We start from the raw sequence: 57,671 nt of genomic DNA on the forward strand, positions 1-57,671 counted from the left end.
GGATGTCGCTGAAGCGCATCATCGGCTCGCACTTCGCCAACTACCGCGAGGCGTGGGAGGCCAACCGCCTGATCGCCAAGGGCAAGATCCACCCGACCCTCTCCAAGGTGTACTCGCTGGAGGACACCGGCCAGGCCGCGTACGACGTCCACCGCAACCTGCACCAGGGCAAGGTCGGCGTCCTCGCCCTCGCCCCCCGCGAAGGCCTCGGCGTCCGCGACCACGAACTCCGGGCGAAGCACCTCGACGCCATCAACCGCTGCCGGCCGAGGCACCCTTGACGATCACCTGAAATGATCATTTAATCACTGCAGACCAACATGCCAATTTGTTACCGTTCTTGTCGCTTCGGTGATCGAATTTGATCAGCGATGCTAAGGGCGTGGAAAGGGCATGAAGCCGGCCAGTCGTCGCCCGGCTCCGGCGCTTCTCCGCGCGTCAGGCGACGGCGCCGGGGCAGCCGGAACCCGTCACGGGTTACCAGTAACTAACGGGGGCGCTGATGGGAGAAGAGAGCTTCAAGGGCACGGAAGGCGCACTGAGACTCCTGGAACTTCTCACCGCCGACGCTCCGGCCTGGCGGTACGAGGAACTGGTGCAGCGGGCCGGCGCGGCCGGGGCCGAGAGCGTCGAGGACCTCGGACGGGCCAAGCACCTCGCGCTCCAGATCGCCGACCGCGTGAGCCGTGGCCGGCGGCGGGAGGCGGAGCTGACCGGCCTCATCGACGTGGTGCGGGAGCTGACCCGCTCCCCGCACCCGGAAGCGGCGCTCGACCAGATCGTCCGTCGCACCCGGATGCTGATGCACAGCGACCTCGCCGGCATCGCCCTGCTGGACGAACCGGCCGGCGACGCCGTGCTCAGCGCCGTCGACGGCGCCGTCACCACCCGGCTGCTCGGCCTGCGGGTGCCCGCCGCGCGGGGACTCGGCGGGGCGGTCACCCGGCACCAAGGACCTTTCTGGGCGGCCGACTACGACACCGAGGACGGCATAGCCCACGATCCCGTGGTCGACCGGACCGTGCGCGCGGAAGGGCTGCGCGCCGTACTGGCCGTCCCCCTGCGGGCGGACAGCGAGCAGCTGGGCTTCCTGTACGTGGCCGACCGCAGCGCGCACGAGTTCCCGCCCGACGACGTGGCACTGCTCCAGGCACTCGCCGACATCGCCGCCGTCGCCGTCACCTCGGGCCGGCCCCCCGCCCGGCCCGACGGACGGGAAGGTGCTCCGCGGCCGGACGGCCAGGCCGTCGAACCCGGCGCACCGGGACCCGTCCGCATCCAGCAGAGACTGCTTCAACTCGTACTCAACGGAGCCGAGTTAGGCGAAGTGCTCGACCACGGCGTCCGCGAACTCGGCGGCGCGCTCGACGTCTACGACCGGCACGGGGACGTCCTCCACGCCTCCGGCCAGGTACGCCGGCCGCACGAGGCCGAGCTGGAGAGGGCATACCTCGACGTGCACGCCTCCGGGCTGCCCGTCGAGCTGGCCGACGGCACCTGGATGGCCACGCTGACCGCGCGTTCCGACCCGGGCTGGTTACTGTACCGCCCGGCAGGGACCGAGGGCGCCGGAACCCCGGAACTGCTGCTCGCCGTCGCCAACGTCGTCAGCATGGTGCTCGAACTGCGGCGGTCCGACCGCGCCGACCACCAGTGGCGGGACGACCTGCTGGAAGACCTGATCGGCATCGACCACCCCGCCGAGGTGGCGGTGGCCCGGGCCCGCCGGCTCCAGGTGCGGCTCGACCGCCCCCACATCGTGGTCATCGCCCGCCCCGACGCCCCCGTCGCCGAACAGGCCACCGACCGGGCGACGGCCTGGGTGCAGCGCCGGGGCGGCCTGAAGGCGAGCCGGGAGGACTACGTGGTGCTGCTGCTGCCCGGGGACGACCCGGCTGCCATGGCACACGAGGTGTCCGCCCGGCTCGGCATGGCGCTGGAGGTCCCGGTGACGGTCGGGGCCGCCGGACCCGCGGACGGTCCGGAGTCCATCCAGCGCTTCTACCAGGAGGCGATGCGCTGCATGGAGACCCTCGTCGCCATGGGCGGCGAGGGGCGCGCGGCCTGCGCACGGGACCTTGGCTTCCTCGGGCTGCTCTTCGCCGAGGACTACGACGTCACCGAATTCGTCGCCAAGATCATCGGTCCGGTCGTCGAATACGACGCACAGCGTTTCACCGGCCTCGTCGAGACCCTGGAGGCGTACTTCCAGGCGGCGTGCAGTCCGACCCGCGCGGCCGAGCTGCTGTACGTCCACCCCAACACCGTCTCCCGGCGCCTGGAACGCATCGGCCAGCTGCTCGGCCGCGACTGGCAGCAGCCGGACCACGCGTTGGAACTGCAGCTCGCGCTGCGCCTGCACCGGACGCGCTACGCGTCACAGATGCCGGGCACCGACCACTCGGCGTCCCAGGAGGGCTGACCCGTCACCCGGACCGCTCCCACTCCTCGCCCACCCGGTTCTCCTGCGCCAGCACGCGGACCGCGTGCGCCAGGGAGACCATCGTCATGTGCCGGTGCCACCCGTGGTACGAACGACCTTCGAAGTCCTGGGCGCCGACATCCGCGCAGATGTGGGCGAAGTCGGTGTCGACCCGCCTGGTGAGCTTGCTCAGCCGCAGCAGGGTGCCGCGGCCCGCGTGGGTCATGTTGGTGAGCCACAGCTCGGCGACCCGCCGCCTGTTCGGCTGCCACTCGCCGATCAGCAGCAGCTCCGCGCCGCCGGTCCGCCGCGGGCCCGCCACCGGGACGCCGGCCGGCCGCGGCCGACGCGGCACGGCGCCCCCCGGCCACAGCACCGGCATCAGCGCGACCAGGCTGGTGCGTATCGACCGGGGCAGGGCCGGGTCGACCCACTCGACGGGCCGCTGCTGGGAGGTGGCCAGGGTGCTGAGGTGCTCCGCGGGCGCCGACAGCAGCCGGCGCTGCCCGCCCGACAGATCCGGCGCCAGCAGCGAGGTGCTGCTCCCCACCCGCAGCAGGAACGGCAGGCCGGCAGCGGTGAACGCCTCGATCAGCGGCGCGGGCGGCACGTCCCGGGCGTCCATCACCACCGGCCGCGGCGCGAGCCCCCAGGAAGCGGACTGCTGGACCACCGCGACCGCCGTGTCGTCCGAGGAGCACCGGGCGTCGTCCGAGGAACGCCCGGCGTCGTCCGTGACCCCCGGCGCGGCGTCGTGCCCACCGGCCAGGGTGCCCGGCAACTGGGCTTCCTCCACGGACAGTTGCCAGTTCACCGGCGCCGCGGCCTGCTGGCCGGCGAGCCACAGCCCATGGCTGTACTGACTGGTGACCGCCTGCCCCAGGTGGCGTACGAAGCGACGCCGCACACCCACCGAGTGCACCCCGCTCTTGGGTGTCACCATGGGCCGCACCACCCAGGCGTGCGGCGTCATCAGCCGTTCCATCCGGCGGGCAAGCGTCGCACGCACCTCGGGCCAGTCCCAGGTCGAGACGCTGATGAAGTGGTGCAGACTCTGTGCGGCGGCGGGTTCCCGCGTGCTGGTGGCGAGGTTCCGCATCGTCTTGCGGCCCTGCGCGGTCAGCAGCCCGTTCACGTACAGCTGTCCCTTGTGCCGCTGGTCGCGGCGGCGCAGTGAGGCCAGTACCGACTCGCACACCTCGTCGCTGAGGTGTCTGTCAGGGCTGTCGGCCGGGTCGTCGTGTGTCGTCAGAGCAGTGATCAGCGACCCCATGAAGCTCCTCGATGTCAGGGTGAGCCATGCTTCTTGCCGGCTGGGCCCGAGAGGCCCTCAGCTTCGTCGGACGGCTCCGGTGGCCACAGGTCGGCAGACGACCCACTTGGCCGGTGGCCGCGGTGACCGGTGCACAGCGGTGGCCGCGGACGCCCACCACCTCCGGGCGCAGGAGTGACCGGACCACCGCCCCCGGCCGCCCCCGCGCCGCAGGAGCGGTCCTGGCGGTGGTCCGGGCACCGCGGCGCCGTGCCGGGGCACGCGTCCGGGGGCCTCGGCACCGCCCGTCGCCCGCAGGGGTGTGCCGACCTGACACACCTTCGTCAAATCGCCCTCGTACAGGCCGAACTGGCACGTCAGCCCTCGTAGGGCGGTCACCCCTCTGATACGTTTTTTCTCTCGGGGGATGGGTGGATGAGGAGGCATGTGAAGCTCGCTGCCGGATTGCTCAACCAGTCGCAGAACACACGCAGACCACTGATCGTCGTACTCGGTGCGTCCGGATTCCTCGGGCCCGCCGTCATCGACCGCCTCGCCGGCCTGCCGGTGAAGGTGCGCGCGGTGGCGCGGGGCCTGACCCCCGCGCCACCGCGGACCGTGGCCGACATAGAGGGCCACCGGACGGATCTCGCCCGGCCCGGCGCGCTCGCCGCCGCCGTCGAGGGAGCTGACGCGGTCGTCCATCTCGCCGCACACGTGGGCGACGGCCGTTCCTGGCGCGCCGCAGGCGAGGACTCCGAGCAGGTCAACGTCGGCCTGATGCGCGACCTCGTCACCGCCTTCGAACACCGGGACGCTCCCGCGCCCGCGGTGGTCTTCGCGAGCACCGCGCAGGCCGCCGGACCCGGCGGCCTGCCCCGCGCCGCCTACGCCCGGCAGAAGATGGCCGCCGAGGAACTGCTGCGCGAGGCCACCGCACGGGGCGCGGTCCGCGGCGCCGTGCTCCGGCTGTCGACCGTTTACGGCCGTTCGCCGCTGACCGGTTCGCTCGGGCGTGGCGTGCTCGCCGCGATGGCCCGGCGCGCCCTCGACGACGCGCCGCTCACCATGTGGCACGACGGCACTGTCGAACGCGACTTCCTCCACGTACGTGACGCCGCCCGCGCCTTCGTCACGGCACTGGACCACCTGCCCGGCCTCCAGGGCGGCGACTGGTCCGTCGGCAGCGGCAGCCGGGTCCAGCTCGGCGACGTGTTCCGCTCCCTCGCGGACGCCGTGGCCGAACGGACCGGACGCCCGCCCGTCCCGGTCCTCTCCGTGGAGCCGCCCGACTTCGCCGCGGCGGGCGACTTCCACACCCCGGAATGCGACCCCGCGGCCTTCGGAGCGGTGACGGGATGGTCCCCCGCCGTCCCGCTGCACGACGGGCTGGACGAACTGGCGGCCGAACTGGTCGCCGCGCAGGCGAGCACGTCGCGGGAGCGGTGACCGGACACCGGCGGTCCCACAGGCCCCATGGTCGAGTTGAAGGGAAGAATCCGAGCGTGAGCGAGGACCGAAAGAGGACACCGTACGTACGGCTCGGACGCAGCGCGACTCTGGTGAGCCGACTCTGGCTGGGCACGGTGAACTTCAGCGGACGGGTGGAGGACGCCGAGGCCGCGCGACTGATGAGTGCCGCGCTCGACCACGGTGTCAACTGCGTCGACATGGCCAACATCTACGGCTGGCGCGTCCACAAGGGACACACCGAGGAACTCGTCGGCCGCTGGCTGTCCAAGAGCGGTGTCCGGCGGGAGGACGTCCTGCTGGCGACCAAGGTCGGCGAGAACATGAGCGACCGCGTCAACGACGGCGGGCTGTCGGCCCGGCACATCATCGCCGCCTGCGAGCAGTCGTTGCGCCGCCTCGACGTCGACCACATCGACCTTCTCCAGATGCACCGCATGGACAGCGCCGCCCCATGGGACGAGATCTGGCAGGCCATGGACCGCCTCGTGACCAGCGGAAAGGTCTGCTACGTCGGCTCGTCCAACTTCGCCGGCTGGAACATCGCCGCCGCGCAGGAGACGGCCCAGCGCCGCAACCTCATGGGGCTGGTCTCGGAGCAGAGCGTGTACAACCTGGCGGTGCGCGGAGCAGACGCGGAGCTGATCCCGGCCGCCCAGGCGTACGGGGTCGGTGTGTTCGCCTGGTCGCCGCTGCACGGCGGACTGCTGAGCGGTGTGCTGCGCAAGCTGGCGGAAGGCACCGCCGTCAAGTCGGCCCAGGGCCGCGCACAGGAACTCCTGCCCGCCCTGCGGGCCAACATCGCGGCGTACGAGAGCTTCTGCGATCGCATCGGGGAACACCCGGCGGAGGTCGGCCTGTCCTGGGTGCTGTCGCGGCCGGGGATCAGCGGCGCGGTGATCGGACCACGCACGATGGACCAACTCGACTCGGCGCTGCGCGCCCTCGACCTGGACCTCGGCGAAGCCGAACTGGCGGAGCTGGACGCCCTGTTCCTGGTACCGGGCCACGTCGCACGGCCGGGGGAGGGCGACGCGGGACCGCGGGCGGCCGGTGCGGGACCGCAGGCGGCCAGTTCGGGGTGAGCGGAGACGCGCCGGCCGGAGCGGGGTGAGCGGTGGCGCACCGGCCGGTGGGGGTGAGCGCTTACGCGCCGGTCGGCGCGGTGCGCGGATCGGCGCCGGCACCGGGGCGAGACAGGTGGTGCCACCGACGTCACACGACCGGTGGCGGCACACCCGGAGCGAAACCGGCAAGGCCGCCACTCCCGGAACCATCCGTCCCGGCGGTGGCGGCCGACGCCATACCCCTCGGAGCTCCTCAGACGACGCTGAGCGCCGGCAGCGGGAAGACCAGCTTTCCGCCCCCGGCCAGGAACTGCTGCTCCCGCTCGACGAAGCCGTCCCGGTAGATCCACGGCAGTACCAGCAGCTGGTCCGGTTTCTGGGCCTTGGCCTCTTCCTCGGACACGATGGGGATGCGCGTCGCGGGCGTGAAACGGCCCGCCTTCTCAGGGGAGACCTCACCGATGCACGGCAGGTCCCGCTCCGTCAGCCCGCAGTACTGGAGGATGACGTTCCCCTTGGTCGAGGCGCCGTACCCCAGGGTCAGTTTCCCGGCCTCCCGGGACCGGGCCAGGAACTCCAGCAGTACCTCCCGCTGCCGCTCGACGCGCCGCGCGAAGGCCTCGAAGGGAGCGGTCGTGTCGAGCCCGGCCGCCGCCTCCTGAGCGCGGATCCGCGCGAGCCCGGCCTCGTCGCGCGGATACCGGTCGGGGCTCTTGGCCAGCGTCACGCACAGGCTGCCGCCGTAGACGGCGGTCAGCTCGGCCCCGACCACGGTCAGCCCCACCCGCTCCGCCATCCATTCGATCTGCCGCAGCGCGTAGTACTCCAGGTGCTCGTGACACACCACGTCGTACGCGTCCGCGCCCAGCATGGACGGCATGTAGCTCTGTTCCATGACCCAGACGCCGTCGTCGGCGAGAATGTCGTGGACGTCCTGCATGAACCGCATGGGATCCGGCAGGTCGTAAAACATGGCGATGGAGGTGACGACCTTCGCCCGCTGTCGGCCGAACCGGTTCTCGAACGTCTCCCGCGAGAAGTACGAAGTGATGAGTTCCGCCTTCGCCGGGTACCTGTCGCGGAACTTCCCGCCGGTCGGGTCGATACCGACCAGCTGCGGCCCGTCCTCGGGATAGCCGCGCAGCAGAGTGGCGTCATTGCTGCCGATGTCCAGAACCAGGTCCGTGGGGCCCAGCTCCACCAGGTTGCGAATGGCCGCCACCTTGTCGTGAAGGTGATGGACCATGAACGGCCGGATGCCGGAGCGGTAGCCGTAGTCGTCGCCGTACATGAGATCCGCGTCCGGGGTGTGGCGCAGCTGCACCAGCCCGCAGCCCGCGGGGGAGCAGACGACCAGCTCCAGCGGCACGGAGGGCACCTCCTGGTCGCGGCGCGTCGGGAACACACCGGTCAGCGCCTGTTCGCCGAGATCCAGTACCGGGAGCAGCTCACGATTGCCACAGATGCGGCACGCAGTGATGATCATTGCCGAATTCTCGCGCCCCCGTGCCGGACGGACGAAGAATCGGACGGCACTTTGTCACCTGACGCGGACGAAAGCGCGGAAGAGAGCGAACCGAACTATGTCATCTTCCTGTTGCCCCCGGGGGACGGCGCTCCTAACATGTGGCGCCGTACTCCCGGACGGCGCTTTTCATCCCGTCCGCCGACGACCCCACGCCCCCAATTCATACGTCTTCATACGACCGAAAAACCCGTCGAACGAACCCAACGAAGGGTTACGCGTGCCTCACATCGCATTCTTCGTCCTCCCGGTACCCGGGCACATGAATCCGAGCCTGGGAGTGGCCGAGGAACTCGTGGCACGCGGTCACCGCGTCACCTACGCACTGCCGGAGGCTCCGGAGGACATCGCGGGGCGAGCGAAGCGCGTCGGCGCGGAGGTGGTCACGTACCCCATGGACCAGGAACGGTTCCGTGCCCACATGGTCCCGCAGCAGAATTCCGACGAGTACACGGACAAGGGCGAGATACTCCGGATCCTGCAGTGGCTGCTGGAGATGACCGACGAGACGGTGGAGCCGCTGGAACGGAGTTTCCGGGAGGACCGCCCCGACGTGATCGTGAACGACCCCTCGTCGTTCTGGACGGGGCGCATCCTCGCCGACCGGTGGGGGATACCCGTCATCCGGAGCACCCCCACGTACGCCGCCAACGAGCACTGGTCCATGCAGCCCGATGCGGAGGCGGCCGGCCTCCCCGACGACCCCGCCCTCCTCTCACTCGTCGGCGGAATCGACCAACTGCTGCGCGCGCAGGGCATGGACGAAGACGCGGGCACCTTCACCGGACGCATCCACGGCGGCCCCGCCCTGCTCTACATGCCCCGCCACTTCCAGTACGCGGGGGAGACCTTCGACGACCAGCACCACTTCGTCGGACCCTGCGCGCCCCGCGCCTCCCTCCACGGCACCTGGGAGCCGCCGGGCGACGGGCGGCCGCTCGTCATGGTGAGCATGGGCACCCTCTACAACAAGCAGCCCGACTTCTTCCGGGCCTGCGTCGAGGCCTTCCGCGACGAACCCTGGAACGTCCTGCTGGTCCTGGGCGGCGGTCTGGCCCCCGAAGACCTGGGCGCGCTGCCGGACAACGTCCGGGTGCGGGATTTCGTCCCCCTCGCGGAGGTCTTCCCGCACACGGCCCTGGTGGTGAACCACGGCGGGCTGAGCACGGCCATGGAGGCCTTCTCGTACGGCGTCCCCGTGCTGGCCGTACCGGTGATGACGGAACCGCGGGCCACCGCGCGCCGGATCGCCGAACTCGGCCTGGGCGCCCAGCTGCCCCCGAAGGCGACCGCGGCGGACCTGCGCGCCACCGCACGGCGCGTGCTCGCCGACGACGGGATCCGCGACCGGCTGCGGCAGATGCGCGAACGGATCCGGACGGCCGGCGGGGCCACGGCGGCGGCCACCGTCGTCGAAGAGCTGCTGCCCGCCCCCTCCTGAACCCGCCAGCCGGCTCGCGACAGTCAGCCCTCCGACCAGTGGGAATCCGACCATGCGCATCACGGAAACGGCCGTACCCGACGCCTACCGAATCGACCCGGACCTTCTCCCCGACCACCGCGGCCGGTTCTACGAGGGCCTGCGGTACGAGACCCTGCGGGCGGCCACCGGGCACGCCTTCGAACTCCGGCAGGTCAACTTCACGGTCTCCCACCGCAATGTGCTCCGCGGCATCCACGGCACCACCATGCCCCCCGGCCAAGGCAAGATCATTTCCTGCGTACGGGGCGCCGCCCTCACCATGGTCGTCGACCTCAGACTGGGCTCACCGGCCTTCGGCCAGCACGACGTTCTCCGGCAGGACCCCGACAGCGCCACCGCCCTCTACCTGCCCGACGGCCTCGGCCTGGCCTACGTCGCCCTCGCTGACGACACCTGCATGAACTACCTGTGCGACCGGGAGTACGTGCACGGCACCATCATCGATGTCGACGCCTTCGACCCAGCCCTGGGCCTTCCGTGGAACCTGGACGAGCCCGTGGTGCGGTCGGCCCGGGACGCCGCCGCCCCCACCCTCGCCGAGGCTGTCGCTGGTGGAATCCTGCCCGCCTATGAGCAATGCCGGCGCAGCTACCGGGTCCCCCAAGCCCCCGCACCATGACCGGGGCCGGGGACGTGACACATCGGAGCCGGTCGGGTGTCAGACTCGCGGCCGCAGGCGTCTGCCTGCGTTCTGGAGGACCTGACACACGAGCTGCAACGCGCCGGCCGCCTGGCGCGGCTGCTCGGCGAACTCGGCGCGTGCAACTGCCGAGTCGGTGCTCAGCCCGCTCCACGAGGACGCGCGCGCCGGGTGGGCAGACCTGGCGGGGCGGTTGAGGCCACCCTCAGGCGTGCCTGGCCGGCCTCACCGGACCCGCCGGGAGCCGCCCCCGGCAGGTGCCGGGCCGCTCGTCGCGAAGGCGGTGACCCGCCCGCCGTGCAGATGCAGCCGGGCCCCGGCAAACCGCTGCTGCATCCGTCGATCGTGCGTGACCACCACCACGGCGCCCCGGTAGTCCGTCAGCGCCTGCTCCAGCTCCTCCACGAGAGCGGGCGACAAGTGGTTGGTGGGCTCGTCCAGCAGCAGCAGGTCCACCGGGTCACTCACCAGCCGGGCGAGTTCGATCCTACGGCGCTGACCGTAGGACAGCTCGCCCACCCGCCGCCGCAGGTCGTTGGGGTTGAACAGCCCGAGGGACAGCAACTCTTCGACATGTTCGTCAGGATGTCCGCCCCGCCCCTGGGCGAAGGCCTGCGGCACGTCCATGTCGGACGGCCACTGCCTGGGGCGCTGCCGCAGGTGGCCGACCCGGCCGGTCACGGTGACTGAGCCCTCCACGGGCGTCAGTTCACCGGCCAGCACGCGCAACAACGTAGTCTTCCCAGCTCCGTTGAGGCCGGTGACCAGCATCCGCTCACCGCGTCCGACGTGCAGTGACCTGACGCGCAGCCGGTCGCCCACCCGTACGTCCGCCAGCTCCGCCACCGTGCCCGGCGCCGTCTCCGGTTCGGTGGTGGTGGCGAGCACGGTCGAGAACGCGAGCGGGTCCGCGGGCCGGGCGACGGTGTTCTCGGTGAGGCGCGCCACCCGCTCCTTGGCATTGCGGATCCGGGACGTCGCGCCGTGCACGCGTCCCCGCGTCCGGAACTGGCCGGCCCCGAAGTTGGCGAGCGGCAGTTTGCGCGGGATGCCGTCCATCCGCGATACGTGGGTGGACACCAGCTCGCGGTTGCGCTCCAACTCGGCGCGCCACTGTTCGTACTCCCGCAGCCGACGGCGGCGTTCCGCGGCCTTGGCGGACAGATAACCGTCGTAGCCGTCGCCGTAGCGGGCGACCCGGCCGGAGTCGACCTCCAGGATGGTTGTAGTGATGCGTTCCAGGAACACCCGGTCGTGGGTCACTGCGACGACGGTGCCGCGGTGTTGGCGCAGACGTTCCTCCAGCCAGGTCACCGCCCGTTCGTCCAGGTCGTTGGTCGGCTCGTCCAGCAGCAGCAGCTCCGGGGCGGATGCCAGCGTGCCGGCCAGGGCCAGACGCGAGCGTTCGCCCCCGGACAAGGTCGCCAGTGGCCGGCTCCGCTTCAGTCCCGGCAGACCGAGGTGGTGCAGCGCGATGTCGACCCGGGTGTCCGCCTCGTACCCGCCTCGGACCGTGTGGTGCTCCAGCAGCTCCGCGTACTCCTCGAACAGCCGAGCCATTTCCTCGTTCGGCCGTGCTTCGTCGGCCTGGGTCGCCAAGTCGGCCTCGGCCTGGTGCATGCGTGTTTCCAGCTCGCGCAGGTCGGCCAGGGCGAGGTCGACGGCGTCCTGGACGACGGCGTTCTCCGGGAGTTCGAGCGACTGCGGCTGATACCCCACGCCGCCGGGCGCAACCACGGTGACCGTCCCGTTGTCGGTCGTGGTACGACCCGCGATCAGACTGAGCAGCGTCGACTTGCCCGATCCGTTGTCACCGACGATGCCGACCTTCTCCCCGGGCTTGACGGTGCAGTCCACACGGTCCAGGACCACGCGGCCGGCGAAACGCTTGGTGATGTCGTGCAGGGCTACTTGGGCGGAATGCATAAAGAGTCCTCCTGAGCACAACCGATACGAGGATGTTGTGTCCGCGTACGCCCGCAGCCGCGAGGAATACCATCAAGGGAACACGCCGGAACGGCCGTACCTGTCGGTCAAGGGCGGTGCGGAAACACGCACGCGGGGTACGACCACGGAGCAGTGCTCGACGTGGTCACACGCTAGAATCAACTCTCACAGAGAACCCATGTATGGGACCGTACCACGCCGTGGGGGTTGCCGCTCCAACTAGTCCCCGTAATACGGTGTTTGCGTAGAGGGGTCGCTCCTCGGGCTCTGCCGTGCGGTTCCAGCGTCGTGGGCGACCCTGGGCGCCTGGAGCGACGTGACACTGAGCGTTTCGTCGGCGCGCAATGTGTCCCCAGCTCCAGCCACTTGCATGAACGAAACGTTCTGCTCCACCTGGGTAGGATCGCGGCATGTCCCCAGAGCAGTCCCGCCGCAGCGAGAAAGCCCGCCAAGCGATCATTGAGGCGGCTTTCGCGATCTGCGCCGAGCTCGGATTCACGGCAACCACCATCGAGGCCGTCGCGGCCAGGGCAGGCGTGGGAAAAGCGACGATTTACCGCTGGTGGCCCTCCAAGGCAGCGATCCTCCTCGAAGGTGTGGAGGCTCGCCGGGACGCTGCTGTCGGCTACCCCGACACCGGCGACGTCATGGCCGATTTGGCCACCCAGGCCGCCAACGTCATGCAGCTGTTCGACAGCGAGTTCGGGACGATCTGGCGCGGTCTGGTCGCCGCAGCGCAGACCGAGGACGTCGCCGCCGAAGGTGTGCGCCGAATCCTCAGGGATTCCATCGACGAATGCGTCGCACGTCTCGCGAAGGCACGCGACGAAGGACAGATACGCCGTGACCTCGATCTAGAACTGGTAGTGGCGCTCGTCCACGGCCCGATCCACCAGACCTGGCTTCTTGGAACACGCCCCGTTCACCCGGCCTTCGTGCGAGCCGTCCTACAAGCACTCAAGCCTAGCCTGCAAACCCCGCCGGCCTGCCACGAAGCGGGCACCTAGGACGCGAGGCCGCGCGGGAAGTCGGATGCGGCTCATGCTGAGCGGTGTCAGCAACGGGTTAGAGGGCGTGGTGTACCGCAGTGAGTTCGGGCGTGGACCGGGTGAGGTTCCTTCTGCCGCACACGAACCTTCGGTGGGGCGAGCTATCAGGGCTGCACCGCCATCGGGTCGACCAACGCCGCTCGCGCTTGTGCGTGGTGGGGTTCAACACCAGGAGCGGCATCAAGGCGTACCCAAAGAGCTCCAAGAGCGGTCGGGAAGTTCCGCTCCCCCGCGCGGTCTGGAGGCGATCGAACGCCATGTGCACTGGTTCGACCTGGTGCCCTGCTCTCACCACACTCTCCGAAGGCTGTGTCGGTCGCCGCCTCACTGGCGGCAGTTGGCGACCCAGCCGGACGCAGGAACCGACATGCCCGACTCGCGTGACGCTCATTTGACGCTCCGGCCCCAAAATTCCACCGCGCAAGCATCAGAAAGTCCTCTTGAGCTGCGGCTTCTTCGGCGGCACGGAACCGCACCTGTTCCCGATGACGCACCACGTGGAGTGCGTGGCGATCCTGGAGCCGGTGAAGAAGGACGCCTGATCTGGGGGTTCGGGTGGTGTGCGTGACGTGCGGTGTGGTGTGACGGGCGATATCTTGACGTCGCGATGACGCTCGTGACGCTCATGTGAAGTTTGCGGAACGCCCAGCAGGTCGTTTCCTGCGGACGCTGTGGAGCGAGATGCTCTCGTCGATGCGCACCGCCCCGACCGGTTCAACCGCCGCGAACCGCGTGCATCGCGGCATGGGAGTTCTTCGACGCGGCCATGACGGCGCGAGTGACGCGTGCGGACCTGGCCGTCCGCGTCCTCTTCGTGCCTGACCCGCGATTACTTGGTCTCCACCGTGGACGACCCGGACTGTTGCACCGCCGAGCGGGCCGACCGGGCCGTCGTCGACGCGCTCGTGGGGAAAGCGACGTACGTCGATCGTCGCCGCTGCGCATGCGGTCTGCGCCACGCCGTCGGGCCGGCCGACGGTGTAGCGTTTGTCAGAGTGTGATCGTTCGTTACACGCCTGCCCGAGCGAGGTGCACACTCCGCACCGGCGCCGGGGGAGTGAACTCGTAGTCGAACTCCTCCCTCGTCTCTCCCGTGCCCCCGATGTGCGGGCAGATGACCGGTCCGAAATCGCCGTCGGGGTCGCTCGCCGTTCCCCACGCGAGGTACCAGGCCACGCAGTACCCGTCGCCCGAGCCCAGCCGCCTCCGGGCAGGAGGTCCTCGACGTAACCCCGACCACTCAGGTCTTGCCGTTGCTGCCCGGACAGACCTGTATCTCGCCGCGGCCCCACGATGTGACCTCGCTGCCGGTGACACATGCGGACTCGGCGGGCGCGGCGGGCGCGGCGGCCTGGGAGGCGGGCGCCGCGAACAGGGCCAGCGTTGTTCCGACTCCTGCTGCCACGGCCGTGGTACGAAACAAACGTCGCATGATTCTTGTCGCTCTCTTTGTCGTGCTTTCCCTCGGCACACGCGTTGCACACGCTGGGGCGGGAGGTCTTGCCGTTCACGACGATGTCGGTGGCCATGGCAAGGTCGGCGGTCGCGTCCACATACACATGGCAGTTGCCGTCGCCGTCGATGACGGTCGGCACGGTGGCGTTGTCCCGCACCGTTTTGATCAGCCCGGGGCCACCGCGGGGCACCAGGAGATCGACGTACTCGTCGGCGTGCAGCAGCTCCAGCGCGGCCTCGCGGGACGGGTCGCGGATGAGCTGTACGGCGTCGTCGGGTACGTCGCCGCTGCGGCGCAGCACATCCGTGAGGACTTCGGGGATCGCGACATTGGTGTGCATGGCGATCGAAGAGCCGCGCAGCACAGCGGAGTTGCCCGACTTGAGGCACAGGGCGGCCACCTCCACCGTCACGTTGGGCCTGGCCTCATAGATCACCGCGACCACACCGAGTGGCTCGCGCACCTGGTCGATGTGGATGCCATTGGGGCGGGTCGACCCCTTGACCACCTGACCGACCGGGTCCTGCAGGTCGATGATGGTGCGGATCGCGCTGGTCATGCCGGCGATGCGCTTGTCGGTGAGGGTGAGCCGGTCGGTCAGCGTGGCAGACGTCCCGGCCTCGCGAGCGGCCTCCACATCGAGGGCGTTGGCCTTCCTCAGCCGCTCGGCCGCGCCGTCGACCGCGTCGGCCATCTCCGCCAGCACGCGGTCCTTGGCCTCTGTGGTCAGCTCTCGTACGACCGTCGACGCTTCGCGGGCACGAGGGCAGACCTCGGTAACGGTGACAGACAATGCCTTCCACTGCTCGACCGAGACCGGTTCTTCACGCACGGTGAGCCCGAGCCGGCCGGACAGCCGCAGCAGGGAGTCGCGGGTCACGCCGGGCAGCAGGGTGCCGACGGCGGGCGGGGCGAGCAGCTCGGCGGTGGGGCCACTGCCCCGGACGAAGAAGAGGTTCATGCCGCCCAGTTCCTCGACCCAGCGCCGCTCCACGGGGTCGAGCCACACCACCTGGTGACAGCCGGCCTGCCTGGCCTGCTCCTGGGCCGGATAGGCGGGTGCGTAGTTGCCCGCGAACTTGACGTTGCCGGTGCCACCGGGTGTGGCGCGGGTGTAGTCGCGGCTGATGAACACGGTGACCGGCTCCGGGCGGTCGGAGAAGAATCCGCCGTTGACGAAGGCGATCAGCAGGAAGGTGTAGCTGCGGGCCGGCCGCAGGGCCAGATTGGCCTCGCTGGCGAAGAGCAGGGGCCGCAGATACAAGCTCAGCCCCGGCTCGTCGGGCAGGCACTCCTGGTCGGCGGAGACCAGGAGGTCGACTGCCTTCAGGAACGTTTCCTCGGGCAGCGGCGGTATGGCGAGTCGGGTCGCCGAACGCCGCAGCCGGGCCGCGTGGTCGACCGGCCGGAACACCGCGACGGCACCGTGCTCGCGGCGGTACGCCTTCAGCCCTTCGAAGACCACTTGGCCGTAATGCAGCCCGACCATCGCCGGCGACATCGGGATGTCCGCGAACGGCCTGTCCGAGGCTGCGACCACCCGCCGTCCTCGTGCCAGTCGGCGGTGACCATGTGGGCGGTGAAGAGTTCACCGAACTGCGCTCGGGCCGGCGTGTTCCGTATATCGACAGGACTCTGCATGAGTGGAATTCCCCCCGGAAACCGGACTCAGACCAGTGGTGAGTAGAAAAACGTCTCGCGCAGCGAAAAGGTGCCTGCAGGTGTCGTACTGAAGAAATCCGCGAAGCGCAGCGAGGTGTGCGCCCCGTCGCGCAGAACGCCTTCGAAGACACCGTGGACCGCCACTTCGGGGCCGTCGTGAACAAGCTTTGAAACCGTGTGTCTGCCGCTCTCGATGACCCGCTCCTCGCGGTAGAACCGCTCCAGCTCCGCATGGCCTCTGAGCTTGGCGTATCCGGGCCGGTGGTACTCGGCTGCGGGGTCGAAGAGCTGGATCAGACCGGCGATGTCGCCCCGGTCCACCAAGTGGTAGTAACGGCGGACCGCATCGGCCGGGCTGCGGTTGCTTTCAGAATTGTTTACGCGCTGAGACATGGCCCCCCTCAGAGTGTTCTGTCATTTGCACGGTTCCGGAAAGACGGCACACGGGAATTACTCGAAGGCATGGGAAGCAAGGCTGTTGACCAGGGCGCTCAGGCCCGGCCGCCAACCGCCGATCCACTCTGCGGTGTTCCCGGCGATCCAGGCAAGAGGATTCGGGGGAGTGCCGAAGGTTTGGGCTGAACTCCTGACTAAAGTAAGGGTCTGTTGCTTGCCTTCGTGCACTGCGCTGCCCCTGGTCATGCCCGTACGTTCTGGCTCACCGGGACTTTGAAGAGGCGCAGCGGCGCAGAGGCTGGGAGCAGCAAAACGATGATCACCCTGCAAGGACTGACCAAGCGGTACGGCGAGCATGCCGCGGTGGACAATCTCTCCTTGACGATCTCCGCAGGTCGGGTCACGGGCTTCCTCGGTCCCAACGGCGCGGGCAAGTCCACCACGATGCGCATGATCATGGGTCTGGACAGTCCCTCGGCCGGCCACGCGCTCGTCAACGGACGGCCCTACAGCCGGCTGAGCCACCCGCTGCGCGAGGTCGGCGCCCTCCTGGACGCCAAGGCCCTGCACCCGGGCCGCAGCGCCCGCGCCCATCTCAAGGCCTTGGCGCTGAGCAACGGCATTCCCGTACGCCAGATCGACGAGGTCATCGAGACCGTCGGCCTCACGTCGGTGGCCGAACGCCGTGCCGGGTCCTTCTCGCTCGGCATGAGCCAGCGCCTCGGCATCGCGGCCGCCCTGCTCGGGGACCCGGGGATCGTCATGTTCGACGAGCCGGTGAACGGCCTCGACCCCGACGGCGTGCTCTGGATCCGCGGGCTGATGCGCGGCCTCGCCGCCGAGGGGCGCACGGTCTTCGTATCCAGCCACCTGATGAGCGAGATGCAGCTGACGGCTGATCAGCTCGTCGTCATCGGCAAGGGGAAGCTGATCACCGAGACCACGGTCAAGCAGCTCATCGACAGCAGCTCCATGAACGCCGTGCGGGCCCGCGGTCCAGAGACCACGAGCCTCCAGAAGCTCCAGACCCGGCTGACCGAATGGCAGGTGCCGGTCCGCTGGGAGAGCGCCAACGAGCTCTACATCACAGGGCTGACCGTCGAGAAGGTGTCCGACCTCGCCTACGAGCTGGGTGTCCGGCTGCATGAAGTGCGCACCGTCGAAGCCTCGCTGGAACAGGCCTACATGGAACTCACGGCAGACAGCATCGAGTACGGATCACCCGCTTCGCGTCCGGCGCGAGCGACCTACGGAGAATGAAACCGAGTATGAATACATCAAGGGTGCGACTCGCCAAAGCCGGGCCCGACTACGGCGTGGGTGTCTACCGGGACATCACCGAGTGGGCCGACTCGTCGCCGGGCTGGATGCAGACACTGGGCGAGATAGGTACCGAGGGCGGTATTCTCCTCTTCGTCGCCCTGCTGCTCTTCCAGTGGTGGCGCTCCCGCGGGCGCGACGACCGCTCCATGGCGCTGGCCCTGCTCGCCCCCGTCGCCGTCGCGGCCGTCTACGTCCTGAGCGAGATCCTCAAGGTCTGGCTGCACGAGGAACGGCCCTGCCGGGACATCCCCAACGTGACGACCATCGCCGAGTGCCCGGAGCCGGGCGACTGGTCGTTCCCCAGCAACCACTCGGTCATCGCCGCCGCGTCAGCTGCCACCCTGCTCATCACCTGGCGCCTGATCGGCCTGCTCGCCCTGCCGGTGGCTGCCCTGATCGCTCTGTCCCGCGTGTACGTCGGAGTCCACTACCTGCACGACGTCGCGGCCGGCTACCTCCTCGGTGTCCTGCTGGCCCCGTTGGTCGTACTCGCCCTGATGGTTCCGGGCACCTGGGCCGTCACCAGACTGCGGCAACAGAAGGGCCTGGCCCTCGTCCTGGGGGCCTCGCCGCTGACCACGACCCCCGCCCCGCAGTACGCGCCGCACTCGACGTACCGCTGAACAGGAACCAGGAACCAGTCATGACGACATCGACCCATCACACCGCAGCACTGAGGCGGGCGCGCGCGTCCGGAGGCGGGCTGCCCGGTGCCGTGGCAGCCGAATGGTCCAAGTTGTGGTCGGTCAAATCCACGTGGTGGAGTCTGATCGGTGGCGGCGCGCTGATGCTGCTCACCGCCCCCATCATCGGTTCGACGATGGCGAACAACAAGAAGAACAGCGCGGGCGTCGCCGTCGGTGAGGTCGCGGTCAACACCGTGTACGTCGCCCAGTTCGCCCTCATCGCACTGTCCATGCTGGTGATCACGGCGGAGTACACCTCCGGGAGCATCCGCACCACGCTGCAGGCCGTGCCGCGCCGCGGCCAGCTGCTCCTCGCCAAGAGCCTCGTGGCCGGCGTGGTCAGTCTCCTCGGCGGTATCGCCCTCGGCCTCATCGGAGTCGGCGTCTCCTCCATGACGCTCGGTGACAAGGCGATCTTCGACAGTGCCGAAGCGTTCGGCAGCGCACTGCGCATGGGCGTCTATCTCGCCCTGATCAGCTCGCTCACCATCGGCGTGGCCGTCGCGGTGCGCAGCGCCGCCGGCACTCTGACCATCGCCTTCGTCGGCCTGACCGTGATGCCGGTGATCCTGCAGGCCTCCGACATGGGACCGCTGGTGTACCTGTCCGAACGGATGCCGAACTCGGCGGGCACGATCTTCATGAACGCCGCCGACAAGCCGTACGCAGCCGGCACAGCCTTCGTGATCCTCGCTCTGTGGGCCGTGGTGGTGCAGGCGGCCGGATATCAGGTGCTGCGCAAGCGCGATGCGTGAGTCACCCCCCTGAACGCGTTCCGGTCATGGCCGGGACGTGAGGGCGTCGCGTGCCGGGATCCCCCGTTCGGCACGCGACGCCCTTCTTCGCATCGGCCCCGTTTCCTCGCGCGGGACCTGGCCGATGGCAGGGCCGTCGGTTGACCTTCGTAGGTATCGCCGCAGGCGAGCGGCTGGCTAGGTTGAGGCTGTGACTTCCGCGATCAATGGTTTCGTCCGGCTCGTCGGCAGGATTCCTCCCTCGCAGCGGCCGCGGCGGCCCAGGCACTGGCCCTTGATCGCGTTCTTGCTCTGGGGCGCGCTCAACCTGCCCGTCGTGCTGCTTCCGCCCGCGAGCGCCGACGACGGGTACTTGCGCTGGCAGCCCCTCGTCGGCGCCGTCGTGCTGGCTGTCGCCGTGGCCGTGCACCGGGCGTTGCCGCTCGTTTCCTTCTTTCTGTGCGTGGCCCTGTGGTGGACCGTCGGGGTACTTCACAACGACGTCGGTTCCATCGTCGTATCGCCTTATCTCCCGGCGGTGTTCATCGCCAGCTTCACCGTGGGAAAGCTGCCGATGAGCCCGCAGTCGGTGCTCTGCGCGGTGGGTCTGGTGGCCCTCGGCGGGTCGGCCGCCACGGTGTTCGTGGGGCTTACGCTGCCGATGTGGTTCGTCCTGGTGACGGCCCTGCTCTTCGCGTGTCTGCTGCCGTGGCTGGTGGGCCGGTACTCCCGTCAGCGCGACGAACTGCAGCACTCGGGCTGGGAGCACGCCCGGCAACTGGAGCTGCAACAGCGCATCAGCGTCGAACAGGCCAGGCTGCGCGAACGCACCCGGATCGCCGAGGACATGCACGACTCCCTGGGCCACGAGCTGAGCCTGATCGCCCTGCGGGCCGGCGCCCTGCAGGTCGCCCCGACCATCGACGACCGGTTCCGGGACGAGGCGGGAGAGCTGCGCGCCAACGCGGCGAACGCCCTGGAACGACTGAGGGACATCATCGGCGTACTGCGTGAGGACGACGCGCCGGCCCGGATGGACCCGTCGCAGGCCGACATCAACGACCTCGTCGAGCGTGCGCGTACGTCCGGGATGCTCGTCGAGCTGGAGCACACGGGAAAGATCGGTCAACTCCAGGAGATGACCGAGAAGGCTCTGTACCGCGTGGTCCAGGAGTCGTTGACCAATGCCATGAAGCACGCCCCCAGGGCGCAGGTCGCCGTACGTCTCGCCCACACCCCCGCGGACGTCACCGTGACCGTACGCAATGGCCCTTCGCCGGAACCGGCCTCCCCCGACCGCCCGCAGGGCCGGCGAGGGCTGATCGGCCTCGAGGAGCGGACCCGGCTCGCGGGCGGTGAGTTCCACGCCGCCGCGCGGTACGACGGCGGATTCGAGGTCACCGCCCGGCTGCCCCGTACGTCCGCCGTGATCAGGGCTGCCGGGAACTACCCGCCGGTCGGCCGGCTCGCGGAGTCGGCCGACGGCGGGCTCGCCCACGCGACCATCCGGCTGCGCCGGCGCTTCATCACCGCGGTCTCGCTCCCGCTCGGCCTGTTCGCCTGCCTCGCTGTCGGCATGCTCGGGTACTACGCGTACTTGTCGACCTCGTCCTCCCTGGCGCCCCAGTACTACGACCAGTTGAAGATCGGCGACAGTGCGGCGAAGGCGGAACTCCTGCTCCCGGACAACGAGATGAGCGATCCGCCGTCGGAGTACCGGCCCGAGCCGGCCGGAGCCACCTGCCGTTATTACCGCGCGAGCGAGGCGCTGTTCGTCCGGGTCGATGTGCACCGGCTCTGCTTCGCCGACGGACGGCTGGTGACGAAGGACGTCATCACAGCGGAGTCCCGGGCGCCGGTCGACCACGACTGATCCCGCCGACAGCGCGCCTCCCGCCGACCGTTCACCAAGAACCGCCACAGAAAAAGGAGCAGGCCATCACTGCCATCCGACTTATCCTGGCCGACGACGAGACGATGATCCGAGCCGGTGTCCGGGCGATCCTCTCCAGCGACCCCGACATCGAGGTCGTCGCCGAAGCCGCGAACGGCTCGGAAGCCGTCGACCTGACCGCCAAGCACCGCCCGGACGTGGTGCTGATGGACATCCGGATGCCGGTGATGGACGGCCTCGCCGCGACGGCGGAGATCAAACGCCAGGTCCCGGAGACGTCGGTGCTCATCCTGACGACCTTCTCCGAGGACGAGTACGTCGCCCGGGCCCTGGGCGGCGGAGCCAGCGGCTTCATGCTGAAGTCCGGCGACCCGCGTGAGCTGCTGACCGGTGTGCACGCGGCAGCGAAGGGCGCCGCCTATCTCTCCGCCAAGGTCGCCTCCCGCATCATCGCCGAACTCAACAGGGGCTCCGCGGGGCAGCGCATGGTCCGCAACGCGTCCTCGCGCGAGCATGTCGAAACGCTGACCGAGCGCGAGCGCCAGGTGCTGGCCCTTCTCGGCAAGGGCATGTCCAACGCTGAGATCGGTAAGCGACTTCATGTGGTGGAGGGCACCGTGAAGAGTTATGTCAGCTCGATTCTCTCCGGGCTCGGCGTACGCAACCGAGTGCAGGCAGCGATCATCGCGTACGAAACGGGGCTGGTCGACGAGCAATGGTGACGTCCGGGCCTTTGCAGAGCAACCGTCGCGTCGATCTGAGAGGGAAGCAGTGCGTGGAGAATCCATAACGGCAGTGATACGCCGTGCCCGTGACGCTCAAGAGGAAGCGGCGTCGTGGTCTCAGGAAAGGGTCGACCAGGTGGTCGCGGCGGTCGGCCGGGAGTGCTATCGCGAGGACAACGCGCGAAGGCTCGCCTTACGCAGCCACCGCGAGACGTCGCTCGGTGATCCGGAGCACCTTTACGCGCTGCAGCGCCGCCGCGTTCTCGGAGTGATGCAGGATCTGCACGGCCAGGCATCCGTAGGAGTGGTGGAGGACCTGCCGGAACTGGGGCTGCGCAAACTGGCCAAACCCCTGGGGGTGATTGCCGTGGCGACCCCGGCCACCGCGCCCGCCCCCGGAATCATCTGCAATGTGCTGCCCATGCTGAAAACTCGTAACGCGGCGGTTTTCACGCCGAATCCCCGAGCACTCGGCACGGCCCAGGAAACAGTCCGGCTCGTCCGGGCGGTCCTCGCCGAGCGCGGAGCCCCACAGGATCTCGTCCAGTGTCTGGCGACCACTGGCAGGCGGACGAGTGCCGAGCTGATGGCCGCGGCGGACCACGTGGTCGCGATCGGCGGCGCCGGGACCGTGCGGCGCGCTTACGAGAGTGGGACGCCGGCGATTGGCGCGGGGGTGGGCAACCCCACGGTAGTCGTTGACGAGACCGCGGAGCTGACGGACGCGGCCGAGAAGATCGTGACCGGAGCGAGTTACAACAACGGCACTTCGTGCTCCTCGGAGAGCAACGTACTCGTCCACACCTCGGTCGTGGATCAGTTCTCCGTCGAACTGGCCCGCTGGGGTGCGCATTTGTGCTCGGAGGAGGAGACTTCCCGGCTGCGTGCTCTGCTCTGGCCGAACGGCACGACGCTGAACCGGGAAGCAATAGGCCGGCCGGCCCCCGAGCTGGCGAAATTAGCCGCAATCGCTGTGGAGCGGCCGGACAAGACAGAGCTACTGGTCCTCGCCGGCGGAAACCCGCGAAAGGACGACCCGATCCTTCGCGAGAAGATCGCGCCCGTGCTGACTCTTTCCGTGTTCGGTGATTTCCAGGAGGCGGTGGAACTCGTCCAGCTGCTGGCGGACCGCTGCGGCCGTGGTCACAGCTGCGGGATTCACACCGGCAGTGCGGACCGGGTGGCGGAACTCGCGCAGAGCGTGAACACCTTTCGGGTGGTGGTGAATCAGTCCACCATGACGAATACGGGAAGCTTTGAGAGCGGCGTACCCTTTACGACGACGCTTTCCAGTGGAAGCTGGGGCGGTTGCGGCACGTCGGGGAATGTCACATGGCGCCACTTCCTCAACTACACGGTGATCTCCCGTCCGATTCCCGCACGGTTCCCGGACGAAGAGGAGCTGTTCGGCATTCTACGGTGACGCGCGTTCCCGACCGGTGGGAGGGGAAGCCGCGCCTCGGCCAGCGAGGACTCCCGGAAGGAGAAGGGGCGGTGACGCGTCCCACGGGGGCCGTCAGCTCGCGCCAGGTTCCACGTCCTTCCATGCGCCGTCGAGGAACGGGCTGGGCTTTCCGTGCCAGAACACGTCCACACTGTCGCGTGCCCGTGTCGCTGCCACGAACAGCAAGGATCGAGCGCGCTGGATCTCGTGCCGGTGGCGGACCGGGTCCCTGTCGCGCAGTCTGTTGACGGCCTCGCGCGGTACGAGTCCGTCCGCCGCGCCTGCGATGATCATTCGCTGGTACTCCAGCCCCTTGAACCGGAACATCGTGCCGATGTGCACGCCGGTGGAACCGTGCGGGCCGTCGGAACGGATTTCCACCGACTCGATGCCGTGCAGCTTGAGCGTGTAGGCCATCTCGGCCGCCATCTGATTGGTGGGCACGCAGATCGCGATCTGCTCGTGCGGAATGATCAGGTCCGCACTGGCGTCCCACTCCTTGATGAGTGCGGCCACGCCTTCCTGCTCACCGGCCCAGTCCGGGAACGCGTGCCCGGCCGGGAGTCCCCCACTGAGCACCGACCGGTAGCCGGCCAGCGTTTCCTCGCTGCCGTCGAGGTCGTCGTACTTCGTCTCGCCCAGCACACCGAGGGCGGAACGCAGGATCTGCCGCGTCGTGCGGTAACTGAGACTCAGCTTCGAGGACCGGCCGCGGATGTTGATGCCCAGGCTGCCGAGTGTCACCTGGTTCTTGTAGATGCGCTGGTGGGTGTCGCCGACCAGGAACAGGTCGTCCGCGCCGCGAGCGACCATCGCGCGCAGCATCTTCCAGTGGGCGGGGCGGAGATCCTGGGCCTCGTCCACCACTATGTGCCGGTATCGGTAGCGCAGCCAGCCCCCTGAGCCATCCTGGAGGTGGACGTTGTCGAGGCCGCCTGCTTCCTCCCGCTGCCGGGCGATGTTCAGAATGCGCTGCTCGCGGCCCATCTCCAGCCGTGCGGCGCGCTCCGCCACCTGGTCCCAGGTCTGCCGCCCGAGCCGGTCCAGTCGCTGCGTGAAGCGTTCGGCGAGCTGCCAGATCTCGGCGCGCTCGCCGCGGCCGATGCTTCTGCCGCGTCCGGCACGCCGCGCCCGGAAGTAGTCGGTACGGGTGCCGACGGCCTGGCCGAGGATGACCTGCGTCCACTCGTCGTGCAGGAACTCCGGGTCCCAGTCGTCCTCTCCCAGTTCGTCGAGCAGCCCGCGCCATTCGCGTACGGCCTGACTGTCGTCGATGGCCTGCTTGCCGCTGCCCGGTTCGGCCTCGCGGACGATGCGCAGCGCCACCTGGTCGACATGGCTGACCTCGACCCGGCTCAGCAGCTCCTCGCCGCCCAGTTCCAGCAGCCGTGCGCGGAGGTCGGCGGCGAGGTTCTTGTTGTACGTGGTGAGGAGGACGGGTTTGTCCCGGCCCGGGGGAAGCTGCCGGACGAGATGCCGTACCCGGTGCAGGGCGACGATGGTCTTGCCAGTGCCGGGGCCCCCACCGACCCGGGCGGGGCCGTTGTAGCGCCGTTCGACCAGTCTGGCCTGGGTGGGGTGGAGAAAGACCTTCCAACGGCCGAAGTCGCCGCTCTCCAGTGCCTCCCTCAGTGCGTCGTCCGTGGTGGTGACGACCGTCGCCGGCCGCTGGGCGGCGGCCTCGAAGTCGTCCAGGTCGACCGGCTCGGTGGCGGCCACCGGCTTGGTCACCTGGTCGAGGACATGGTCGTACGACGCCCCGTCGAACAGGGCGAGCAGCACTTCGCCGGTGAGTTGCGGCGCGTACTCGACGAGTCCGAGCAGCTGGTCCTCGGTGGCGAGGGTGCGGATGACGGGCAGCAGTGGTTCGGCGACACCGAGGTCCGCCAGCTGCTGGTCGGACCAGTCCGCGAACAGCGGTCGGGCCGGCTCCGGTTGCGCGGGCGCCGGCGGTTCAGCGGCCGCCGGAACCGGCTTGGGCGGCGCGGGGAGCCTGCGCAGGACGCTGTCCTCGACCACCTCCAGGTCCACGTACTCAATGCCGCCGGTGACCTGGTTGACGCCGTACGACAGCCGGTTGTAGACGTCCTTGCGGTGCTTGACGGAGACGATCAGCCAGTCGTCGTCGGCGAGCCGCAGCAGCAGCGCGCGGTACTCGTCGTTGACCCGAGCCGACCAGAGCCTGCTGTCGCCCTTGAGCTGCTGGAGCTTGAGCCCGGTGCTGCGCGGGTTGCCCCTGAATCTGTGCTGGAAGTCGAAGAACGCGCCCTTGACTGTGCGAGGGAGCTTGAGGATCTCCTTGTCCGCCTTGTCGAGCAGGCGCAGTGTGACGCCCGAGGTGTTCATCGCTTCCGCTCCCCGTCGCTGGTGGTGTCGCTGTCCTGCCGCCGTTCCGTGAGCCGGGCGATCATCGCCGCCCGGTCCCATTCGGGGCCGGTGCGGACTGTCCAGCCCGCTGCCGCGAATGCCCGGTCCCGGTCCTGCGCCTCGTAGTCGGGCTCGTCACCATCCGTGCGAGGCGCGAGGACCACGCCGATCCGGGCGTCGGGCCATGCCAGTTCGGCCTGCCAGCCGTGGCCGTCCAGTTCGTAGCCGTCTTGAGGGGCCGGCACCTCCGCGGCGGCCAGTGCGTGGGCGAGGTCGGCGAGCCCGGGCTCCTCGGGGTCGAGATACTCGATGACCCTGTCCCAGCCGGGATCCCGCCCTGCCCCCCCGCCGGCAGGGTCCTGGTGTGCCGCGCGCCTCGGCGTGACTGCCTCACCGCCTTCCACGGCAGGCACCGAGGGGGCGGCGACGACCCCGACGGAGGCGAGGTCGTTCGCGGGCGAGGGCACCGGAGTGCGTGTCGACGTCAGCCAGCCCGCCCCACCGGTCACGGTGAGCACCTCGGTGGCGAAACCGTCGAGCATGCTCGACGTCAGCTGGGCGCTGTCACCGCCGCCGTGCTCCAGGAACTGCAGCACATTGCTCCAGTACAGCCAGGCACGCCAACGTCGCTTGTGGACCGGCTCGTCGGCCAGGGCGTCGTCACCGTCGTCCAGGACGGTGAGTCCCGTCCAGACGGGCGGGGTCCGCCTGCCGTCGGCGGCCAGTACAAGACGGCAGCCCGACGCGTCGGGGCCGGACAGCAGCCGCACCGGACCGGCGGCCCCGGCCGGCATGCCGCCGCGCAGCGCTTCCCGCAGGCCCGCGCCGGCGTTTTCGCCGGTGAGGGCGGCGGCACGGACCCCGTCCGCCCCGCTGAGGCCCGCGGCCGCCGCTTCCGCCCGCCGACGCCAGCGTTCCGGGTCGGGGGAGCGCAGATAGGCCAGCAGCAGCTGGGCCGGGTTGACCCACACCGTCTCCGCGAGCTCACCGGGCAGGCCCCGGCCCACACGGTCGTAGTAGTCGCGAGCCCGCTGCTGTCCCCCCGTGCCGTACGGCTCCCACACCGGGTCGGCCGGACCGGCCCCCGCGTACCCGGTGTCCTTGACCCGCTGACGCCACTCCTTGACGTCGGGGTAGGTCAGCTGGAACACCCGGAGACCCTCTGCCCGGAGCCGGGTGCGCTTCAGGGCGTCGTCCGCCAGCCGGTTGTGCTCACGGGTGGCGTGGTACGCGTAGCCGTCGAGGTACAGGGCGACGCGCGGGCCCGGGGCGTCCAGTCGTTCGAGGAGTATGTCGGGCCGGGTGCCGTCCAGGGCGCGCTGCTGGGAGACGCGCCAGCTCACGGTGGTCCCGTCGGCCGCCGTGAGCCGCAGGTCCAGGGCGTACGTACCGGCGGAGGTGGTGTACGTGTCCGCCGCCGCCTTCGACTCCGGCGACTTCGCCCAGTCCTGGAGGGTGTCGATGAAAAGGATCTCCAGATCGCTCTCGGCCTGCCGCTGCAGCGGGATGTGACGTGTCGTCGCCACCGGTGAGGTGTGCCACCGCCCACCGTCGGCGCCCAGCAGCTCGTCCAGCATCTGGCGGACCTCGTTGCGGCTGACCTTGTCGTAGTCGGCGGCCGGTACCCGTCGCAGCAGGCACTGGTGGCAGCCGTCGAGCCCCTTCTCACGGCACGCGCAGTCCTCGATGACGTCGCGCGCCTTGAGCAGCACCTCAAGGAATCCGTCGGCGGAAGCCAGCCGGTGCAGGTAGCCGGTGCCGCCCGGCAGCCGGTCGTAGACGACGAGGAAGCGCCTCGGCCAGTCCGCGTCCAGGTCGCCCGCGTGGTCGGGCATCGTCGCCTCGGCGATGTCGATGTGGTCGGGATCGCCGCCGTAGCGGACCGCGATGCCTGCGAACAGGGCGGCGGTGAACGACGCGAGCCGCTCCTTGACGCGTGCCACCGACGCGGGCAGCAGGATACGCACGGCCTCGGTGGTCAGTTCGTGGGCGAGCAGCAGCGGCACGTCCTGCCCCTTGCCCTGCCGGCCGCCCTCGCCGGTCAGCGGCGTACGGACCCGGCGGCGCGGACACCACAGCTGATGGTGCGCGGCGGCCGGTGTGCTCGCCGCCGCCGACTCGGTGAGCGCGTGCTGCGAGACGTCCACCACGGGGCGTCCGTCGGCCGTCGCGCCGCCGCACTCGGTGCAGACGTAGAACGGGTTGAGCCGTACGTCCTGCCCGGCGAGCGGCACCGTGCTGCTGCCGTCCTCGCGGTCCAGTCCCAGGTTCAGCGTCCGGATCGTGGCGTGGCGGGTGAAGTCCACGCCGAACACGGCGGTGTCGTGCCGCCAGGAACCGGCCGCCAGGCGGTCGGGGTCGATGTCGACGGTGGTGAGGACCGCGTAGTGCCTGCGGTCCCGCTCGTCGCGGTCGTCGCGGACCCGGGCGTCGTCGCGTTTGTCGCGGGACAGGACCCTCCTGGGCCGCAGCACGTACTGGACACAGCCCGCGTCGGCGATCTCGCGTCCGCGGCAGCGCGGGCAGGGATCGGTGTTGTGCTCGGCGTTCTGTTCCTCGGTGCGGACGTAGCCGCAGGCGGGGCAGAGCCGCCACACCGACCAGGCGCGGCGCTCGGGGCTGCCGACGTCGAGGGCGCGCACCACGTGCCGGTAACCGTTGACGTAGAAGCTGTTGCCGGGGGCGAGTTCGGTGAGGGCGAGCTTGCGGGACCGCTCGTAGTCCCGGGTCTCACTGCGGTACACCCTGCCGCGGGCACCCTGCGCGGCTCCCGCCCCGCCCGTGCCGTCCTCTTCGCCCGGCGGCTCCGCCCAGTACAGCGTCGCTTCCAGCTGGGTGGTGGTGTCCGTCAGGCTGTAGTTCGGCAGCAGCCCGAGGTCCACCAGGGTGGCGTGGGCGCTGGACTGGCTCAGCTCCCGCAGCAGGTCGCCGGCGCCCCGCCGCTCGGCCAGCAGCTCGCGGCGCTCCCGGTCCTGCGTGTCGTCGGACCGGGCCAGCTGCCCCGCGGCCTCGTCGATCGCGGAGATCCTGCGGCGCAGTTCCTCACGCCGCCCCGTCCAGTCCTCCTCGGCCTCCTGCAGTGCCCGGACGATCCCGCCGGTCGCGTAGGCCCGGAGTTCCCCCGCCGCGTAGGCGGAGACGCCGGCCCCGTCGGAGCTGTCCGAGCTGTCGGAGCTGTAGGGGGCAGGCCCGTCGCTGCCGTCGGGGAACAGGGCCAGGAACTCCTCCACGAGGGCCGCGCCGTGCGTCTGAGCGGCGTCCGCGAGGTCCTGGCACCATCCGCTGGTGCCGAACAGGGCGGAGGACAGCCGGGGGAGCGGTGCGAGCACCTCGCCGTCGGCGGTCCGCAGCTCGCCCCGGGCCGCCAGATCCAGCAGCCGCGCCGTGTACTGGCGGCGCAGGATCTCCACCGCCGACAGGTAGCAGCCCGGCGGCAGGATGGTCCCGGCGATCATCTCGCCCGGCTCGTCCAGGTAGTACAGGTCGCGTGCCTTGCGTCCACCGAACGCGACCACCAGCGCGTTGCCCGTCCGGCGCCCGGCGCGCCCGGCCCGCTGCACGTAGTTGGCGGGCCCGGCCGGCAGGGAGCCGAGCAGTACGGCGGACAGGTCGCCGATGTCGATGCCGAGTTCCAGCGTCGGGGTGCATGACAGCACATTGGGGTCGGTGTAGTGCGTCCCCGCCTTGAAGGTGCGCTCGACGCGTTCCCGTTCGGGACGGCTGAGCATGCCCGTGTGCTCGGCGGTCACCACCCGGAACGTGCCGCCCGTCAGGTAGAGGCGGCGGTAGTAGTCGCCGGTGTAGTCCCGCTCCTGCGCGGGCACGCCGAAGCGGGGCACCCCGGCCCCGGTTCCGGGCATGCCGGGCTGCGGCGCGGTCAGGCTGCCTTTGCACCGGTAGCGGGGGCAGGGGTGCCCGTACCAGCGGGTGCGCCGCTCGGGTGCCACGACCTGCTGCCAGCCGCAGTCCTCGCAGCTGACGAAGGCCTTGTTGACGACGGTGTCGTCGAGCAGCCGCACCTCGATGTGGCCGGGCTGCAGCCCGTACACCCGGCTCTGGCGGTCGCGGGCCGTCCGCACCGCCAGGACGCCCGCGTCGGCGAGGGCGGGCAGCAGCCTGCGCAGGTACTCGGTGGCCCCCGCGGCGTCCAGCTCCAGGCACCTGCGGGTCCAGTCCTGGTACCAGCCCAGGCGCCCGGTGACCGCGTCGAACTCGGACCTGTCCTTCTGCCCGTCCAGCAGGAACCGCGGCGGGGCGACCCCTTCGGGGAACGCGGGCATGCCGTCCGGCCTGCGCCCGGAGATGAGGTAGCGGTCGGTACCGGCCTCCTTGATCCAGGTGTCCAGCCAGTGGTGGCGCACCGCGCCGCGCAGCCGCAACCGCTCCAGCAGGCCCCGGACATACGCCAGATAGCGTTCGGGCGTGGGCAGCCCGCCGACCGCCAGCAGCTGGCCGGGCAGCGACAGGTGCAGGTCCCGTGCCAGGTCCGTGACCCGGTCCGGCTGCGCCACCACGACCTCGGCGGCCGCGGTCCGGGTCAGCTCCAGGGTGCGGCCCATGCGGCTGCGCAGCCCGAACTCCATCACCGTCGCGAACGCCAGCCGTTCGCCGATCAGCCGCCAGGTCCGCGCGTCGCCGGTGCCACGGCCGGACAGCAGCCGGTCGACGCCCGGCTCGTCGTGCAGGTCGGGGGGCACTACGGCGGCCAGCGCCTCCGGGTCGTCCACCGAGTCCAGGACATGGCCGATCAGATCGTTCAACGGGGTCGGCGCCCCCGAGTCGTCCAGGTTGTGGGCGAGCAGCGAGCGCAGTGAGAACTTGTACGAGGCGTTGGCGACGTATCCCGCCCGGTGCGCCGCGTCCTGCGTGGAGTCGTTGAACAGCAGCGTCTTGCGCTCCTCCGGTACGAGCGCGATGTCGCCGCCGGTGAACAGCTGGGTGACCGCCGCCGAGGCGAGGGCCGCCTGGGACGTGCCGAGGAAGCGGATGCTGTTGTCGGTGTGGCAGGCCGGGCACCGGTCGTCCTTCGCGGCCCGGTCGGCGGTCTTCTTGTCGAGTACGGCCAATGCGAACCAGGCGTCGACCAGTTCACCGTCGTCCCCGGCGGCGGGCAGCCGGTAGGTGCCCTGTCCGCCGTCCAGCACCACCACCGACAGCGGGTCCACGCCGCCGTCCGAGGGCCGCGCCCCGGTCAGCGCGTCCAGGGCCTGCTGCCGCTCGCTGACGGTGGCGGAGACGAAGTAGCGGATACGCCGCTTGTCCCGGCCCACCCCCGCCCGCCAGATCCGGTCCTGCGCCATCACCAGCCGCTGTGGGTCGGCCTCGGGGGACAGGGCGGCCCAGCCGGAGCGCCCGCAGTTGCGGCAGTACACGGCGGGCAGGTGCACCTGCGCGGGACGCGGCGCGGTGTCGGTGCCCGGCAGTGGCTGCGGCCGCCTGCTCGCGGAGGACGACGGCCAGCTGCCGGACGAGGCGTCCGGGTCCTCGTCGCCGGGCGGTGCGGCGTTGAGCGCGGCCCGGCGGGCAGCCGTGCGGTCGTCCTCGTACCAGCGGAACTCAGGAGTACGGCCCACCCCGCGCAGCACGCGCGTCACGGGCCGTACCCACAGGTGTGCCTCGATGTGCAGCAGCGGCCGGGGCCGGCGCTCGTCGGAGTCCGGGTCGCGGGCGGCCGACAGCAGGGCCACGAACCGGGACAGCGCCTGGAGCACCAGCCGCGGGTTCTCCCGCGCGGTGCGGCCCCAGGAGTAGCCGAACCGGGCGAGCCGGTCCCGCAGGGCCCACTCGTCCAGCGGCTCACCGCCGAGCAGTGACAGCACACCGTGGGTGAAGTCGTGCCGCTTCAGCAACCGCCCGACACGGAAGGCGTCCAGGCCCGAACGCCCCAGCATCCGGGCGGCGAGCGCGTCGAGGTCGAGCAGGTCCGGCCGTGCCTCCACGTCCGGCCCGCCGGACACCGCCACGACCTCCTGCGGGGTCGGTGGTTCCGGCAGCTCGTAGTCGACGGTGCCGGTGAACTCGTCGGCGGTCATCCGCTCCTCGCCGATGACCGCGTCCGGCGGGAACGGCATCCCGAACACCCGCGCCGCCACGTCGAGGAGACCCCCGGCCTCCTTGCCCGGCGCGCCCTCGCCGAGCGTCGCCGAGGTCGCCACCGGGCAGATCGATCCCAGTGGCCTGCCGGGCCGGGACGCGCCGGTGGCAGCGGCCAGCCGCCGCAGCAGCATGGCGACGTCGGTGCCCTGCGCCCCGTCGTACGTGTGGAACTCGTCCAGCACGACGTGGGCGGGTTCGGCGCCTTCCCACAGGCTGCGGTCCTCGCCGCGCTGGAGCAGCAGGTCGAGCATCTTGTAGTTGGTGATCAGCACGTCGGGCGGCGAGACGCGCATCTCCTCGCGTCGCGTCATCACCCGCCGGAAGTCCGTGTCGGGCCGGTCTCCGATGTACAGGCCCGCCGTGACCTGGGCCAGCTCCGGCCTGGCCAGGTACTCCCCGATGCGCCCCGCCTGGTCGGTGGCGAGCGCGTTCATCGGGTACAGCAGCACGGCCTTGATCCCGGACCGCCCCTCGGCCTTCTGCCGCCGGCAGTGGTCCAGTACGGGGATCAGGAAGGACTCGGTCTTGCCGGACCCGGTGCCGGTGGTCACCAGCGTCGGCCTGGCGGGCCCGTGCAGCGTGGACAGCCGCGCCCACGCCTTCGCCTGGTGCCGCCACGGAGCGAACCCCGGGAACCCGGCCGACCACTCCAGGTCCCGCTGCCATCCGCCGTCGGCGACGTGGAACGGGGTCCTGATCCGTAGGTAGGGCCCCCGGAAGATGCCGGTCTCGGGGTGCCCGAGGAAGCGTTCGAGCGCGCTGCGGGTGTCCTCGTCGGCGAGGGCGTACGTCGTCGTGAGGTACTGCGTCAGACTGCCGCGCAGCTGCGCGGCGGCCATGGTGGGCTTCACGACGGTCCCCCTTGCGATGCCGGTGCCCTGGTGATCGATACCACCGTATAGGGGGTGGCTGACAGGCCCGGCCGGCGGCGGACCGGGGCCCCGCTCTCCCCTGGTGGGTGTCGAGGCCCTATTTCTTCTTCCAGGCGGCCAACTGATCCGCGAAGTCCCGGAATGACCTGTTGTTGCCGGGGGGACGTGCGATGACGTGGCCGAGATCCACGGCCGCCGCCATGATCTTCGGGGAGTCGGATTCCCGATACCGAGGCTTGCCCAGGTGCTTTTCGAGGTGCTCCTTGGGATTCGCCAACTTGGTGAGGTCCTTTTGACGGTCCTCAGAACGCATGGCCCAGCCGCGTCTCACCTTCGGAAACGCGTCGGGGAAGAGCATCAGCCACGACTCCATCTCGACGGCGGAGAGGGCCAGTGCGCTGTGGCAGGGAAGAGTCTTGCGCATCTGGGTCGTGATTCTGTCCCGCACCTGGTCGTACCTCTGGTCCGAGATCTGATCCATGTCGGCGTGGACGACGAAGCCGACGAGCTCGGCATTACACCCTTCCGCCATGCGCAGCGCGCTGTCGCGCAGTGTCTCGACCCGAGGGCTGAGTTGGAGCAGCGCGGGCGCGAGCTTGATCTTGTCGTTGATCGCGACGACTTTGGGGCATCTGGGGTAGAGGGCGGGTATCAGGTGCTGGAGGACTTCCCGATCATTGTTGCTCTCGCCGGCGACAACGATGACGGACCGCCGCCGGCGCGGGGCGCGGCTCACAGGGTCCCTCCCACTGAACCCGAGAACCAGAGATTGCCAATGGGTTCGTACTCGGCCACCTCGACCACTCGGCGGGTATCGGCGGGCTTCCGCGCGGGAATCACGGAAGCGCCGCTGGGACGCCGTTCGCAGGGGACGAACTCCTCGGGCTCCAGCTCGTTGACGAAGACCGGAGAATGCGTGGTGACCAGGTACTGGCTCCGCTCGCTCGCCTCCCGGAGCCGTTGTGCCATGAGGCCCAGCGCGTGCGGGTGGATCCCGTGGTCGATCTCCTCGATGCAGGTCAGCAGAGGGGGTTCGGGGTCGTGGAAGATTGCGAGCATGCACAGGATTCGGACGGTCCCCCAGGACGCCTCCGTCAGACGGGTGCGCCCCCTCAGACCCTCCTCCTCCAGCTCCACCGCCGTTCGATGGGACGCGAAGTCGGGAGGGGTGACGAGGTGGATGTCACGGATCTGCGGCACCACCTTGCGGACGTCTTCCAGCAGGAACTCCCAGGCGTCGCCGTCCTCCTGGAGCCCTCTGAGGAAGTCGGCCAGGTTCGACGCGTCGTTCTCCAGGTAGCGGCCCGAATCGCTGATGCCCCACGGCTTACGGGCCTCCCGTACGTCCGGGTCGAACACCCGGATCTGGGACAGGTGGCGCCTGACGTTGTCGATGGCGCGGGCGGACGGGGCGTCCGTGGGCAGCGCGTGGTCCAGGTGCATGGCCGAGGCCATCGGCCCGACGTCGACGGACTCCCAGATGTGGTCCGCCGGCAGTGGACTGCTGACTTTCAGAGAGTCACTCGTCAGCTCGACGGATGTCTCCGCGCCCTCAGCCGGATGCTGGGTGAACAGCTCCCTGCGGTACGTCGTGTACCGCTCGCGACCACGCTCGGGGCGCAGCCGCCGGCGGGAGACGCTCAACTCGTAGCGGTCCGGGGCTTCCTCCGACGCGAAGTCGGACCAGATGCCCTCGACGCCGACGGAGATCCGCGACACCGGTTTCCGGCCGCCACGGAACGCCAGGACGTCGAACCCGCCCCTGTCCTCGAACGCCGGCTCGATCCCCTTCCGGGTCACGTCCCCCAGGAGCTCCAGCGCGTGCAGCACATTCGACTTGCCCGCCGCGTTGGGACCGACCATGACGGTCAGCGGCCCGAGTGGCAGCTTCGTGTCGGTCAGTGTGCGGAAGTTGCGCACCGTCAGACCGAGTATGCGGTGGTTCAAGCCTCGCGCCCATCGTGGAACAGCCGGGCGACGACGACCCGGTCATCGAACTGGTCGGCGCACGGCGGACGGCCCCCGAGGCCGGTATTGACAGCCCCTCAGTTCCGCATAAGCGCAGTCCACTTGACGCGCCTGACCACCGAGCTTCACGAAGCGTACAACTTGCGTCACACCGTCATCAGGTACTTGCGTACTTCAGTCATGTGGAACCGCAAGGTCTTCTTGCGCGTGCCCTGACGGGGAGGGAAGGGGCGCGGGTGGTGCCGAGGGTGGGCCGCGAGGTCCGAACGGCGCGGGCCGCGATCAGCGTTCTGTCATGCGCTGCACCACTATCCATACAGGCAACTCTCGTTTGACGTCGCCTGCGGGGACGTACCGGTACTCCTGGGCGATTTCCAGCGCGCGCGCCGGGCCCAGTTGCCGGAAGTAGCTGTCGTCGATCTCTACGCGGCCGTCTCCGTGGCGCCACAGCGTCCCATTGCTCTGCCGCCCCATCAGGACCGGTTTCCTGCCGTCGAACAGTGCACGCAGCTGATCCTCGAGCCACGGCAGGTCCGTGGACCGCTCTCGGCGCATTCGGGCCCGGTTCAGCCACATCCGACGCCTCAGGCGAAACCTGCGCCCGCTGCCGGGTGGCGAGGGCGTATCGATGTCCCACATCATGGCAAAAGGCAGGAATACAAAGTAGGCGCAGAGCGTGACGAAGTACGGGACAAGCCACAGCACCCCCAGGAAGGGGAACCAAAGCCATTGCGCCAGGTAGCGGGCGCGCAACCGCGCAATGGACTTTTCCGGCCTCGTGGACCACATAGGGTCGGCATAATGGGAAGTCATCCGGGCAACCTCGTCTTGTTCTTCCTCATCCGAAGACATTCCTGATGTCGTCGACGACTCGACCCGCCGTATCGCGAGCCCCATCGGCCGCGCCGTGGACCTTGTCGGACAAGTACTGGACATCTTCAGTCACCATACGTATGCCCTCCTTGGCCAGGTTGGTCGACCCCAGGGCTGCCTCGTATCCCCGCGCCGGCCAGGATCGTGGGTCGATGTATTTGCCGACAACCTCGCCCGAATCGTCGATGACGGGCTTGACGGAACCGGCGATCGTCGGGATGTGCCTCAGGGGAGTGTTCTCGATGAGCTCCGGCATCATCTTCTGGAATCCTATGTCCGAGATTCCAGCTCCTGCTTTGTAGAGATTGGCGTCTCCGAAGTGCCGGGCCACGGCGACACCCAGGCGGTCCGTGAAATTGTCGGCGGTGATATGAATGGCGCGCGCCTTCTGCCCGAGGTCGGTCATGTTCCTCATGACCCATTTCTCGCCCACTTCGCCGTACCTGGCCGTGCCGCCGACTGAGTCAATAATGTCGTCCGCGCGCTTCCACGCATCGGATGCCCTCGCCCCGAAGTCGATCACCTCCATGGGGATTTTCACGCCGGTGAACGCCCCGACGCCCACCTTGCCCACCCGCACAAGATCACCGAAGGGAACAAACCCGACGATGTCCAGGCCGATGTCCAGCCAGGAGCCCTTCTCGGCGCCGAGCGCCCAGCCGCCGGCATGAAAGGCGAGGGCCCAGCCATTCAGGACGATGCCAATGGCCTCGAAGACGACCGCGCCGATGAGGGTCTCGGACGTGAGGATGGCGAGGACATCGCATGCGGCGCTGGCGTAGCCGAGCCAGTCACCGATCTTGTAGATCAGGTCGGCGTGGTCCTTCAGCCACTGATGGATCAGGCCGGCGACGATTTTGAGCTTGTCGCCAAGCCCCTCCAGGGCGTCCTTGAAGCGGTCGAAGAGTCCTGGCAGGTCGGGTGCCCGTTCCGCGGCCCTGCGTATGACGTCGGCCACGACGCGGGCCGCGGCCGCGTGTTCCTCGATCAGCTCGTGCGCTGTGTTGATGATGCCGTTCAGTGTCCGCGTCGCTTCGTTCACTCGCTGCGCCGCGTGGTTGAGACGCTCCTGGGCGTCCAGCAGGGCCGCGTCGGTGTCGAAGGTCTGACCCGCCAGTTTCAGATCCGGGTTGCTCTGTGCCTGCTTGAGGGTGTGGCGCGCCGCTTCCGCGTCGGCCTCGTAGCGGGAGGCGAGTGTCTGGAAGTCGGTGAGTTGCACGTCCCACTTGTGGAGGGCGGACGCGGCGTCCATCAGTGAGCCGTGCCCGTCCCGGAGGTACTTGGGCAGCTCGCCGACCTTCTTGGCGAAGCCCGCAGCCGCTTCGCCCTCCCAGATGCCTTCGCTCTTGCCCAGGCGTTTCAGGGTGCCATGGGCGTCGTTGAGCTGGTTGCCGACCTTGCTGAGGATCGTGACGAGCCGGCGCACCGATGCCGGAGTGCCTGGTGCCGGGTCGAAGCCCAGCGCGTCGTAGACCTGCGTGCTCACGTTGTGCGCTCCTCGATACCCTCAGCCGAAATCGGACTTCAGCCCGGCTTCTGCTTCTGCGTCCGTCTCGGCGTGTTCCGTGTCGCCGAAGGTGATCGTGTCGGCGATGTCCGCGAGTACCGCCTGGTACATGAAGAGGTCCTCGACGTCCGAGGTGCTCAGGCAGAAGAGAAGCAGCCGGTTCTCGGCCGGGAACGGCAGCCACAGCTCGATGCGTACGAGGAAGCGTTCCTGCTCTCCGTCGGCCAGATTCCACACGGCACGAGAGCCGGCGATGTTCAGCACAGCGGGGCCCATCGGGAGGGAGACGAGCTCGGTGTCCCCGCCATCGTTCGTACGGGAGAGGGCCTCCACGATCCCGGCCGCGCTGACGGTGGGATCGGGGTTGTCCATTTCCCGGACGCTGACGAGTAGCGTGCAACGACTGACCCGCTCCGGAGGCTCGGAACCGTCAGCAGTGCCGCCAAGGGGGAAGATGCCCATCGCCTGGTAGATGGCGCCGCTGGAGGCAAGCTGCTGGGCGTTGGCTGTGTGCATCCCCGCGAACATCCTGCGAAGCGGCTCCCACTCCTCGCGATCACCCCAGTGGTCGCGAGAGAACTGCCGCATCTGCTCGTCGAGGACTTCCTCTTCGACACCGATACCGAGGGGCGTCTCGTGGAACTCCTGCTGGACCTGGAAGCGGATCGCTGCTGTTGTATCGTGCGCCACCATCAGTTCGCGGCCTTGCCCGGCCCTCGAAACCCTTCAGCGACCTGCTGCTCCAGGGCCGCGTACAGCTTCTGGGTTTGGGTCAGCCCCTCAGTGACCCCGCCAGTCGCGTCAGCGATCAGGCCGATGCCGTACCCCCACGCGTCCTGGAATTCGTCGCAGGCCTTCTCCAGCTCCGCCGACCCGGACCCCTTGGGGCCGATGTCCTTCAGCAGCTTCATAGCGGAACGCATCTCGCCCGCGCATCCATCGAGCTGAGCAGCAAGGTGGCTGAGCGCGTCGAGCTCAACCCTGTAGTAGCCAGTCATGGCCGTACTGCCCCTCTTCCCTTCACACCGGTGACACAACTCCCTCACGCCCTACGGTTGACGTTGGGTCACCTACCGTGCCTGGCCGCCTCATCGGGGCCGAACCAATCCGGCTGAGACGTATAAAATTATCACCGCCGCTCACATCCTCCTCACGCGGCTCCGCCAGGTCATGCGCGAACTGATCCCGGCGCACCACGGCAAGGCGGCGGCGTACTGGACCTCGTCGGCGGGTGGTCGCGCGCGGGACCTGGGCCACCGCCGTCTATGAACATGGCGGGCCGGACAGGTCCCTGTCGAACAGCGGCGCCAGCGCTTCCTCGCCCGCCACGATCCGCCACGCCGGAACCCGCACCGCGCGGCCCACCGGGCACGCCTTCGCCCCGTAGCCCCCGGACGGCAGTCCGGTCAGCAGGTCACCCCGCGCGTGGGTCAGCCGCAGGTGCCGCGCCGGGTCGGAGCCGGGCGGCGGGCCGGGGTCGATCAGTACCGCCGTGTTCTCCCCGGCCACGGTGAACAGCAGGTCCACCCGGTGTCCGCCGACCACCGCTGCGCGTTCCAAGTCGGTGATTCCGCGCCCCGCGACGTACTGCTGGAGCCGGTCGGCGAGTTCCTCGCGGAACCCGGACACCGAGGTGGCCGTCACCACCGGCCCGCTGTCCTCATCCGCCTCCGCCCCCAGTGGCACCGAGCGCCCCGCCAGCAGCGTGGGCAGACCACTCTGCCCCTGCCAGAACGCGTGACCGCCCACGGTGATCAGCTGCGACTTGGCCCGGGTGACCGCCACGTTCCACAGGTTGACCTGGCTCGCCACCCAGTGCGTCGTCCTCGGCGGCGTGTTGTGCGTGGCCACCGGGCTCAGCACCATCACGTCGCGCTGCCCGCCCTGGAAGGCGTGCACCGTTCCGACCCGGACCCGGTCGTCGTCGCGCCACACCCGCGCCAGTGCCTCCTTCTGCGCCCGGAACGGCGTGACCACCCCCACCGTGGCGTCCTGCGGCAGCCGCGCCAGCAGTTCGTCCACCACCCGCCGTACGGCCTCCGCCTCCGCCGCGTTGCGCCAGGACCGCCCGTCGCCGCCCCGCGCGGACTCGCCGTGCGGCACGTCGACCCAGCCCAGCGCCGGCGCCGGATCGGACGCCCCCACCGGGTCGAGTGCCGGGACCTGTCGTCGTACGTCGGTGAGCACCCGCAACTGGCCCGCGTAGCAGTAGCCGTTGACGACATCAGCGATTGCCGGATGGCACCGGTAGTGCTCGTCGAGGAGGAGTGCGGAGTCGCCGTGCTGCTCGGCCGCGTGGTACGAGGAGTACACGTGGTACGTGAGCCGGTGGTCCTCCAGCTGCGCCGCGCTCAGCCCGGCCCGTACCCGCGCTTGCTGTTCCTGTTGTGGTGACACGCCGGGGATGTGCCCGAGCTGCATCGGGTCGCCGATGATCAGCGCCCGGCGCGCCCGGAACAACAGCGGCAGCACGGAAGGGATGGAGCACTGGCTCGCCTCGTCGATGACGACGAGGTCGAACAGCTTCGGGGCGAGTTCCAGCTGCCGCACCGAGTGGGTGCTGATGGCCCATCCCTTGATGTGGGCCATCAGGTTCTTCTGGCTCCGCTGGTACCCCGAGCGGCCCCGCAGCGCCTGGAGCCGCTGCCCCATGAGCCCGCGTGCCCGCGTCAGTGCCTCGGCGGACACCGCCCGGGACAGCTCCGCCGACAGTTCGGACATCGCTCCCGCCGTCTCCAGCCGCGACTGCCTCAGCCCGTCCTCGTCCCATCCCATGTGCCGGGGTACGAGCTCCCGTACCTCCCGTTCCACGGCCACCGCGTCCGCCAGCGACTCTAGCAGACCGGGCGGCACCGGCCGCCCAGTCGCCCACGCCGGCCACGACGGCACGCCGGGCCGGTCCCCTTCCGGGGCATCCGCCACCGCCGAGACCAGCGCGCCGAGCGCCCGCCCCCGGCGCCACGGACCGAGCAGCCACCAGCCGGCCCCCGCCACCTTCCGCGCCCTGTCCTCCCAGCGCCCCAGAGCGGCCACGCCGTCCTCACCGGCCGCCCAGACGCCTGCCAGGAGCGGCAGCGGCAAGTCCAGCCCGGTTGCCCGCTCCTCCCGCTCCCGGAGCAGCTCCAGCAGCCGCCCCTCCTCGCCGGCGCGGTGTGCCGCCTCCGCCCGCAGCCCGTCGGCCGTCCCACGGGTGTTGCGCAACTCCCCGCCCACGGTCGCGGAACCGCGCCGCGGGGCCTGGGCGGGTTCACCGAGCAGCCGTTCCAGTTTCGCCGCCTCCCGCTCCAGCGCCTCGGCGTTGCCCGTGCGCATCAGCAGGCCCGGCGCGATGCCGTCGCAGCGTTCGGCGACGACGTTCACGGCCTCGTTGTTCGTGGAGGCGACCAGCACGGACTGCCCGGCGGCGACACAGGTGGTGACGACGGCCGTCACGACCTCGCTCTTGCCCGTACCGGGCGGCCCGGTCGAGACCGTGAGGGGCCGCGTCATCGCCGAGGAGATCACCAGCTCCTGGCTCTCGTTGCACGGCCCCGGAGCCACCACGGCGGCGGGCGTGGCCCGCGCTCCGTCCTCCCCGCCGCTCAGCAGCGCGTCCAGCGCGGTGCCGGGGATCTGCCCGGTCCGTGTCGACATCTGCAGCAGGTTGTCCACCAGGGCCTGCGTGGCGATGGCCTCCACACCCGAAGGCACCAGCAGCACGGCCGCGTTGTGCGCGCCGGGCCGCAGCGCCTGCATCACCGTCCGCTCGCTGAGCGCCGACGGGTCGAGCGGCTCCAGCTCCGGCAGCCCCAGCTCCTCCAGCAGCTCCCGTACGGCACGTAGCATCTGCGCGTCGTTGCCCTCCTGCCACGACGGCTGCCAGCGGGCGACGAGGTCGGCCGCGTCGCCCGCGTCCAGCAGCTCCGAGACGACACCGGTGTGCAGGGACGGCACGCCGCTGGGCCGGAGCACGTCCCGGCCGTCCTCGTCCGGCGCGAGTTCCATCTGCTGGATGAGCAGCGGCGCCAGCTCCACCGCCGTACGGCGACCCCGGCCCCCGTCCCGTACGGGCAGCGTGATCGCCGGATAGCCGTACCAGTACTCCTGCTGCGCCCCCGCGTCACCGCCCGCCCTGCCCCGCGGCCCGGGCAGCTGCCCGGGAGCGGGAATGGTGGAGCCCCGCCCCGACTGGATGGTCTCCTCGCCCTGGCTCAGCAGGAAGTACTTCGCGTCGCGCCCGCTGTCACGGTCGGGCCGCATGCCGGCCGCCGCCTGGGCGGTGAGGCAGTGCGCGTAGTACCGCAGCAGCCGCTGCGGGTCGACGCCGTCCCGCGCGTCCAGTGCGGCCAGTTCCCGGGCCTTGAGCAGGGCGGGTGAGCGCCGGGCGGCCTCGGCCGCGTCACGCGGCAGCGCCGCGATGTGCACCGGCCGCGCCACCGACCGGGCGAACGGCAGGCTCCGCGTGGCCCTGATCGTGGACTTGGTGGGACGCTGCTCCTCCGGTACGCCGTCACGCGCCATCTGCGCGTTCAGGTAGTCGAAGAGGTCGTCCGGGGTGATCCAGCCGCCGCCCTTGATCCGCCCGTTGCGCAGCCCTTCCACGATCTCCCCGGTGAACCGGGACGTGCCGAGGTCCGACCCGGGCGGCGCCATCGCGGACGCGGACTGGAGGGCGTCGGAGGCGGTGATGAAGTACACGCCCGTCGGCCGCAGCAGGGTGCTCGGCGCGGGCCGCGCGGGTTCCTCCGCCGGTCCCTTCGCGGTCCAGCCCTGCACGACGGAGCCGCTGGAGCAGCAGTCCAGCAGCACCAGCTTCGAGGAGGCACGGCACGACTGGAGCATCCGCTCCAGGAACTCCGCCGGGACCGCCGTGCCCGGCAGGTCGTCCGGGTCGGCGTCCCGGGTCAGGAAGTACAGCTGGTTGTCGTCCTCGCAGAACTCGCCGTGCCCGCTGAAGTACAGCAGGGCCGTCTCACTGGGCTGCCGTGCCTCCAGGAACGTCTCGACGGCGTGCAGCATCTGCGCGCGGGTCGGCTCGGCGACCATCGCGCAGTCGTTGTACATGCCGATCTCGGTGTTCTCCAGCACCGCCCGCATGTAATGCAGATCGGCCCGTACGGGCGGCAGGTCCTGGTAGGCCTCACTGTCGTACGTGGACACGCCGATGAGCATGGCGAACCGGTCGTTCTCGGCCATACGCGCTCAGCCCGCCGCAGCGGTGTCGCCGAGGCCGCCGTCCTCCGTGCGGTGCGGCGTCTCGCCGTCGCCCGCGAGGAACCGTTCGATCCGCTCGTCGTCCTCGCGGGCCTCCTTGCCGGTGATGCGCAGGGTCGCACCGTCGGGCCGCCGGACGACGATCGTGCGCTGCGACACGCGCGCCAGCCAGATCTGCACCCCGGCGGCGACCAGCGAACCGGCGCTGATCACCACCCCGATGGTGTCGGCGGACAGTCCGCCCTTCTGCGTCCCGCCGGCCGCCGCGCCCTGCCGGGAAACGTCCAGGGCGGCCCCGGGATCGGCGTCGGCGATCCCGGCGAGCAACTCGCGCGCTTCCTTGCGCGCCCGCAGCGGGTCCTCGTCGACGATGGAGATCCGGTACCCGGTCCGGTCCTCGGGCGTGGTGGCCACAGCGCTTCCCCTCGGTGAGCGGTGCTCCTGACGGAGGCATGAGCGGCTGACGTTAGTCGGCGGGTCCGACACCGGGCGCCCGAGTTTCCGAAAACCCGTCAGGGTTGGCGGGAAAGTGCCTGACCAGCGGCGGTACGGGGAGTTCTCCGGGCAACCACAGCTCCGCCCATACGGTCTTGCCGGGACCGTCGACGCGCGGCGCGACCGCCCAACGCGACGCCATACACGCCACGATGAGCAGACCCCGCCCCGACTCCGCGTCTCCCGGCGGCTCCTGGGCCGTCAGCAGTGGTACGCGTTCGGTGCGGGTGTCGGTGACCTCCACACGCAGGACACGCGGGCCGTCGCCGGTCTCGGTCAGCCGCACGTGGAAGTCCCGCCCGGCGACATGCCCGTGCCGTACGGCGTTGGCGGCCAGCTCGGCGGTGATCAGCGTCAGCGTCTCGTTGGCGTCACAGGTGTACGGGTGCCCCCAGGTGTCCAGCCGGTGCGAGACGAGACGGCGGGCGAGGCGCGCCCCGCGAAGCGAGGACGTGAAGCGCATCGAGAACTCCCGGATTGGGCCGGGGTGTCGGAGCGCGTCGACGGCCGGCTGCGGAGCCCCCGGGGAGGGGGAAGTTTCGCTGTTCATGTGGTCCACGCTGACGTGCTGGTTTTACCGTGACGAGACACGACGCGCACACGGACGGTCGCTGTACGTGGCCGGTCCGCGCGTGTAGGCGGGGCGGAGCGTGACGGCCGACGCGGGGGCGCGTTGGCCGGGGAGAGGTGGTGCGGCACATGAGCGAGCCGGCGGGAGTGGCTGCCGAGGAGGAGCCCGGTGCGGAGGAGGACGAGCGGGAGGCGGGACCGGGCTCCGGCATCCTGCGCGTCTTCGGGCGCCAGCTGAAGCGGTTCCGCGTACGGGCGGGTCTGGAGCGGCCCGAGTTCGGGTCGATGACGGGCTACTCGGTCTCGACCATCGCCGCGTACGAACAGGGCCGCCGGGTGCCGCCGCCGAAGTTCATCGACCGGGCGGACGAGGTCCTGGACGCGGGTGGTGTCCTCCAGGAGATGAAGGAGGAGGTTGCGCGGGCGCAGTATCCGGCGTTCTTTCGGGATGCGGCCAGGTTGGAGGCGGAGGCGGTTGAGTTGCATGTGTACGCGAACCAGGCGGTGCCGGGCCTGTTGCAGACGGACGAGTACGCGCGGGCGGTGTTCGGGATGTGGCGGCCGTTGCTGGGTGAGGAGACGATCACCCAGCGTGTAACTGCCCGTCTGGCTCGGCAAGACATCTTTGCCCGCATGCCCATGCCTACCATCAGCTTCGTCATCGAGGAAGCAACATTGCGGCGGCCGCTGGGAGGTGCAGGTGTCTTGCGTGGGCAGTTGGAGCAGGTTCTCCTCGTCGGGCAGCAACGCAACGTCGAGTTGCAGGTGCTGCCGACGAAGCGTGAGGAGCATGCCGCACTCGGCGGACCGTTCACCTTGATCGAGACGCGGGAAGGGCGCAGGATCGCATACGTGGAAGCGCACAAGGACAGCCGTCTCCATACGGAGCGCAGCTCAGTGCGTGAGTTCGAGGAGCAGTACGGGATTCTGCGTGCTCAGGGGCTCACTCCACGGGAATCGCTTGCTTTCGTTGAGAAGCTGCTGGGAGAGACATGTCCTTCGTGAAACCTGACTACAGCGATCCCGGTCTTACGTGGTTCAAGAGCAGCTACAGCAGTGGGGCGGGCGGCGAATGTGTGGAGGTGGCTGCCTGCCCCGACGCTGTCCACGTACGGGACTCCAAGGAAACAAGCCGCTCTGGGTTTGCGGTTGATGCTGCCGCCTGGGCCGCTTTTGTGAGCTTCGCGGCTCAGTAGGCCAGTGGTCTGCCCCTGACGACGCGTCGGGGGCAGACCTCTGCCCGTCCGCGTAGGGCCCTATCCCGCTGACTCTTCACGGATGGGCGGTGTCCAGCGTCCGGCGGCGATCTCCGCGTCCAGTCGTGCCTGGAAGTGCGCGTGCGCGGCTCTCATCTCGGCCTCTCGGTCGGCCTTGTAGAAGGGGGCCTGGTAGCCGTCTGGGGGCGGGGTGTGCCCCGGGTCCTCCAGGTGGGCGAGGAAATCGAGGTAATCCTGCTTGCTCTGGCCGTGACCGAATGTGTTGAAGTCACCCGCGATCTTGCGGCCGTTGATGTCGAGGTAGGTCGCCGACTCGTAGGCGTACAGCTGCGGGTAGCGCGACTTGAAGATCGCAACGAGCTGGTCGGCGGTGATGCCGAGCCAGACAGCGACGAGAGTGTCGATTTCGATGAGCGCGGCACGGCGCTCGTGCTCGGTGCGGAGGGGGGTGCTGTACTCCCAGGTCGGTTTGAGGCCGGCGGCGAGGGGCTTTAGATAAGGCCATTGAGGGTTGGCCCAGTCTTCGTATCCCGCCCAGCGAGGGTCGAACAACTCCTCCCAGAGGGGGGCGTAGTGGATGGTGAGGGCGTTTAGGCGGAGAATGCGAAGGAGCAGAGCAGGCGCGAGGGGGTGCTGCGGCTCAGGGGCGGGCATCTGCTTCGCGTTGGCAGGCGTGAGGTGGTCGCGTCCGGTGATGCGAAGCAGATAATCGAGCGGCAATGATGCCCAAAAGCCCGCATTGAGGGTCGTCAGACGGTTATCTGATAGAGCCATCGACCGTACGGCGTGAATGTGGGCGGGACCGGGCGGGATGAGCGCGGCATGCAGACAGCGGCTGCTGTCGAAGGGAATCATGTCCCGCCAAGCCAATCGGAAATACTGGCTATACGGACTGCCGAGCCAGGAATCCTGGGCCGAGAGGTATGCGTCCTGGTCGGCGGCTCGTACGAGGTTAGTCACAGGGACAAACGTCTCGGACAGCTCCGTTGTTACGAGCAAGCCCCAGTCTCTGTTGCTCCGACAGGGGATCCTCGGTTCTTTCGAGAAGGGAAGCGCCGATGCGAAGTGCGGTCCTTGCAGGATGACGTCTGTCAGCTCGGCGACGGCCTGATTTCCCCACCTGATCAGCCCGTCCTTCCTCGCGCTGGTTTCGTTGTATCCGCCTGCGATCATCGGATGGAAATCAGTCAGGTTGCTGGGATGGGCAGCCAACGCTTCGATGGCCCCTTGCTCGCCAACAAGGACCGGGTACAGCAGAGGGGCCTGCGCCGCACCACCCGTCGAGCCCGTTAGCGCCTGCCAACTGGCTAGCAGGGCGGCGTCCACGTGCACCACGCGCTCGCGGTGCGGCCTGATGTCCCATGAGCCGTTGTGTTTGATGCCGGGCGTCGCTCCTCGCCCGTCGTGAACCAGGGAGTCGGGGAGGGCCTTAGCGTCGCGGAGCTCGCTGAGGTGTAGGAAATCGGGCTCTTGTGACCTGCCGTAGACGTGCATACCGAATTCCTGGGACCAGTTCAGATCGTCGAAGGCCCATCGGGACGAGTTAACGAAATGCGCGTGAACCCGCAGATGCCGGTACGCCGCCGCTCGGATAGCCCCCTCGCGTACGCCGCCGAAGTGCGTGTCGGGATGGATGAGGCCCGCGCTGCCGTGTGGCGCAATGTGCTGCCACACCTGAGCCATGAAGGCCCGATAGAGGTCACTCCGGGTACCGATCAGAAGCGGATAGGTGGCCGGGCTGCTGAGCATGGAAACTACCCCCGCGTGGGTGGCCAGCTCGTCGAGGAGGAAATTCTGGGCTTCCGGACGCGCGCCCAGAACGTCTTCCTTTCGCAGGCGCCACTCCGCCGCACTCGGCTTCTCCGCAAGCACGAACCACGGCTCCAACTCGGCAAGGATTTGATCCTCCTGCCAAGTAGGCCTGACCCAAGGCGGATTCCCCACCTGCAAATCAAACCCACCCCGCGCAAACACCTGCGCGAACTCCAACTCCCAGTGGAAGAACCCCTGCGCCTTCGCCACGTCCTTCGCCGTGGCCGCCCACAGGAACCGGTTCTCCAGCCAGTGGAACCGCTCCATGCCCATCCACTCGGGCAGCGCGTCCTCGTACACCGACAGGTCGTCCAGCGTCTCGAACGTCGACACCAGCGACTCACTCGGCACGTCCTGCGTGCCCAGCAGCGCCTCCGCGAAGTCGAGCCAGTCGTCCAGGTCCGCCAACGGAATGACGTTGCGGCGCTGCCCCTTGAGCTGCTCAGCGCGGCGGCCCGTGCGGCGACGCGACACCGAATCCCGCGTCAGCGTCATCTGCTTCGGCTCGGCGGTGAAGCCCGGCAGGGCGTCCGCCTCCCAGGCCATCAGGACACCGGAGTCCTCCGCGCCGGCTCCACCCTCCTCACCGACCGCAGACGAAACCCCCACCGCCTCGAACTCCGCCGCCCGTTCGGCCAGCGCCTCCGCCCGCGCGTACCGCTCGTCCGTACCGTCCAGCAGCGACGCGCTCTGCACCGGCCAGAACCACAGCGCGCACCACGTGTCCATGAGCGTCTTGAGCCGCCAGTACGGGGTGTCCTCCGCCTGGAGGTCGGCCAGTACCGCGTCCCGCTGCACCGCGACCTCGGGCCGCCGCAGCCAGTCGCCCTCCGCGCCCCACACCTGGATGCGCCGCGAGATGTCCCGCTCCGACAGCTCCAGCCGCCGTACGACCAGGTCCCACAGGTACTCGGCCCGCCGGGCCAGCCCCTGGAGCCGAGTCGTCTGCTTCACCGTCGGTGACTTCGTGACCGCCTTCCGCCACGCGCCCAGCGCCTTCGCGGCCTCCGGTGCGAGCGCCCTCGCCTCCTTCTCGGCCGCGACCGCGCCCCACTCCTTTGCCGGGAGGAGGAAGTGGTGCACCGCGCCCTCCGGCAGCCGGTCACCGGCCACCGCGTCCGCCAACGCGAACCGCTCCGGAGTGGCCCCGAGCCAGCCACCCTTCTTCAGGCGTTCGGCGCCGTACACCTCCCGCCGTCCGCCGATCAGGGAGTTGCCGCGCCGCAGGTGCAGGCCGAACCAGGGGGCCTCCATGCCGGGGTGCATGGTGTTGAGCCACAGGGAGACCTCGGCCAGTTCCACGGCCGTCTCGTTGAGGTCGACGCCGTACGAGTTGTGCAGCGCGACGTACGCCTTGGCCTTCTGGAGCTCGACGGCGTACTGCTCCGTGTCGATCGACCGCCCCAGCTCGCCCTGCCTGCGCCGCAGGTACTCCGCCGCGACCTGGTTGATCGCCTCGTTGAGGAACGCGCCCGACCCGAGGGCCGGCTCGCAGATCTTCCAGTCCAGCAGCTCCCGCGCCTCCGTCTCCTCGGTCAGGCGGTGCTGGAGGGCGAGCTGCACGGTGACCTTCGTCAGCGACTCCGGCGTGTAGTACGAGGCCGAGGTCTGCCGGTCGCGGCCGGAGAGGCGGTACACGAACGAGCCGGGCGCGTACCGCACCCGGACGTCCTCGCCCGTGTGCTTGTCACGGCGCCGCACGAACACCGCGTCCTCGTACTTGCCGATCTCCGACTGGGGGACCAGCCAGGAGCCGTCCTTCGGGTCGCCGCCCTTGGCGACCTCGTACAGCTCCTCGCCCGCGATGAAGCCGCTGTACGACATGAGGCCCTCGTACACCGCGCCGAGCTGGTTGATGCCGAGCTGCGCGTACGAGATGAAGCCACCGCGCTCGCCCCGCTTCCCCTGGGTGATCATCAGGCTGTGCAGCACCTGGTGGAGCGTGGCGTTGCGCAGCCGGGTGTCGAGGTAGCGGACGGACTCGCCCCGGGCCAGGGCCTCGTCGGAGTCGAAGCGCGGGTCGGGGTGGCAGTCGGCGCCGATCAGCCGGATCGACTCCCGCTCGAACAGCTTGCTGTGCAGCGGTTCGAAGCGCAGGCCGACGTCCTCGCTGGTCTTCGCGTCGACGCCCTCGGGGGCCGGCTCCACGCCGTGGGTGCGGCGCGGGCGGTAGCCGTCCTGCACCTTGCGGAAGAGCAGGTCCAGGGACTCGTACAGGTAGAAGCCCTTGCGGGCGGTGTCGCCGACCGGCTCCCGGTCGGCGATCAGCTCACCGAGCCGGCCGAGCCCGTACCCCTGCTGGTACTCGGGATAATCGGACGGCAGGATGCCCAGCTCGGGGCGGGCCTCCGCGTACAGGAGGAACAGGATCCGGTAGAGATAGCGCAGTGACTCGCGGGTCAAGCGGCGTCCCAGTTCCGGGAGTTCGTAGACGTCCTCCGGGCGTACGCCCTGTTCGCGCAGTCGCTCCAGCACCTCGCCCGCGATCAGCTCGACGCTCTTGCGCAAGCCGTCGCGCAGCTCGCTGGACACGCCCACCGCGTGCTTCGCGGACTTGCCGACGAGCTCGGAGAGCGGGTTGTCGCCGCCCTCCTGCGGAGTGCGCAGCGAGTCCGCGCCGAACAGCGCCGCCACCGTGTCGAGTTCGCCGCCCGACCGGGTGTCGTTGCGCTGGAGCGCCGTGTCCAGGGAGACGCCGAGGTAGCGGCTCTCGCCCCACACGGCGCGGTCGGCGAGGACGATCACGCCGCCGCCGAGCAGCAGCACGTACCGGGGCGGGTGGTCGCCGCCGACTTCCTCGCAGGCGAACAGGAACTTGGCCAGCTTGTCGCCGGTCTCCACCGGAGCCGGACCGTCGAGCGGCACGGGCTCCAGCAGCCGTCCCCGGCCCTTCTTGTCGAGGGCGGCGTCCGGCTCGGCGGCCCAGCCGCAGTCCAGCGCGACCAGGCCCTTCTCGGCGTGCGCGACCGGGATCTCGTACGTCTGTCCGGCGCGTGTCACGGTGAGCGTGCGCGGCTTGGCGTCGTACCCGAGGGCACGCAGCACCTCGGCGTTGAGCGCCCGTACCCGGTCCCGCCACTTCGGGTCGCCGTAAGTCGCCCTCTCCTCGTCGAGCTCCCGTACGGTGCGGATGCCGTCCTCGTCCTCCGGCAGGGCGAAGAAGGACCGGGCCCGGAAGTAGTCGCGGCGCAGCGCCCGCAGCCCGGCCCGGGGGGTCACCGGCAGCTCGCCGCCGCCGGTCGCCGCCGTGGCGAGGAGCTCGGCCTCCGTGCCGCGCGGGTCCCCGGCGGGCGGCTTCGCCGCCTCCTCGCGTTCCTTCCACGCCTGCAGCAGGCCCGACTTGAGGTCCTTCGGCAGCACCTCGGCCAGATAGTGGGCCGAGAAGTAGTCGCCGCGGTTGACCAGGGAGTCGTACGTCATGACAGGGCTTCTCTCAGAGGATCACAGACCGGGGTCACGGGGCGGCGGGCGCGGACGGAGACCGGAGCCGGAGCGCGGAGGCGGACGAGGCCGGGGCGGTGAGGGAGACGGGCGGCGGCCCTTCGTCACCGTCCTGGCGGTCCGTGTCGGGCAGGAGCACCGCGAGGACCCGCAGCAGCGGCCTGCCCGTCGTCAGCAGGGAGTCGGCGAGGTCGGCGAGGCGCTCCTTCGTGCGCTCCCCGTCGAGCGTGGGGCGGCGCCAGGCGCCGAGTCGCAGCTTGTACTGCTCGATGGGCTCGCGCAGCGGCTCGTCCCAGGCGTCGCGGTGTGTGTTGAGGAACGCCTCGGCCGTGTCCAGCACGTGGGGGAGGGCCTTGCGCAGCGGCACGGGATCGCGGTAGCGGAGCTTGTTCGCCATGGTGGGACCGACACCGCAGCGGCGCAGCAGCGACACCATGTCGTCGTCCACCAGCCCTTCCCCGGCGGCCTCCAGCCAGGTCACCCCCATCCACTTCACGACGGTGGGCCTGCCCAACTTGTTCGAGTACACGCCCTGGACGAGGTAGACGGGCTCCGCCACGTTCGCCGTGATCATCGGGGCCTCCTGGCGGCCCATCCCGACGAGGACCTTGTCGGTGAGCCACTCGACGACCGGGTGCAGGTCCGTCAGCAGCGAGATCTCCGGCCAGCTCGACGTGGACGACTCCCGGGCCCGCTGGAGGGAGTGCTCGGCGAGGCGGCGGTTGAAGGTCACGAGCAGTCGTTCGCGCAGCCGCTGCTCGCGCAGGTAGTCCAGGGGGAGCGCCTTGAGCCGGTGGACGAGTTCCGTCGGCGGGCGGAACGAGAGCAGTCCCGACTGCTGGTCGCGGTCCAGGTCCAGCTGGCCGCGGGCGTCCGGGTACACCTCGCGCAGGGCCTCGTCCAGGAAGTGCGCGGTCGAGTCGAAGAGGCGGGGGACCACGGGGCTCGCGGCGGCACGGCCGGCCGATGCCGCCTCCGTACCGGCCGGGGCCGAGCGGCCGGACTCCGCCGGTCGCGTGCCCTCGCCGACGGGGTCTGCCTCGCCGACGGCGGGTGCCGCGCCGACCTCGCCGACCTCGCCGAAGAAGTCCGCGAGGAAGTCGTCCAGGCCCGCGTCTTCGCCGTCCGCACCGGAGCGGCGGGCGTCCAGGGACTCGTCGACGGTCCGGCCGCGCAGCAGGTCCTGGATGAGGGACTTCTCCTCCGCCTCCGCCCGGTACAGGCCGGTCACCGCCTCCGCCGTGCCCAGCGACCGGTGGGCCTGGTCCTCGCGTGCCAGCAGCCGCTCGGCGACCACCGTGTCGTCCTTGGCGCCGTCGACCTCGCTGGTCAGGATCAACGCGCGGAACTCCGGGGGACGAGTCTGCCCGTACCGGTCGACACGGCCGTTGCGCTGCTCGATACGGATCAGGGACCACGGCACGTCGTAGTGCACGAGTTGGTGACACTGGCGGTGCAGGTTGACGCCCTCGGAGGCCACATCGCCGGTCAGCAGGACCCGGACGGGCGCATCGGCCAGGCCGAACTCCTCGACGCAGGCCATCTGTTGCTCGTCGGAGAGGCCGCCGTGCATGACCCGGACGCAGTCACGGGCCGCACGGCCCTTGAAGCCCAGCGCGGCGGGCAGCACCTCGGCCAGCCACTCCAGCGTGTGGACGCGCTCGGAGAAGACCACGACCCGTTCGTCGGAACCGGGCCCGATCCTGACCTCCTCGCGGAGCTGGCGCACGAGGGCGGCGAACTTCGCGGAGTCCGCCTCGGTCAGGCCGGCGGCCAGCTCCGCCAGCCGGTGCAGGGCGGCCAGCTCGGCCGCGGTGCCGCGAGGGTCGTCCTTCTTCTCCAAGGTCTTGACACGCGCGGAGACCGTCGCCTTCAGTGCCGCGTGGGACGAGAGGAACGACTTCAGCAGCGTGTACGGGAAGAGCGGGACCGAGCTCACCGAGGTGCCGCCGTCACCGGGCAGCCAGACGGCGGCCAGCTCCTCGAAGATCTTCTCCTCGGCGGGGGTGGCCGGGCAGCGCACGGAGTGGGAAGGGCCGCGGTCCGGCCACTGGCCCTTCATCTGCTCACGTACTTCGCGGCTGACCTTCGTACGGCGGATGAAGAGGTGCTCGATGTCGGCCGCGCGGTAGTTCTCCGGGTCGCGGATCGCCACCGGGTCCAGCAGGCCGATCAGCTCGGCGAAGGACTTCGCGTCGCCGTTGTGCGGGGTCGCGGACGCCAGGATCAGGGCGTCGGTGCGGGGCGCGAGGGTGCGCGCGAGCTGGTTGCGCAGGGAACCGCGGTTGATCAGGTTGTGCGACTCGTCGATGACGACCGCGTCCCAGCGGATCTGCTCCAGATGGTGCTGGTACTGGTCGGTGTTCTTCAGGGTGTCGATGGAGACGATGACCCGCTTGAAGGAGGTGAAGGGGTTGCGGCCGGCCGGGATCTCCCGCTGGATCCGCTCGATGCCGACCGAGTCCAGCCGCACCAGCGGGATCGCGAACCGCGTCCACAGCTCGTGCTGGAACTGCTCCAGCACGTGCTGCGGGGTGACGACCAGGATGCGCTCGCCCCGGCCGCGGCGGATCAGCTCGGCCAGCGTCAGACCGATCTCCAGGGTCTTGCCGAGGCCCACCACGTCCGCGATCAGCAGCCGCGGGCGGAGATTCGCACCGGACAGGGCCAGCTCGGCGGGGCGCCGCTGGTACGGAAGCGGGTCCATCAGGAACGAGTCGGCCAGGGCGAGCCGACGCTCCGACTGGGGGAGCGCGGTGCGGCGCAGTACCGCCTCCAGGAACAGCCGGGAGCGGCGGTAGTTCGGGGAGTCGTCCATGACCAGACCGGTCGCACGCGGGTCCAGCAGCTCGATGCGGTCCAGGCCGGAGAAGAACACGGCCTCCTGGTCGCGGACGAACTCCGACACCCCGACGACCTCGATCCGGGTGCCGTCGTCGGTCGTCGGCATCGAGCTTCTGACCAGCCACTCCTCGTCCCGCACGACCACCTGGGCACCGGCGGGGTACTGGTCCCGGCCGGTCGTGGCGCCGCTCTGCTCCGCACTGGTCTGGACGGCGGTCACGCGTGGCCTCCTGAGGCGGTTCGGTCGTACGTGGGCGGCCCCCGTTCAGGGCCCGCCCATTATCGCGGGTGGCAGGGGCGTACGGGTCAGAAGGGTGTACCGGCCGCGTATGCCTCGCGCAGCCGCTGCGCGGTGATTCTGGCCTGGGCGGACTGCCGCAGCGAGCGCCGCTGGGCGCTGCCGCTGTTGCCGCTGCCCGCGCTGCCCCGCCCCGCCGGGCGGGCCGGGGACCGCTTGCCGTCCGGCTCCGCCGTAGGCCCGTCCGTCGGTCGCGGGCCGGCCGTCCTGGAGCCGGGCGCGCGGTCGGCGGGCGGGGGCGTCGCGGCATCGACGCGGGCGAAGGACAGTCGCGGATCCGTGGGCGGCCGCACCTGGGCAGGCGGCATCGGCGGGGCGGGCACCCCGGGCTCTCGGTGGGCGGGGACCTGCTCCTGCCGGGCCGGCCCGGGCGTGGGCGTCTCCGGCTCCCGTCGACCGGGCGCGGCGTCGGCCGGGATGCCTGCCGTCCCGGCGCGCGTCCGCGCAGTCGCCCCCGACGCGGGTGGGCGGTCCACGGCGAGCAGGTCGTCGAGGACGTGGGCCGGAGCGGCCGTGTAGTTCGTGAGCCTGCGCCGCGCCTGGGCGACCTTCAGCCCCTGCGCCTCGATCAACGCCCGGCACCGCCGTACGACGTCGTCGAGCGCGGGCCGGTCCCGGGGGCGGTGAGCCAGCATCGCCGTCAGCAGCGGCACGAGTTCCACCGGTGTCCCCGAGAGATCCGGCGCGGTGGCGGGATCGACGACCTGGTGGAACAGGAGGTGGATGTTGTCGGCCCGGTACGGGAGATGACCCGAAGCGGCGAACAGCAGCACGGCGCCCAGCGCGTACACGTCGACCGCCGGGGTCAGCGGCTTCTCGCCGTTCGCCTGCTCGGGCGGCATGCAGGAGGGCGTGCCGACGACCGTGTTGGCCGCGGTCAGCGACACGCTGGACTCCGCGAACACCGCGAGTCCGAAGTCGATCACTTTGGGCCCGTTGGGGCCGAGGAGTACATTGGCCGGCTTCAGATCACGGTGCAGCAGCCCCTGCTTGTGCACCGTCGCCAGCGCCTCCGCGAGCGTCGCGCCCAGTGAGGCGGTGAGCAGGGGGTCGAGCGGGCCGTGGCTGCCCACATGCCTGCTCAGGTCCAGCCCCTCGACGTACTCGGTGGCCAGCCACGGAGGGTCCGCCTCCGGGTCGGCGTCCAGAAGGGCGGCGATCCGAGCCCCCCAGACCGTCTTGAGGATCTCCACCTCCTGCGCGAACCTCAGCCGGGTCTCGAAGTCCACGACGGACGGCTTGATCACCTTCACGGCGGCCGGTTCCCCGCCCCGTGACTCCCCCAGATACACCTGACCCATGCCGCCCTGCCCGATGCGCCCGAGCAGCTCGTACCCGCCCAGCTCGGCGGGGTCGTCGGGGCTCAGGGGGGCGATGTGCACGTGAGGCCTCACATTCGGGACGAGCGAGCCGGGCGGGTGGGCGTCATCACGCTAGATCACGCCCCGCAGGGCGGGGACGCCGGTCGACTCAGGTGACCGTCTTCGGTCACTGGAGGTACTTCGACGAAGTCGAGGAACTCCACATCATCGTCCGAATATAGATCCCGCCGGAATGGTCCGGTGGGCGTTCGAACAGTCCGGACCCGGACACGGCCCGTGTGGTCGGCAGATACAGGCCCGGGGCTTCCAGGTAGCCGAGCACGTAGGACCTCGCACGGGTCCAGGGCGGGCGGCAACTGGCTGAGGATGCACGGCGGTAGAGGCGACGGAGTTGTGTCCGGCGCCCCCGTCGGCGGTAGGTGTCTCTGGTCTCCGGGTGTGCTGCCGGGTGTTGGAAGTGCTTCGACTGCTCGCGGGCCGAGGCGTGCCGCCGTCCGGACCGGGCGGCTCAGGAGGCCGCATTACAGGCTTCGCGTCCGGCTGTCGATGGTCCGGACGGGCCCCCTCCGGGGCTGCCGGCGCGCTCGATCCGCCGGCTGGGTCGGGGCGCGATACCCCGGTGGCGGGATTTCATGTGCGATCCACCAAGACCCGTACCGCAACTGGCCGGTTTTCGCCTCAGTGGTGTTGTGACGTGGGACACATCAATCTGACCCCCGGGAGGGGGTGAAAGGGGCATTCCCGGCAGCAAGGGGGCGGAATGAAAGATTCGGGTGGCGCGAACGAAACGTTTCGACATTGCCCGGTCATTACCGAGGCTTGACCGTGATCTGTCCTGCTTCATAGCCTTCGAAATGTGCTCGCACCGATGACCACGGTGTATCGGCACCTCAAAAACCAATACCCGGGGGAGTCGTATGTACGACGTCATTGTTGTGGGTGCCCGCTGCGCCGGATCGCCGATTGCGATGCTGCTGGCCAGACAGGGGCACCGGGTTCTCGTGGTGGACCGGGCCTCATTCCCCAGCGACGCGGTATCGACCCACTACATCCACCAGGCCGGGCTGCTGCGACTCCAGGAATGGGGTCTGCTCGACGAGATCATCGCCGCCAAAACCCCGGCACTCCGGAAGATGAACTACTCCTACCGGGGGATCGATCTCAACGGCTTCGCCGACCCCGTGGACGGTATCGACGCCGTCTACTGCCCGCGCCGCACCGTGCTGGACGAGATCCTCGTCAACGCCGCCCGTCGGGCCGGCGCCGAGGTCCTCGAAGGGTTCACCGTATCCGACCTGACCTTCACCGACGGCCGCGTCACGGGCATCCGCGGACGCGAAGGGGACGGCCCCGAGCGGGAGTTCCGGGCCACCGTGGTCATCGGCGCCGACGGCTTCCACTCCACGGTCGCCAAGCGCGTCGGGGCGGAGCTGTACAACGTGCGCCCCGCCGCCGGCTTCATCTACTACTCGTACTACAGCGGTCTCGACTGGGGTCTGCACCACAAGACCGGCTTCAACGAGAAGTGGTTCGGCACCTGGCCGACGAACGACGGCGTCAGCATGCTGGCCGTCATCTGCACCCGGCGCCAGCTCAAGGAGTTCCGCCAGGACGTCGAGGCCGGCTTCCAGGGCGTGTTCGACGACGTGTCCCCCGAGATGGGCGTGCAGCTGCGTGATCAGGGCCGGCGCGAAGAGGACTTCAAGCCGATGCGGTACCCGGACAACTACTACCGCCGCGCCTACGGGCCCGGGTGGGCGCTGGTCGGTGACGCCGGCTACCACAAGGACCCGTACACCGGGTGGGGGATCACCGACGCCTTCCTGCACGGCGAGCTCCTCGCCGAGCGCGTTCACCAGGGCCTGACCGGCGAGCGGCCGATGGACGAGGCGCTGGCCGAGTACAACAAGCTGCGCGACGAGGAGAGCGCCGGCGTCTACGACTTCACGACGACGCTCGGCGAACTCACCGAACTCCCCCCGTTCTTCCAGGCGACGATGAGCGCGATGAGCGCGAGCCAGGAGTGGACCAACAAGATGCTCGGCCTGATCGGCGGAGTCGTGCCGGACTACGAGATCTACGCGCCGGACGCCCTTGAGCGCCTCTACGACGAGGCCGGCGTGCCGCAGGAGCAGCGGATCTACGACCCGGCGGGCTGACGGCCGGCGGCGCCGGCCGCACCGGTCCGGCCAAGGGCGCTCCATGCCGAGCGCCGTGCGTCGCGCGTGCCCTCACCGGCCGCCGCGCCGGCGCTCCGCGCGCCCCTCTCCCGCGTACCCGTTCACGCGTGCGCGTCGAGTTCTTCTGGCGCCGGCGGCCGGTCCGGCCGCCGGTGTCCCCTCGGTGGTCGTCCCTCACCGGCCGGGCGTGTTTCGCCTGCCCAGGCCGGTCCGGCGCACCTCTCACCCACATTCCCCCTTCACTCCACATGCCGTCCCGGCATTCCCGGGGCCCGGTGCGGCCTTTTTCGGGAGGCCCCGGGTCAACGGATTACGGAATTCCGGCATCGCATTCCATACGCTTCACCCCCTGAGGGAGTCCAGCAGATGACGCGTGCGTCCAGCATGTTCGAACTCATCAGTGAGCAGGACGAGGAAAGGCCCTATTTCGAGACCGGCGGTATCGGCCGGTCGCACGAGTTCTACACCGGTGAGGAGCAGCACCGGCGGGAGATGTCCCGTATTTACGGACGGCGCTGGCTCCCGGTCGACCACGTGTCCCGGTTGAAGGAGAAGGGCTCCTACACCACCCTGAACATCGGCACCGGCTCCGTCCTGCTCCTCCACGGGGACGACGGCATCCAGGCGTACCACAACTACTGCCGCCACCGGGGCTACAAGCTCGTCGAAGAGGCCGCCGGCAAGCGGCAGAGCCTCGTCTGCCTCTATCACTGCTGGGTGTACGACCGCAACGGCAAGCTCAAGAGCCTCAACGGCACCTACCTGGACCACTTCTTCGAGAAGGAGAAGAACGGCCTGCTGCCCGTGCGGACCGAGGTCCGGTACGGCGTCGTGTTCATCGCCTTCTCCGACGACGCCCCCGACCTCGACGCCTCGCTGGGCGAGTTCGGCGAGTTCGCCCGCGTCTACGAGCTCGCCGACCTGGAGTGCGCCGAGGCGAAGGACTACCCGGTCGCCTCGAACTGGAAGCTCGTCGCGCACAACGTCAACGAGAGCCTCCACTTCCCCACGGCCCACAAGGACCTGCACCGCATCACGGACTTCGACGACGCGGGAACGTACGACCTCAAGGGCGACATCGTCGGGGCGTGGCAGTCCATCCGCGGCGGCTACAACTCCGTGTCCATGACGGGCCGCAGCGGCCGGGAGCCGATGCGGCTGGTGCCCGAGGCGGACCGGCAGAAGATCAACTGGATCACCATCCTGCCCAACCTGCTCTTCGGGTTCACGGCCGACTACGTGATGATGCAGTGGGTCTGGCCCGAGAGCCCCGGCACCTGCTTCGTCCGGCACTTCTGGCTCTTCCACCCCTCCGAGACCGCCAAGCCCGACTTCTCCCACGAGGCCGTGTTCGCGCTGTGGGACAAGGCGAACTACGAGGACTGGGAGATGTGCGAGCGCACCCACCGGGGCCTGTCGAACCCGCTGTGGGCGCCCGGAC

Annotated in this window: 35 protein-coding genes and 1 pseudogene (1 of these 36 running past the window's edge); 17 read left to right on the plus strand and 19 right to left on the minus strand. The window is 69.8% G+C overall.

What is annotated here, in order from left to right:
• Positions 1 to 281: pseudogene (locus tag IE185_RS29095) on the plus strand (crotonyl-CoA carboxylase/reductase); the annotation flags it as partial.
• 221 nt (positions 282 to 502) lie between these two features.
• Positions 503 to 2,422 (plus strand): helix-turn-helix domain-containing protein, encoded by a 1,920-nt coding sequence (locus tag IE185_RS29100; RefSeq protein ID WP_138906775.1) that lies wholly within the window; start codon positions 503 to 505, stop codon positions 2,420 to 2,422.
• A 4-nt stretch (positions 2,423 to 2,426) separates the two neighbouring features.
• On the opposite strand, the gene IE185_RS29105 is transcribed toward IE185_RS29100, so the two are convergent.
• The gene (locus tag IE185_RS29105) at positions 2,427 to 3,695 is read right to left on the minus strand and encodes an IS701 family transposase (RefSeq protein ID WP_138897782.1); all 1,269 of its coding nucleotides are present in this window, start codon (positions 3,693 to 3,695) and stop codon (positions 2,427 to 2,429) included.
• Between the two features lie 414 nt (positions 3,696 to 4,109).
• On the opposite strand from IE185_RS29105, the gene IE185_RS29110 reads away from it, so the two are divergent.
• Positions 4,110 to 5,123, plus strand: a complete 1,014-nt coding sequence (locus IE185_RS29110; RefSeq protein ID WP_138897783.1) for an NAD-dependent epimerase/dehydratase family protein — start codon at positions 4,110 to 4,112, stop codon at positions 5,121 to 5,123.
• 56 nt (positions 5,124 to 5,179) lie between these two features.
• On the plus strand, positions 5,180 to 6,229 hold the full coding sequence (locus IE185_RS29115; RefSeq protein WP_229843757.1) for an aldo/keto reductase: 1,050 nt from the start codon (positions 5,180 to 5,182) through the stop codon (positions 6,227 to 6,229).
• A 235-nt stretch (positions 6,230 to 6,464) separates the two neighbouring features.
• Here IE185_RS29115 and IE185_RS29120 read toward each other — a convergent pair whose 3' ends face one another.
• A complete protein-coding gene (locus IE185_RS29120) occupies positions 6,465 to 7,697 on the minus strand; it encodes a class I SAM-dependent methyltransferase (RefSeq protein ID WP_138897785.1) in 1,233 nt (410 codons plus the stop codon).
• A 259-nt stretch (positions 7,698 to 7,956) separates the two neighbouring features.
• Between IE185_RS29120 and IE185_RS29125 the strand changes: the two genes are divergently transcribed.
• Positions 7,957 to 9,177 carry a macrolide family glycosyltransferase gene (locus tag IE185_RS29125; protein ID WP_189716325.1) on the plus strand — a complete coding sequence of 407 codons (1,221 nt, stop codon included), beginning with the start codon at positions 7,957 to 7,959 and terminating at the stop codon, positions 9,175 to 9,177.
• Positions 9,178 to 9,229: 52 nt separating this feature from the next.
• Positions 9,230 to 9,838: a dTDP-4-dehydrorhamnose 3,5-epimerase family protein gene (locus tag IE185_RS29130; protein ID WP_138895236.1), complete on the plus strand. Its 609-nt coding sequence runs from the start codon at positions 9,230 to 9,232 to the stop codon at positions 9,836 to 9,838.
• A gap of 246 nt (positions 9,839 to 10,084) precedes the next feature.
• Here the strand turns inward: IE185_RS29130 and IE185_RS29135 are convergent, their stop codons facing one another.
• Positions 10,085 to 11,785 carry a TlrC/CarA/OleB/SrmB family ABC-F type ribosomal protection protein gene (locus IE185_RS29135; RefSeq protein ID WP_138895237.1) on the minus strand — a complete coding sequence of 567 codons (1,701 nt, stop codon included), beginning with the start codon at positions 11,783 to 11,785 and terminating at the stop codon, positions 10,085 to 10,087.
• A gap of 431 nt (positions 11,786 to 12,216) precedes the next feature.
• Between IE185_RS29135 and IE185_RS29140 the strand changes: the two genes are divergently transcribed.
• Entirely contained in the window at positions 12,217 to 12,813 is a 597-nt protein-coding gene (locus IE185_RS29140; RefSeq protein WP_138895238.1) for a TetR/AcrR family transcriptional regulator, read from the plus strand.
• Between the two features lie 665 nt (positions 12,814 to 13,478).
• On the opposite strand, the gene IE185_RS29145 is transcribed toward IE185_RS29140, so the two are convergent.
• Together IE185_RS29145 and IE185_RS29150 are read right to left on the minus strand one after the other, a co-directional pair.
• Entirely contained in the window at positions 13,479 to 15,851 is a 2,373-nt protein-coding gene (locus IE185_RS29145; protein WP_138895239.1) for a glutamate-5-semialdehyde dehydrogenase, read from the minus strand.
• A gap of 128 nt (positions 15,852 to 15,979) precedes the next feature.
• Positions 15,980 to 16,366, minus strand: a complete 387-nt coding sequence (locus tag IE185_RS29150; RefSeq protein WP_138895240.1) for a nuclear transport factor 2 family protein — start codon at positions 16,364 to 16,366, stop codon at positions 15,980 to 15,982.
• A 318-nt stretch (positions 16,367 to 16,684) separates the two neighbouring features.
• On the opposite strand from IE185_RS29150, the gene IE185_RS29155 reads away from it, so the two are divergent.
• From IE185_RS29155 to IE185_RS29180, 6 genes are all read left to right on the plus strand, one after another.
• On the plus strand, positions 16,685 to 17,629 hold the full coding sequence (locus tag IE185_RS29155) for an ABC transporter ATP-binding protein (protein ID WP_138895241.1): 945 nt from the start codon (positions 16,685 to 16,687) through the stop codon (positions 17,627 to 17,629).
• Positions 17,630 to 17,652: 23 nt separating this feature from the next.
• Positions 17,653 to 18,315, plus strand: a complete 663-nt coding sequence (locus IE185_RS29160; protein ID WP_170198292.1) for a phosphatase PAP2 family protein — start codon at positions 17,653 to 17,655, stop codon at positions 18,313 to 18,315.
• A gap of 20 nt (positions 18,316 to 18,335) precedes the next feature.
• On the plus strand, positions 18,336 to 19,133 hold the full coding sequence (locus tag IE185_RS29165) for an ABC-2 transporter permease (RefSeq protein ID WP_138895243.1): 798 nt from the start codon (positions 18,336 to 18,338) through the stop codon (positions 19,131 to 19,133).
• Positions 19,134 to 19,407: 274 nt separating this feature from the next.
• Positions 19,408 to 20,985: a sensor histidine kinase gene (locus IE185_RS29170; RefSeq protein WP_138895244.1), complete on the plus strand. Its 1,578-nt coding sequence runs from the start codon at positions 19,408 to 19,410 to the stop codon at positions 20,983 to 20,985.
• 104 nt (positions 20,986 to 21,089) lie between these two features.
• Positions 21,090 to 21,728: a response regulator gene (locus IE185_RS29175; RefSeq protein WP_138895245.1), complete on the plus strand. Its 639-nt coding sequence runs from the start codon at positions 21,090 to 21,092 to the stop codon at positions 21,726 to 21,728.
• Positions 21,729 to 21,777: 49 nt separating this feature from the next.
• Positions 21,778 to 23,154 carry an aldehyde dehydrogenase family protein gene (locus tag IE185_RS29180; protein ID WP_138895246.1) on the plus strand — a complete coding sequence of 459 codons (1,377 nt, stop codon included), beginning with the start codon at positions 21,778 to 21,780 and terminating at the stop codon, positions 23,152 to 23,154.
• Between the two features lie 93 nt (positions 23,155 to 23,247).
• Here IE185_RS29180 and IE185_RS29185 read toward each other — a convergent pair whose 3' ends face one another.
• The 11 genes from IE185_RS29185 to IE185_RS29235 all read right to left on the minus strand — a co-directional run bounded on the left by IE185_RS29185 (position 23,248) and on the right by IE185_RS29235 (position 43,096).
• Positions 23,248 to 25,521: a UvrD-helicase domain-containing protein gene (locus tag IE185_RS29185; protein WP_138895247.1), complete on the minus strand. Its 2,274-nt coding sequence runs from the start codon at positions 25,519 to 25,521 to the stop codon at positions 23,248 to 23,250.
• On the minus strand, positions 25,518 to 32,489 hold the full coding sequence (locus IE185_RS29190) for a DEAD/DEAH box helicase (protein ID WP_189716327.1): 6,972 nt from the start codon (positions 32,487 to 32,489) through the stop codon (positions 25,518 to 25,520). Before IE185_RS29190 ends, IE185_RS29185 begins: the two co-directional genes overlap by 4 nt.
• A gap of 118 nt (positions 32,490 to 32,607) precedes the next feature.
• On the minus strand, positions 32,608 to 33,246 hold the full coding sequence (locus IE185_RS29195) for a hypothetical protein (RefSeq protein WP_138895669.1): 639 nt from the start codon (positions 33,244 to 33,246) through the stop codon (positions 32,608 to 32,610).
• A complete protein-coding gene (locus IE185_RS29200) occupies positions 33,243 to 34,457 on the minus strand; it encodes an AAA family ATPase (RefSeq protein ID WP_138895670.1) in 1,215 nt (404 codons plus the stop codon). The genes IE185_RS29195 and IE185_RS29200 overlap by 4 nt, the downstream gene beginning before the upstream one ends.
• A gap of 303 nt (positions 34,458 to 34,760) precedes the next feature.
• The gene (locus tag IE185_RS29205) at positions 34,761 to 35,330 is read right to left on the minus strand and encodes a hypothetical protein (protein WP_138895671.1); all 570 of its coding nucleotides are present in this window, start codon (positions 35,328 to 35,330) and stop codon (positions 34,761 to 34,763) included.
• Positions 35,317 to 36,837 carry a hypothetical protein gene (locus IE185_RS29210; protein WP_138895672.1) on the minus strand — a complete coding sequence of 507 codons (1,521 nt, stop codon included), beginning with the start codon at positions 36,835 to 36,837 and terminating at the stop codon, positions 35,317 to 35,319. The genes IE185_RS29205 and IE185_RS29210 overlap by 14 nt, the downstream gene beginning before the upstream one ends.
• Before the next feature lie 21 nt (positions 36,838 to 36,858).
• Positions 36,859 to 37,551 (minus strand): hypothetical protein, encoded by a 693-nt coding sequence (locus IE185_RS29215; RefSeq protein ID WP_189716329.1) that lies wholly within the window; start codon positions 37,549 to 37,551, stop codon positions 36,859 to 36,861.
• Positions 37,551 to 37,856, minus strand: a complete 306-nt coding sequence (locus tag IE185_RS29220) for a DUF6317 family protein (protein WP_138895673.1) — start codon at positions 37,854 to 37,856, stop codon at positions 37,551 to 37,553. Before IE185_RS29220 ends, IE185_RS29215 begins: the two co-directional genes overlap by 1 nt.
• 265 nt (positions 37,857 to 38,121) lie before the next feature.
• On the minus strand, positions 38,122 to 42,033 hold the full coding sequence (locus tag IE185_RS29225; protein WP_189716331.1) for a caspase, EACC1-associated type: 3,912 nt from the start codon (positions 42,031 to 42,033) through the stop codon (positions 38,122 to 38,124).
• Between the two features lie 6 nt (positions 42,034 to 42,039).
• Positions 42,040 to 42,465 (minus strand): effector-associated constant component EACC1, encoded by a 426-nt coding sequence (locus IE185_RS29230; RefSeq protein WP_138898652.1) that lies wholly within the window; start codon positions 42,463 to 42,465, stop codon positions 42,040 to 42,042.
• A gap of 52 nt (positions 42,466 to 42,517) precedes the next feature.
• Positions 42,518 to 43,096: an ATP-binding protein gene (locus tag IE185_RS29235; protein WP_138898651.1), complete on the minus strand. Its 579-nt coding sequence runs from the start codon at positions 43,094 to 43,096 to the stop codon at positions 42,518 to 42,520.
• Between the two features lie 149 nt (positions 43,097 to 43,245).
• On the opposite strand from IE185_RS29235, the gene IE185_RS29240 reads away from it, so the two are divergent.
• Together IE185_RS29240 and IE185_RS29245 are read left to right on the plus strand one after the other, a co-directional pair.
• Complete coding sequence (locus IE185_RS29240) at positions 43,246 to 44,121, plus strand: helix-turn-helix domain-containing protein (protein ID WP_138898650.1); 876 nt, start codon at positions 43,246 to 43,248, stop codon at positions 44,119 to 44,121.
• On the plus strand, positions 44,109 to 44,312 hold the full coding sequence (locus tag IE185_RS29245) for a DUF397 domain-containing protein (RefSeq protein WP_138898649.1): 204 nt from the start codon (positions 44,109 to 44,111) through the stop codon (positions 44,310 to 44,312). Before IE185_RS29240 ends, IE185_RS29245 begins: the two co-directional genes overlap by 13 nt.
• Positions 44,313 to 44,372: 60 nt before the next feature.
• On the opposite strand, the gene IE185_RS29250 is transcribed toward IE185_RS29245, so the two are convergent.
• The 3 genes from IE185_RS29250 to IE185_RS29260 form a co-directional block, all read right to left on the minus strand.
• Positions 44,373 to 49,565 carry an Eco57I restriction-modification methylase domain-containing protein gene (locus tag IE185_RS29250; protein WP_189716333.1) on the minus strand — a complete coding sequence of 1,731 codons (5,193 nt, stop codon included), beginning with the start codon at positions 49,563 to 49,565 and terminating at the stop codon, positions 44,373 to 44,375.
• A gap of 34 nt (positions 49,566 to 49,599) precedes the next feature.
• On the minus strand, positions 49,600 to 52,650 hold the full coding sequence (locus IE185_RS29255; RefSeq protein WP_138897006.1) for a DEAD/DEAH box helicase: 3,051 nt from the start codon (positions 52,648 to 52,650) through the stop codon (positions 49,600 to 49,602).
• Between the two features lie 86 nt (positions 52,651 to 52,736).
• Positions 52,737 to 54,110, minus strand: a complete 1,374-nt coding sequence (locus tag IE185_RS29260) for a serine/threonine-protein kinase (protein ID WP_189716335.1) — start codon at positions 54,108 to 54,110, stop codon at positions 52,737 to 52,739.
• A gap of 857 nt (positions 54,111 to 54,967) precedes the next feature.
• On the opposite strand from IE185_RS29260, the gene IE185_RS29265 reads away from it, so the two are divergent.
• Both IE185_RS29265 and IE185_RS29270 read left to right on the plus strand, forming a co-directional pair.
• A complete protein-coding gene (locus IE185_RS29265) occupies positions 54,968 to 56,209 on the plus strand; it encodes an NAD(P)/FAD-dependent oxidoreductase (protein WP_138896421.1) in 1,242 nt (413 codons plus the stop codon).
• Between the two features lie 387 nt (positions 56,210 to 56,596).
• A protein-coding gene (locus tag IE185_RS29270; RefSeq protein WP_229843760.1) for an aromatic ring-hydroxylating oxygenase subunit alpha crosses the window boundary here: on the plus strand, positions 56,597 to 57,671 show its 5' portion. It continues 134 nt past the right edge of the window; only the first 1,075 of its 1,209 coding nucleotides appear in the window; its start codon is at positions 56,597 to 56,599; the stop codon falls past the right edge of the window.

Source organism: Streptomyces chryseus (genome assembly GCF_014650755.1).
Classification (GTDB): Bacteria; Actinomycetota; Actinomycetes; order Streptomycetales; family Streptomycetaceae; genus Streptomyces; species Streptomyces chryseus.

Excerpts from the sequence above, each read along its gene's own strand:
- IE185_RS29100 (WP_138906775.1), top strand. The coding sequence starts at position 503 with ATGGGAGAAGAGAGCTTCAAGGGCACGGAAGGCGCACTGAGACTCCTG.
- IE185_RS29105 (WP_138897782.1), bottom strand. The coding sequence starts at position 3,695 with ATGGGGTCGCTGATCACTGCTCTGACGACACACGACGACCCGGCCGAC.
- IE185_RS29110 (WP_138897783.1), top strand. The coding sequence starts at position 4,110 with ATGAGGAGGCATGTGAAGCTCGCTGCCGGATTGCTCAACCAGTCGCAG.
- IE185_RS29120 (WP_138897785.1), bottom strand. The coding sequence starts at position 7,697 with ATGATCATCACTGCGTGCCGCATCTGTGGCAATCGTGAGCTGCTCCCG.
- IE185_RS29130 (WP_138895236.1), top strand. The coding sequence starts at position 9,230 with ATGCGCATCACGGAAACGGCCGTACCCGACGCCTACCGAATCGACCCG.
- IE185_RS29135 (WP_138895237.1), bottom strand. The coding sequence starts at position 11,785 with ATGCATTCCGCCCAAGTAGCCCTGCACGACATCACCAAGCGTTTCGCC.
- IE185_RS29140 (WP_138895238.1), top strand. The coding sequence starts at position 12,217 with ATGTCCCCAGAGCAGTCCCGCCGCAGCGAGAAAGCCCGCCAAGCGATC.
- IE185_RS29150 (WP_138895240.1), bottom strand. The coding sequence starts at position 16,366 with ATGTCTCAGCGCGTAAACAATTCTGAAAGCAACCGCAGCCCGGCCGAT.
- IE185_RS29155 (WP_138895241.1), top strand. The coding sequence starts at position 16,685 with ATGATCACCCTGCAAGGACTGACCAAGCGGTACGGCGAGCATGCCGCG.
- IE185_RS29165 (WP_138895243.1), top strand. The coding sequence starts at position 18,336 with ATGACGACATCGACCCATCACACCGCAGCACTGAGGCGGGCGCGCGCG.
- IE185_RS29175 (WP_138895245.1), top strand. The coding sequence starts at position 21,090 with ATGATCCGAGCCGGTGTCCGGGCGATCCTCTCCAGCGACCCCGACATC.
- IE185_RS29185 (WP_138895247.1), bottom strand. The coding sequence starts at position 25,521 with ATGAACACCTCGGGCGTCACACTGCGCCTGCTCGACAAGGCGGACAAG.
- IE185_RS29205 (WP_138895671.1), bottom strand. The coding sequence starts at position 35,330 with ATGTCTTCGGATGAGGAAGAACAAGACGAGGTTGCCCGGATGACTTCC.
- IE185_RS29215 (WP_189716329.1), bottom strand. The coding sequence starts at position 37,551 with ATGGTGGCGCACGATACAACAGCAGCGATCCGCTTCCAGGTCCAGCAG.
- IE185_RS29220 (WP_138895673.1), bottom strand. The coding sequence starts at position 37,856 with ATGACTGGCTACTACAGGGTTGAGCTCGACGCGCTCAGCCACCTTGCT.
- IE185_RS29225 (WP_189716331.1), bottom strand. The coding sequence starts at position 42,033 with ATGGCCGAGAACGACCGGTTCGCCATGCTCATCGGCGTGTCCACGTAC.
- IE185_RS29235 (WP_138898651.1), bottom strand. The coding sequence starts at position 43,096 with ATGAACAGCGAAACTTCCCCCTCCCCGGGGGCTCCGCAGCCGGCCGTC.
- IE185_RS29240 (WP_138898650.1), top strand. The coding sequence starts at position 43,246 with ATGAGCGAGCCGGCGGGAGTGGCTGCCGAGGAGGAGCCCGGTGCGGAG.
- IE185_RS29245 (WP_138898649.1), top strand. The coding sequence starts at position 44,109 with ATGTCCTTCGTGAAACCTGACTACAGCGATCCCGGTCTTACGTGGTTC.
- IE185_RS29250 (WP_189716333.1), bottom strand. The coding sequence starts at position 49,565 with ATGACGTACGACTCCCTGGTCAACCGCGGCGACTACTTCTCGGCCCAC.
- IE185_RS29265 (WP_138896421.1), top strand. The coding sequence starts at position 54,968 with ATGTACGACGTCATTGTTGTGGGTGCCCGCTGCGCCGGATCGCCGATT.